This window comes from Bradyrhizobium genosp. SA-4 str. CB756, from assembly GCF_000473125.1.
GTDB classification, from domain to species: Bacteria; Pseudomonadota; Alphaproteobacteria; order Rhizobiales; family Xanthobacteraceae; genus Bradyrhizobium; species Bradyrhizobium arachidis.
Genome location: NZ_KI421499.1, coordinates 6,170,377 through 6,228,047, shown reverse-complemented (window position 1 = coordinate 6,228,047; position 57,671 = coordinate 6,170,377). Strand labels below are relative to the sequence as shown.

Below are 57,671 nucleotides of genomic sequence, written 5' to 3'. Positions count from 1 at the left end.
AGTTGCGGCCATGCAACGTCGAGCAGAGCGGCCGGGCTTATGCGCGAGGACCGGCTAACGGGGCAACTGCCACCTGCTGGGATTCTTCCAGGCTCAACAGCATCAATCTTCAGGCATCGTCTCTGCTCGCCGGTCAAACCGATGACGCTGCATTTTTGATAATCTGATGCATCCGTTGCCTCTCGCTCGGCGAGCAGCATCCCCTTGATCGTATCTGGATAGTCAGGTCCCGCGTAGCTCACACCCAATTAGAGCATATTCGCCGCCATCTCGCGACGCGTCGGATAGCCTTGATTCACAGCGCCCGGCGTCGGCTGAAACTATCCCGCTCGAGATGTGCCTGCGTCTTAGGTATCCCATAAACAAACCGTCAGTCGAGCCTTTCCAGCAGCCTCTCAATTGCGCCGCTGCATGCACACCTTCCCGATCTTCGTCCAGCACAAAGGTCCCATCCTCGAGGCGAACACCAGCTTGATCCTCCAATCGAAAGCTATGGAGGACGCATATGCGCCCATGCTCTTGCGCAGCAGGATAGCAAAGTCCCTCCATACCTCGCGGACTCCCGGTTGGGGCGCTGCCATCACCCGAACCGCACCGTCGCCCCCAAACAGGCTCTTCGAAAACCGCGGGTTCAAGGGGGCGTCGGTAGGTTTACGCGACCGGCGCAACCTCATTTCGAAGAATGCTCGGCCTTATAACAGACCGCTCCGAGGAAGCGCTAAGCGGAACCCTGCTGGGGCCACACCGGCTGGAGCAGGAGATCGGAAGCGCCGGCTGTAGATCCATGAAGCGCGTCGGCCGCTCCGGCTCGATTCCGCCCAAGCGTTCGCCGACACATGGCTCTCTCAATAATTACGTCTTGTTTCGGGCAAGCCGTGCCGGCTTGCGCCCTCTGGACATCGGCTTGGGCGGCATTGCACCTTTAGCCGGCTGTGTGAATAATTCGGACAAGTGAATACCCAAAGTCGCGGCGATGCGTTCTAGAAGATCAATCGTCGGGTTCTCTTTCTTCTGCTCAATGCGCCCCATGTATGAGCGGTCGATCCCGGCATCATAGGCCAATTGGTCTTGCGGAATGCCGCGCTCTACGCGGATCCGGCGCACATTCCAGGCCACAAGCGCACGAGCGTTCATGCGCAGAGGCAGCCATTCCGATGATTATGAAACCACTGGTTATAGCCAGACTATTACGATAAGCTCGCACCAGTAGTGGCTGTCCTCCCAATTGCTTCGAGGAATCAGGCAAGGGTGAGGTGCAGGTGCGCCTAGCGCGTGCCCGTCTTCTCGTTGACCATCACATGCGTTCTCGTCGGGCAATAACTTGCCATTAGCGGCAGAGAAGAAATAGCGCTCAGAGGTACCGGCGGCGTTTTCCCGAGCGCCGCAACTAGATAGGACGAATGTTCACCTGCGGGTCGAAAGGCAAACGAATATTCTCCAGTTGGCCGGTTCTGGTTGCCTTTCAGGAGTACGACCGGGCCGTCACCACGGAGCACCATGTCTCCGCCAGGAACAGAACAGCAAGGGCGGCCAGTCACAGGGCACATCTGCAATCGCTTGCAGTATGGACTGGCAATGAACAAGGGAAAGCGCAGGACGAGCCACCAGGTCAGTGTGAGCCGATATGCGATTGCCATCTCAGCGCGAAAAGGAATTCGGCGTGCGACTATTGGACGGGTACCAAAACGAACTCAGATTAGTTATCGTTGCTCTGATTTCGGTAGATTTTTCAGCTGGGTAGGAGTTTCAGGCAGTGCCAGCCGAGCCGAAGGTCGCAGAATTGGCGCCCAGCGTCGACGAGCTCACGCCATATGACAGGGAGCACGCTGTTGCCTACATGCGACTGCTTGATGCGGACGCTGACAAGGCAGATTGGCGCGAGATTGCGCGAATTGTGCTTGGGCTTGACCCCACCGTTGAGCCGGATCGAGTGCGACGCACATTCGAAAGTCATCTGACGCGGGCCAAGTGGCTTGCGGGCCACGGCTATCGCGACCTGCTACGTAGCGGTTGGCCAAAACAATGATCGGCGCGGATATCAGGCGCGCCAGAATGCGTCGCGATCGGAAAAATTGATCATTCCATCGATTAAGTGCGTTCAAGGCGTGCACACGGTAAGCAAGCAGCCGGAAAGCGCCACAATCATCGGCTGCATTCCGCCGCGCCGGAAAATTGCGCGGGAAAGGTGCGATGCCGAATACTGACTGGAGATCTGAGGAAGCGTACAGCGGCCTGAAGAAGGCGGATGCTGCCGACCTGGCCTGGGAGTGGCTGCGGCGGGATCGCGATTACCAAGAGGATTATAAGCGGCTATCTCGCCGCAAACGTTCAAGCGCAGCGGCGGGCGAGTTCCGACGCAAGTGGGGGCTCTCGTTTTCCTGCTGATCCGCAAAAGACCTTCGACAAGCAAGCAGTCTTCTGGGCACCCGAGGTGCTGCCGACCGTACTTTCTGTACGGGCGGCCAACTGCCTTGCGCCCAAAACCTATCAGCTCGATTTCGACAATTTGCCGGGCAGCGAACTTCGCCGTGCGGCGGATGGTTGGCATGCGGTCGTGCCGCTCGGGGGCACGAAGCATCGCCTCTGGCTAAGAGAGCTTCCGGCAAGCGGATATGGTGTCGTCGTTGATCTGCCGCTCGATGCCAATTTCGAGCTTCGCCTGGGGGCCGCACGTCGATTTTGGCTAGCCCTTGAGCGTCGGGCGCTTGGAATGCCTCCCCTTACTTTGCCTGCTTTGAAGCAGCGTCGGCTAATCCTTGCGCTGCGCGCTGTGGATGGATGGCAGGAAGGAAATAGCTACCGCCAAATCGCGCAGGGCCTGTTTGGAAGCCGTCGTATTGCCGAGCGCGGCTGGAAAACAGACGATTTGCGCAGCCGAACCATCCGGCTTGTTAAGCTGGGGCGGCGCCTCATGCGTCTTCGCTGGCGAGCATTACTCACCAAACGCAGGGGCAGGGATGACAAGTAAAGGGTTGCGGCGCGATAAACGGCCTACCCTCCGTTTGCCTGCCAATTCTTCTGCCATGGCACGATGGCGGCCAGGATAGAATCTTTGCGCTACGATCTCTCATTGTTGGCGTGTTTAATTGCTGCACCAGAGCGGCGCCGCGTAGGCTTTGATAACTGCGCTCGAATAGTCTTCTTAAGTTGGAGCGCCCTAGACTTGAGCATTGATCTCCTGCTGTGCCGAATTGAGGACACCGCTAGACCTCAGGCAGCCTGCGCAGGTGCAACCTTTTTGCAGAGACGAGCCAGCCATCGGCAAAAAGAACGTGCGAGCTCGGGGTGCGCGCTGCGATCTACGGCATAGGCGCGATATTGCATGCCACTTGGAGCGCGGGTGCCAGGGATGATTTGCAAAGCGCCCCCTCGCACGAGGTCACTGACGATGATTTCCGGCGCAACAAGAAGGCATTTCCCTGTCATGACCGCCGGCAAAGCAAGATAATTGTGGTCATACCGCGCCCCTGCTCGTATGTCGCTGGAAGACAGGTTCATGGCCCTCAGCCATGTCGGCAGGATGTCGGGGCGGGATGTGATGTTCAGTATAGGGGTTGAGCGGACAATCGAGAGCTCTTTACCCCCGACGAGATTTGGCGGGCCCACGCACACCAGCTCCTCTTTGTAGATCTCCCAACTGTCGGCGGGTTCGATGACGGAAAGATCCCGTGTAATCAAAATATCGAAATCATCCGAAGATGTCGGCGGCGCCAGCGAGCTGACGATGTCCACGATAACGCCACCCGCTTCAGAAGAGAAAGCCTGCAGATTTGGAATAAGAAGAGAGAACGCAAAGGTCGATAGTGACGTGCGGACCACGATACGATTCGTTCCTACGCCTGCACGGCGTCGCATTCTCTTCGCGGTGAAGCTGACAGTTTCGAGCGGTTCAGACACTGCGTGTGCGAATAGCCTCCCGAATTCGGTCAAATCGCTGCGCCGTCCACGCCGCTCGATGAGATCAGCACCCAGATAATCCCGCAGCACAGCCAAGTACCGGCTGACCGAACTTTGCGTTGTTCCCAAGGTGGTCGCCGCGCGCGTGACGCTGCCTTCGCGGGCGACGGTCACAAATGCGCGGATGGCATTTAAAGGAACTTCATCGTCTTGAGCCGCCATTGTCCCCTCCGGCGCCAAAATGAACATCCATCACATTATTCGATGCCCATAGCCGGATCGCTGCGTATCATGGGTCAGCACCGCATGAAATCCTCTTGGAAGGCGTGATACCTGCGCCGGTACCGTACAAGATTTGCGTCTCAGCTGGTATTTGTCTGGGGCTAAGTCCTTTTGCCGCGTGCCGGCTTCGGCTTGCGACCTTTAGGTAAGGTTGCAGGCGGCGGCGCGCCCTTGGATGGCCGAACAAACAGCTCGGAGACAGCTACGCCGAGGGTCTCGGCAAGGCGATCGAGAAGATCGATTGTCGGGTTCGCTTGTTGGCGCTCAAGTCCGCTCATGTAGGAGCGATCAATTCCCGCATCGTAAGCCAATTGCTCTTGCGGAATACCGCGCTGGACGCGGATCCGGCGCACATTGTAAGCCACAAGCGCACGAGCTCTCATGCGCGAAAGCAGCCATTTCGATGGTCATCAAACCACTGGCTATACCCTACCTAAAAACATCACCAAATTAGAAGGTTTTGGGATCGAATTATCCCATGCGTGCCAGCGCGTCGGCTTTCCTGGACGCCACTGGGAGGGCCCGCACAAGCGCTGGTATGTCGACGGTCTATCAATTCGCGGCGGCGTAGGTTTTGCGGGGGATGACGGCGCTCACCCGAACTGCTGCCTCGGGTTCGATTGCGCTGCCCAACTGTGACGAACAGCCTCAAGGCGAGCAAAGATGGTGGCTGAGGCGATGGTCCTCCATTCAACGAAATGGAATCGTAGCTCCGATCAAATGAGCTGGCGCAAACCATCCCGATCGCAGCGACAGCCGTTCAGCCAAGGTTATAGTGGTCTTTATCCCTGGATCAGCGCAGACAGCGCGTTTCAGCGACCCTGATCTCGTTCATTCCATGAACTCTGAGATTTCGTCTACCGGTCCAACATCTTTGTTGACGTTACGGAGGCCGCCATCAGCCATGATACGGAGTTTTAGGTTCTCTCGTCCGTCCAAGAGGCACGACGGCGAACTCTCTTAGCTGAAGGTCAAGGAACGCACGGCGGTCGGTGATCAAGAATAACGACCAGTTCAAATCAAACGCGGTACGGCAAGTGAAATCCCCTTTGGCAGCAGCCATCGACTGCAAAAGAGTCGCGGCCAAAACAAAATCCCGCAGTGTTGACTTGGAACGGGCAGGGGATAGTGCGAGGGCAAGCGGTGAGACGTCGCGAATTGGATCGGCCACTATCAAGTCAAACAGATGGCCACGCGTATCATTGCCCATGATGTCTGAGCCCGAACGAATTGGGAGTCGGCGCGGTTGAGGCTAGCTGAGAGATTTCGGCTTGGGCGTTGTCCGGACCATTCGAACGCCGCGGGCCGGCATACCCAAGGTCACTCAGCTGAGAGACTTCGATGTTGCCGAGCGGTGCCAAGAACGATGAGGGTGTCAGGAAAGAGTTGTTGCAGAACATGGAGAGCGGCGCAGACGCGACTGGCGCCATGAAAAAATCTGATGCTAGCTCTTGATAGCCGGCATGCTAGCGAGAACTAGCCTGTGGCTTGGCCATCGGGTAGTGAAACGGTCAAAGCGCTGTGCCTGACAGATGCCGCAAGCCTCGGTGGTCAGCCAAAGCTGGCCACCTTTGCTCCCGTGAGGGGCATGCCCCCTCACGGCGCTACCAAGTGGTATTTTTGAGAAGTACCGCAGGGCGCCTAGCTGGACTGGTGGGCAAGCCTTAAAAGACGACGCTGTCCCTAGGGTGCCAGGGACGAAAAAGGTTAACGGCGACGTGACTCGGCGCTCAATCCCTGCAAAGCGCTGTCCCTGCCACGCGCCGCTAACTTTAGTGCCGGCCTTGCCCGATTCTGGATCCAGCCTGACACTGTGCCCCCCTGTAGGGTGCTGCCAAGTTGTAGACTGAGAACGACTCCCAATCACCTACCTGAATTGGTCGGATCGTCCGCTACTTTCTAGGCTGATCCGCTACTTCACGGAGAGATTGGAGATGCCCAGCATACTAAGCCGCTCCGCTGCGTGAAAAGGCTTACACAATGCCGCTCATGTGTTGGCGGGATAAGACGGGAGGCATGGAAGTGATCGCTTGAAAGACCACGCGCGCCGCTAAGTCTAACGTCGTCGATCTCCCTCGGCACAAGCGGAACGGGTGTCCGTGCCTGAAAAAGCATGACAGTGCGGCTCGTTTCTCCGGCACCGGAAGCAGCGCGGGCGCGACTCGGCGCCGGTCGGTTGGGACTGGATCGGGGGCTGTCCCTGCCGCGCCTGCGCTGCAGATTGAGGTTAGCAGGAACGTGACTCGGCGCTGTCCCATTCTGGTAATGGCGCTGTCTCTACCACGCCTCGCTAACCCTAGCGCCTCTGTACTTACGCTACCTTTCCAAAAGCTGACGAACCTGTGCGGCAATTCACAAAAGAACAGCAGCTGTCGTGGCCGATTGCGGACCATCCTCACTGCCGAGGCCGCTGACCGCCCGAACAGCGCGCGCAGCCAAAAATGAAACCGATCGCTCCCAAGGCTGGCAAAGGATCTTCTCTGCGGTATAGGCGTGGCAAGTACAGACTTCCTCGAACCCGGTCATCGCGACCAGGAAATTGGCCTTCATGCGTGTGCGCACAGCATGATAATGCTTTGGTAGCCTGTTCAGTTGAAGGATCGTCTCCAGAGAGTGCGTGGTGCGCGCCAAATTCGCGTTCGCTTGGTCTCAATATTCGTGACGGCCGCAACAGGCCGCGCAACGCGCTGTCGACCGTACCGGACCCGTGTTGTGGGCGGGCCGCTTTGCTGCCCTGGCTATATCGCGTGTCCAATCGGCTAGGTGGTCGGCCGTCGAGTCGTTCAAATGACGAATACACATTCGTTGACCGCATTCCCACAGCGGCAGGAAGTCGCAGTGGATCACCATGTCCAATTAACGGCCAGTCGCGAGGAGCGGTTTCATCAGGCGCAAATAAAGCTCAGGATGGGCCACCGGCCATCGACAAGTCGATTTGATATCACATGGCTCCGGACCCGCGCTGCCCCGTTTTTTCGAGGTGCAGCCAACGCCATCGACTCCGATCGGTTCGAGGCACCAGCATCGGGTCTGCGAACTAACGCGCGCCACCGCGTAACTATCGCATAAGAGTGCTGTCAATTGGCACTACCAGATCTGGGTGTTTGGGGAAGCAGTCCTTGCATCGTAAGGTTACGGACAGGTCGGACACATATGTGTTCCCATCAAGATTCGAGACGCGCAATTCCATGGCAAACATGAACCTCAGCTCCCAATCCTTTGCCGACGCAGGCGCGCGACAGCGGACCGTCACCGACCAAGAACTCACAAAATTTAGAGCACCGGTCCCGAGACATTCGGGTTTCCAGATGAGACCTGTCATGAACCCAATAGCGCGCGTCGCAGCCGCAATAAAGCGCGCTCGGGCACTCTCCGATTGTGACCGGTGCTGCGCAATCTGGTGGCTCTATCGCCTCCATTTCGGTATCGATCGCGACGTGATGTTGGGCCTTGACCCGGTCACGATCGCCCAGGAGAGATCCCGCTGCGGCATTTAGGCCTCGTGACATCGGCCACCTTTCATGCGAGCGCTGGCACTGCCCACCAAACCTGCCACCAGGTTGCGCGTTGGCTAGCGGACAATAAATCTCAGCCTAACGCCAAACGTCGCAAGTCTCCTCCCAGCCCACTAAGGTCGCAATCGCATCTAGTACCGGCGGACTGCCCGGGGGCACACAACGGCGCCTGGAAATACGGTGAGCAGACCGCACAAGCCGAACTAGGGCTCGCCGTTGGCAGCATCAGGAGGCTGAGATTTGTTGCGTGGATGATGCTGCTCATGCAGTCCAGCATCGTTGAATTGACAGGCCCGAATAGCTGAGCGGAGCGCGCCAAAATCGGACCGATTGATTTGTAAAGTCTGCCGATCGGGAGCAGGGACGCGACGTCCGCATTTCACCAGCTGCGGAAAGGAATCTGCCGCGTCCGAGACCGCAAAGGCCGCGGAAACTGGTCGAGTAGCTCATCAAGCAAGTCTGGCAAGCGCATTGGGATGGATTAATCCTCAGGCAGAGGCCTCCCGTGGGTAGGCTGCGTCTCTGTAAGCGAAGTCTACGTGGGCCATACGTCCCTGCGGACGACCAGCCGTTCAACCGTGCGCCGCCCGGGAAATATGCCCTCGGGGCCGATCCACAGCGGTTTGTGCTCGCCCCCGGGGCGCTACGCGATGACACGGCGTCTCACTTTCCAGCTCGCGCTATCTATAGCCATAAATCGTTCTCCGTTGACTGGCGGCCAAATAAGCGGAGCTATTCGATTTAGGTGACGAGGTGATCGGGCGCTTTGTTTGTCGGTGCCAGCACTTGGATGACCTCAAGGCCGAGCTTGGGACTGCTGCTGCGAGCTTCGATATCTCGTTATAATGTTGAGCGCCGCCGGGTCCCTGTTGCGGCGCTCACCGCTTGAACACCATCGGTCCGGCGGTGATTACGGTAAGAAGCCTCTAGTCCGTACAAGCTGCAACGACCGGGTGGCCAACATGCTCGATGGGTTGGTGGTGCCGGCTCAAGTGCCGGGAAATCGGACAATTACGCTCACCACAAGCCGCAACGAGCCTGTGGGCGCGTTGGTTGCGGGTGCCGTGCAGACGATGGCAGGTCCACTACGAGAGTAGGCAGGTGCCAAATTGGACGCGCGGTCCTAGCGTCCTCCTGTCCCTCTGCCGATCATCGAGCCAGAAGCGAACAGCGAGAAGGTCATACGGACAAAACCTTACGACGTGCGGAATCAGGGTGGCTGCGCATGCGCACCTCGATGACGAGCTCCGGCGTTCCGATTTGGGCGACGAAGAAGGCGACGAATGGTGGGGCGCGTGCCTACGGAAAATCAATCCGGCAAGAAGCCATCTGCGGAACGTCAACCGGTTGACGCGGTCACGGCGATCAATCGGCTTGCAGGTTCGGATCCGAAGAGAGTTGCGCTGAGGCACGGCGCAGACGAACTCACATATGAGGCCCTACGATCAAGATCGGATGCCCTTGCAAGGATCTTACGAGAGCAGGGTGCTTGCGGTGCGGTTGTCGGCTATTGGGGAGGGCGGGACCTCGACTGGGCGACGGCGGTCATCGCAATTTTGAAAGCTGGATCAACGTACCTTCCGCTAGATCCATCGCTGCCGACTTCCCGTACATCATTCATGATCGAGCAGAGCCACTGCGCTTTGTTGATGGGCCGAGACCGGCCGGAATCGCTCAGCCTCTTCCAGGAGAGCAGCAAAGCAGCTCCTCAATTCGTAGCTATAGAGGCGGCCCTGCGCCAGGTCCAGACCTCGGCTGTCGGGCCATCGCCGCACGTGGATGGACTTGCCTATATTCTGTTTACGTCTGGCTCGACGGGCCAGCCTAAGGGCGCAATGATCGAGCGCGCCGGCCTAAACAATCATTTGGCGGCAAAGATCGATGCTCTAAGTCTCACTCGGACGGATTGCGTCGCGCAAACGGCATCGCACTGCTTTGATATCTCGCTTTGGCAGCTTCTCTCTGGGCTTTGCGTCGGAGCCTCTACATCAATCATCGATGATGCGACACTGAGATCGCCGTCATCGCTCCTTCAAGCAATTCAACGAAGCGGCGCTACGGTCATCCAATTCGTTCCGTCGATGCTGGCAGTGTTTGTTGAATATCTGCAATCGCTTGCCGCGGCAGAGCGAGCCATGGATGGCTTGCGGATTATTTCTACGGTCGGAGAACCTCTAACGCCTGGATTGGCGCGTGCGTGGCTTGCCTTGTATCCTCGCGTTTCCATTCTCAATCATTACGGGCCGACCGAGTGCACCGACGGCGTGACGCATCATCTGGTTTCCGTGCCGCCTGCGCTGGCTGAGCCTTATGTGCCGATCGGCAGGCCAATTCAAAACGTTGAGGTTTATGTCGCGGACGGACCACGGCTCTGCAATGTAGGAGAAATCGGCGAAATCTGCGTTAGCGGCGTCGGTGTCGCTGCCGGTTACGTCAATGACCATGTCCGCACCAAGGATGCGTTTGGGCCAAACCCGTTCTCAAGCGACCTGTCCTTCCGGCACCTATATCGGACAGGTGATCTTGGCCGCCTCCGTTCCGACGGCCTCTTGGAATGTCTCGGTCGACGGGATCGTCAGGTCAAGATTCGCGGGCACAGAATCGAGCTGGGAGAAATCGAAGCTCGTTTGTCCGCTCATCCCTTGGTGCATGGCGCCGTCGCAGTCGCCTCTGTCTGCGCAGGTGTAAAGCTTACGGCGCGCGATATAGCTGGGGCGGAGGCGCACGCCGAATCGCGGCGGCTGGTTGCGTATGTGTCGGCTTCAGCTGAACTGGCGGAAAGCGATCTTCAGAAATTTCTTGCTGAGGCACTCCCCGGCTACATGCTTCCGGAAAGAATCATTCACGTCAGCGGCATTCCACTGACCAAGAATGGAAAGGTCGACTTTGCAGCATTGCCTGAGCCGGGGAGTGTTCGGCCGGCATTATCAACGCCTTTCGAGGAGCCGCAATCAGACCTCGAAGTCCGGCTACGTCAAATCTGGTCCGGCATTTTGCGTATCGAGAACATAGGTGTGAATGACCAATTCATAAGCCTCGGCGGAGACTCGCTCCGCGCGATGCTTATATTGGGGCAGTTGCAGACCTTGCTCGGCGTGAGAGCGGATTTCAGACTGGTCCTGAATGGCACAATTCGATCTCTTGCCGCTTCGATCGAGACTCGGACTGAGCGCAATCCATGCACGGCTTTGACGGGCCGAAAGCTAAACCGATCACCTCTGACGCACCTCCAGGAGCACCTTTGGTTTCTGGCACAGCTCGATCCATCTGCGCGGAACTACATCATTCAGGGCGGGCTGCGGATTAAGGGAAACATCGATTTGGCTCGGCTCAAACGCGCCTGGACAGAGGTCATTCATTCCCACCAGGCACTTTCGGCGCGCTTCATCGACGAAGACGGTCCGGTTCAATGCTTTGATGCTCCGCCATGCACCAATCTTGAATTGATCGATGTATCTCGTCTGACCTCTTCCGAGACGGAGGAGCTCATCGCAGAGTTTCGGCGAACGGAGCTGAAAGACAATTTCGATCTCGGACAGGGCCACTTGTTTCGCGCGCTCATGGCCCGGCTCGGTCCTGACAACCATCTAATAATGATCACCGCTCACGAAATCATCCTCGATGCCTGGTCGATTTCTGTTCTGCTCAGAGATCTTCAGCAGAGATATTTAGATGCCGCGGCGCCTTGGCCAGAGAACCGTGCGTCACTCTCGGGCTACGCGGCGTGGGAAAAACAACACGTTTCTCCACAGGCGCTGGAGAACCAACGTCACTATTGGCGTCGTCAGATTGGTGATGATCCGCCGGTGCTTTCGCTTGGAAGGGCGCGCCCGCAAACAAATTCATACCGCGGCGGCTCGCATCCAGTGCTGCTTGGCGGCGATCTCTCCAGCCGGGTAAGAGAATTCGCGCGCCAAAATAGCTGCACCACGTCGACGACACTGCTGGCGTGCTTCCAGCTGCTGCTACGAATGTATAGCGGTCAGGACGATATTGTCGTCGGCATGCCACACGCTGTGCGGGATCAACCTGGCAGCGCCGACATCATTGGCTTCTTCCTGAATATGCTGCCGATCCGAGCCGCGGTCGATGTCGGTCAGTCCTTTGCTGCTCATGCCAAGCGCATCCAGAGCCTGGTCAGCGATGCCATTGCACATTCGGCCTATCCATTCGGATGGATGGTCAGGGACACCAGGTTATGTCGCGAATCGGGTCGATCGCCGATCTTCCAAGTCATGTTCAACATGTACTCCGAAGCCGCGGAGCCACTTGGTCAAGACGAGGTGGCTCTGACATTCCGCGAGTACGACACAGGCTATGTCAAGTTCGACTTAACACTGTACGCGCAAGATCACGGCGATGAGATCGCGCTCCAGCTGGCGTATGCGGAAGACATAATCTCAGGTGATTTGGCTGTCCGCATGGCCAACAATCTGCGCTGTCTGATTGCCGCCTGCGTTGATAATCCACTTGTGCCCATTGAGGAACTAAGCTGCCTTAGCGCCTCAGACCTCACTTTACTGCATTCGCTGGATGGGTCGACCCAGCGATACGAATCTGAATGTCCGCTTGTTGAAGCCTTCGAGCAGATCAGCGTCTTTAATCCCGGCAAAGTAGCATATTTTGGCGAGTTCGGAGAGGTCACGTTTGGCCAGCTGCGTGAGCGCGTGGCAGCTATCCGCTCGGTACTGCAGAATATGAAGGTGGGGGCCGGCGATCTGGTCGCTATGCTTGTTGACCGGTCGCCGGATGTTGCCACTGTCATGCTTGCCGCGCGAGGCTTGGATGCTGTTGTTGTGCCGATAGCGCCGGATTATCCGCGTGATCGGATCCAACATATCCTGGGAGATAGTCAGGCAAAGCTCTTGGTTCACGCGAATATCACGGAGCGTAGCTTTGAGATACCTTCTTGTCTGTTGGCCATAGAAACGTGCAGAGTGTCAGGGGATGATTTCGCGCCTAGCGACACAGCGTCAGATCACCGAATTGCGAACCTCATATACACGTCCTCCTCCACAGGCCGGGCGAAGGGGGTTCTTATACCGGAAGCGGCCATTCTCAACCGGCTGAACTGGATGTGGCGGTGCTTTCCCTTCGATGGCACCGACGTCATGGTTGTCCAGAAGTCCGCCTGCCTTGTTGCGTTCGCTTGGGAGTATTTTGGTGGACTTCTGAGAGGTGTGCCCACGCTGATCCTCACCCAAGAGCAGGTGCTAGATCCGGATCTGTTGTTGTGCAGTTTGGCAAAACATCGCGTGACACGCTTTTTTGCCTCTCCGCCACTTCTGTCCGGTCTCATCGGATCCCAGGAACGGCAACCGCAAAGGACCGCCTTGAGACTGGTCACAAGCAGCGCCGAACCGATGCCGTCCTCGCTGCCCGCTCGCTGGCGTGAGGCTTTTCCGGGCGTGCCGTTGTGGAACTTCTATGGTGCGACGGAATGTGCGTCAAATGCAGCCGTGCACGAAACATCAGCTACGGATGACAACTCGGCGCTTGTCCCAGTGGGGCGACCAATCGACAACGTGAAACTCTACGTACTCGATTCACGATTGAAGAGAGTGCCTGTTGGAGCCCCTGGCGAACTGTGCATCGCAGGCCGCTGTCTAAGCGCTGGGTATTGGCAGGACCAAGATCGGACTGACCGCCGTTTCTTGCCGAACCCGTATGATAGCGGACAATACAACGTGCTTTATCGAAGTGGGGACATCGCACGCATCTCAACCAGCGGCCTTCTTGAGATTTGCGGCCGATCGGATAACCAGATCAAGGTGAGGGGCTTCCGCATCGAGCCGGAGGAGGTCGAAGAGGCCCTTGAGTCGCATCCGGCAATCGCAAAGGCCGCGGTCTTCGCAGAAGGCATCGATGACGATCGCCGCTTGACGGCGAGCGTGGTGCCCGCTCGCAAAAGTCTCAGCTCTGGAGAGATTCTCGCCCACCTGCGCAACAGGTTGCCATCTGCCATGGTTCCTGCAGCCTTCAGGTTGGTTGACAGTGTTCCCCTGACGACGAGCGGAAAGATCGACCGTACTCGCCTATCCTCCGTTCCTTACCGCGAGATAGAAACCAGTCCATCTGCTGAGCCCCGCACCAGGAACGAGCGAGTTCTTGCTCGGATCTGGGAGGATCTATTAGGCGCCAAGGGGGTGGGAATCGACAGCAGTTTCTTTGATATCGGCGGCGATTCTCTTCTGAGCGTGCGTTGCGTCACGCTGGCGTGCAAAGCCGGGCTGGATCTCACCGTCAACCAACTTTATCGAACGCCGACCATCAGGGAGTTGGCGGCCGGGGAAGCGGAGGCGGTACCCGCCGCTTCCGCGGATAGCTTGCTGCCTGTGCCCCCCATAATATCGTTTTGGAATTCTCTTCTTGGTTTTGACGAGCATTTTAACATCGGCGATCTGTTCTTCTTGCGCGGCGGCATCCTGAACATCAAGATCCTGGACCGCGCTCTCGTCCATGTCATCGAGAGGCACGAAGGGCTCAGGCTCCGCGTTGCCCGAACCCAAGATGGACTACGGCTGGGAATCGGGCCTGGTCCGACTGAGCGCATCGTGGAGGAGATCGATCTTGTCCGGATGACCGGCCCAGACCAACGCAGGACAATCGAGATCGTCTCGGCAAAACGTCAACACATGTTCCGGTTTGACGGTCACACGCCTCTTGTTCACGTCGCGGCCTTCCGTACTTCGGAAAGCGGCGATTACTATCTGCTGGTGCTGGTGCATCATTTCGTAGCGGATGGGATGGGCTATCGGCTATTCCTGGAAGCATTGGAGGACGCATACAACGCTCTTGCTGCAGGCCATGATGTGAATGGCCCCGGGACCGTACAAAGGCTCTCTTCCTGGTTGGAGCGCCTCGAGCATTACGCGGACAGAGAAGCACCAGACGAACTCAAGTACTGGGAGGATATTGACTACGATCAATTCAACCTGCGCCTCAGCGACGCGTCATCGCGCGGCACGAGTGTTGCCGAAGGAAGCGCGAGAGAGCTTCACGATGCAAGTCTCGGAGGTCGTCGGGAGGATGCGAACGGCCGTTCGCGGGTAGATCGGGCCAAGTACCATCTTGAGATCGACGGGGAAGCGACAGCGGGTCTCCTTAGTATTGGAGCCAGATCAGCGCATTGTCAGGACTTTGATGTGTTTCTTGCTGCCCTATCCGGTGCGTGTGGAGCCCTGTTCGGCAACTATTCGCTCTGGATTGACAGCCTGACCTCGACACGAGGTCGGTTGTTTGACGATTTCGATCCATCTCAGATCATTGGCCTTATCAGCGAGCTCGTTCCGCTTCCATTGAAGGTCACAGGAAGGGAGTCGCGTTCCGACCGTGCTCGCTTGATATACCGGCAGCGCAATGCGCAGCCGCGTGGGGGAATAGGCTTTCGGGCTCTGAAATTCCTAAACCGAGATCCAGCCTTGCGGTGTCGGCTCGATCGCCTGCCATTTCCCAGAATTGGGGTGAATTATCGCGCCGGTTTGCAGCGCCATTTCGCGCGCCGTTTTCTAGACACAGACCCTTATCCACTTTGGATCGGCGAACACATGCATCAAGCAGCGGCGGTCCATCTCTTCTGGTTCGAGGTCGGATATCAATCGGGCCAGCTACAGATTTACGCAACGTATGATCCGAGCATGGTCGATTATGAGGTGACCCGGCATCTTTGCACGGTCTTGCAAGAGGAGCTGTTGCGGACGATCAGCGAAATTCGGAAGCTCTCGGGACACCTTCATCCATGAATGAGCCCGATGCGGAATTCGCCGCCGAGGCCGATCACGATGTGATGCCGAACAGAAACGCGCGCATCGATCTATCAGACCCCCGTCTGTTCAGACTTATCCTGCAGCTCGCCATTCCGTCTGTTGTTGGCCTGTCGATCAATGCCTTGCAGCAGGTTGTCAACGCAATCTTTGTTGGCACACTCGGCGCGCCGGCGATCGCAGCTGTCAGCATGACCTTGCCGATCGTGGTCCTGCTCGCGGCGGCCGGACAGGGGATAGGTGTTGGAGCAGCGTCGTTCATATCTCGTCATCTTGGTGCTGGTGAGTACCTGGAGGCGAGTCGAGGCGCCAGTACCGCTCTCGCGCTCGCCGCGCCAATCGGCATCGCGGTCACAGTCGTTCTGTTTCTAAACATGCGAGAAATCTTCCTAGCGCTCGGTGCAACTCCAACCATCATGCCCCTGGCGCTCGACTATGCGACGACGCTTTTGTTCGGATGCACCCTGATGCTTCTGAATATCGTCAACGGCTTCATCGTCCGAGCCGAAGGCAACACACGATTCAGCATGTGGACGATGATGACTGCCTTCATCCTGAACGCTGGCCTTGATCCAGTGCTCATAACCGTGCTGGACCTCGGTGTGCGAGGCGCCGCTCTCGCAACGCTTGCGTCTCAGACTACGGCTATTAGCCTCTATATCGCGTATTTTATCATGCGACGCGGAATGGTCGTCGTCAGGATGTCTCACATCTCGTTGCGAGCAGATCGCATCAGACAGATCGCACTCGTGGGGGCGCCAGCGACCGTGACCAGCATCTTATCTGCTATTACTGTTGTGCTCTTGTACGGAGCAGCTGCCCCCTTCGGCGAAGAGTCCATCGCGGCCGTGGGAATAGCCGTGCGGCTCTTAACGATTGGCGCACTGCTTATCAGCGGTTTCTGTATGGGTTCTCAAGCTATCCTGGGTTTTGGCTGGGGCGCAAGCGATTTTTCTCGTGTACTCAGGGCTGCAAAAGTCCTGCTCTCCATAACTGTCGCTCTTTCGGTTACATATTCCGCGGCCATTGTGATTTTTGCCGGACCTTTGGTCAGGCTGTTCAGCGATAGCGATAGCGTCAGGGAAATTGCGGTTTCTGCCTGCACCGTCTTCCATCTGTTTTTTGGACTGTACGGTATTGAGAGTGTCGCCACGGCGATGCTTCAATCGCTCGGGAGAGCGCGTCTCAGCGCGGTTGTGTGTTTCGCAAGGCATTATCTCTTCATTCCGGCTGTACTATTATTCCCTGCCATCTCTGGCTTCAGCGGAGTGTTGGCCAGCCAAGCTATCGCGGAGCTAGGCGCCGGAATGATTGCACTGTTTATCGTGCGCCGTCAGTTCGTTGAGCTCGCGCGATGCGGCCGACACATTCGGTCAGGAGGAATGGAGAGTGCATCTTGGCCTGATTAGACATGTTCGGAGCCAGCCTTAGACCGGTGAGTATTGGCTCCAGGGGGATGACGAGTGTGATGTGCGAGACTGAGGCGCCATATGACATCCATTGTCGCCGGCACTCGTGATTAAAGAAAAAGCGAGTGTCGCGCGGGCCGGAAGAGAACGCTGGCCGAGAGTTTCGGGCCCGTCAAGACTGAGGCGCGCTTGACTGGGCGAGACCAACGTCAAGACTACCGAGTGGTGCAAGTAGCCGCTGCAGGCTTCCGCATCGCTGCGTGATGGAGCTACTTGGTGCTCCGTTAAGAAGGCTGATGAGCGGGGTGGGAGGGCGGAACGTGCGCGATAGCTTGACCAGGATGAGGCACAAGAGTTCTCTGAGCCATGAGGATGTAACAGAAGTTGTGGCCGACGGCCGAGCGGATGACGTTAGCCGCATCGCCGGCCGCGGCCTCTGAGCTAGCAGCGGCCGCAGTGACCATCGGCCTTCAGGTGTCCGATGGTCGGTTCGATGCGGAGCGGCGGCGCAGCTCGCGCTTGATGACACGGAAGGCGCCGCGCTTCTGGGCCGCGATGAAGACGTGCTGGGGATTTGTGCTGGCTACGGCATCCCTTATCGAAATCGGCCCGCTCGCTCGCGCAGCCGGTGAGTGTTGAGGTGCTCCCGGTTGTCTGAACAGCAAGTCCGCATCGATAAGTGGAGCTTCCGCCAAAATTAAGCTGCCGCGCGGAACGGCAGCGGGTTGAAGTAAGCTTGATCCGGGGGTGCCGCCGTCAAGGCTCGAGTGACGCCGGCCATTGTAAAAGTCGAGGTATCGGCCGATCGAGACGCGGGCGTCGGACACGGTGTCGTAGGCGCGCAGATAGACCTCCTCATATTTGACGCTGCGCCACAGCCGCTCGACGAACACGTTGTCGCGCCAGGCGCCCCGGCCGTCCATGCTGATGGCGATGCGGTGACTGGCGAGCACGCCGGTGAACGCCGCGCCGGTGAACTGCGAGCCCTGGTCGGTGTTGAAGATGTCCGGCTTGCCGTGGCGAGCGAGAGCATCCTCCAGCGTCTCGACGCAGAATGCGGCTTCCATCGTGATCGAGACGCGCCACGACAGCACCCGACGGGTCGCTCAGTCGAGGACAACAGCCAGGTACACGAAGCCCCGCGCCATCGGGATGTAGATGATGTCCATCGCCCAGACCTGGTTCGGGCGCGTGATCTCCATGCCGCGCAGCAGATATGGATAGATCTTGTGTCCAGGCTCGGGCTTGGTGGTGGGCGGCCGGCGGTAGAGCGCCTCTATCCCCAACCGCCGCATGAGCGTTTTGACATGCCGGCGGCCGATCTTGCTCCCCTCGGCAGCCAGCAGGTCTCGCAACATTCGCGAACCGGCGAAAGGAAACTCCAGATGCAGCCGGTCGAGCCGTTGCATGATTGCGAGATCGGCGTGCGGCAGCTTGGCATCAGTCTGGAAGGTCATCGCCTTCGGTTGCACGGTGGTGTCGACCGTGACCCGCTTTAGATCTGGCTGCGTAACGCGCCGGCCTCGTGCGCCACCCGCAAGCTCCTGGCCAGTAACAGTTCCAGCTTGTCGCCAAGCCGCTTGCGCCAGTGGCTCAGGTCCGAGCGCTCGTGCGGGAATTTAGAGCTCTTCGCCTGTGAAGTACTGGAAATACGGGCGTGGACCCAGCGATCGCACACCCCTCGTCCGACAGCCCGTAAATGTCCTCTAGCAGCAACAACCCGATCATGAAGCGGCTTGCGATCCCGGGCCAACCATTTTCGGTGTAGAGCGGCGCGATCTCGCCGTCGATCCAGTCCCAATCGACCTTGTCGGCGAGCTGAACCAGCTCGTGCTTCATATTGATTGACCACCGAGCCGAACCACGCTGGCCGCACCAATCTGGTCCAGCCTGGCCCGAAACAGACCGCCGGGTCCCGTCGTCCTGTGCTTCTTCCGTCGCATCGCGACCTCCGATGCGACGATCGAATCACGGTTGCCGATTCGACGGAATCTTGAGGGCTCCCTGAGGTCGCCGGGCCAAGGCCAACTGCGCGCTGCGTCGCGGGTGGCGACCTCACAGAAGCCGGATTGAACGAAGCCGTTAGCCCCGCACCCGATAGACCTCAAGCGGGGCATCGAGCTTGCTATCGAGGCCGTTGTTGCAGACCTCCAGAATAACACCTCGAACGACGAGATCGCCCAGGTCGCCACCATCTCCGCCAACGGTGACGCGGAGATCGGCAAGTTCGTCGCCGACGCCATGAAGAAGGTCCGCAACGAGGATGGCGACACTCGCAGGCCCTTCTCCGAACCCAGATGTAAGGAACGCGACAGTTGGAGTTTTGCGAGCGGCCCAGATCCGCTCGTCCTCACATGAACCACAGCGTTGACCTTTGGACATTGGTTGCGAACCCGACATTGTGGGTACGACGTATTGCTGTTGAAGATGAGCGGCAGGGGAGGCTTTGCGCGATAACCTGTTGGACCCCTCCTCGAAAAGATCGTCCGGACCTCGGCGAAACATATCGGGCCGCCAGGCCTGACATTCGTGCCGACAAGGTGCGGTGCGGCTCACCATTGCGATCGCCGGCCTTGTCAAGAGGAAAAACTCGATGCTTATGCGGCTGAACACAGCAGGCTCCTCGAACCCATCGAAACCGCGGCATTGATACGCACATACTCGAAGCCTTTATCCGCACTGATCATCGAAAGCGGCCGGAACGGGTGCGAAGTGGCCAACGTCGAGCGGATCTGACCAGCGACAACACTCTCGAGCCAAAGTTTTTCGACTTGTTGCTCCTGCCCGCGGACGAGTAGCCGTCCTCTGAGACCCCGCGCGATTCATCTCGGCCTCAATCTCGGCGACAGAGATCATGTGCAGCTTCGCGACCGGCGGTAACTCGTTAGACTCTCTCCTTCGCTACGGCATTACAGCAGCGACGAGCTTTAACTGCCACGGTTCGCTCATTGGTACAGTGAGCGGATGTGCCGCCGACGTCCTCGACCGAAGCCAGCATAGGCCAGATTGTTGCTCGGAGGAATGGGAAGCTGATCGTATTGGAACAACCGAGAGCGTTGGTAATTGGCGTCAGGCCAGCTCGTCGGACGAGTCCGGTTACGCGCCGAAAAGCGTGCGAAGTGATCCCGCCACAGCTCAGAAACGCTCCGCCGCTGTCGCTAGCAGCGACCTGGCGACGCCCCTTCGTCGCATCACCCGTCATCATGTCACGAAATACTGCCGCAATCCGATTGCCAACAGTGGCTACTACGGGCAGCTTGAAAACTTTGTGGAGCCGTCGGTTCAGGAGTTCGAGAGTCGTTGCAGTCGCCAAGGTGATCTGACCGGGGCAGGCCGGCAGAGGGCAAGGTGCGACAACACCCGATGAACCATGGGAAGAAATCCCGAAACGAGTGAAGCAGCTGCCGCCCATGCGCTAAAACGTAGACTTGATTTAGCTCCTCGTTCCGCGGATCTCATCGAGCCCAGCGGCCATGTGCCGCGCGCAAAGGCCGGAGATATGACGGCACCGTCCTAATGTGTGAAATCGGCTGAAGAAGCTCTTGCCACGCCGGCCGTTCCACATATTGGGGGGCAAGGTCAGTGCCTCTGCAACAAAAACTATCCGCCTTGGTAGGTTCGTTGTTCGCACATTTTTAGATAAAGAATCGCCAGGAGCTGAATCGAACTGGAATGCATCGTGATGACCCAGTCGCTACAGTCTGGACATTTGTCGCAAACTGAACGTGTTCAGTCCATTTCGCTCAATGAAATGCGTGCACACGGATCCGCAAGATGAATATCGACGTTTTCTCTGCTCATGAATCTAATGTTCGTCGCTATGGGCGGTCGTTTCCCACCGTCTTTACGAGGGCGCTTGGGGCGACGATTTGGGACGAGGGCGGCAAGAGCTATATTGATTTCCTTGTGGGGTCAGGCGCACTTAACTACGGGCACAACAATCCCAATATCCTTGCACCGGCAATTGATTATCTCGCGGGCGGGAACATTCTTTTGTCGCTTGATATGCACACAACGGCGAAACGTGAATTTATCGAGGTGTTTGTTGATACGATCCTGAAGCCGAGGGGTCTTTCGTATAAAATGCAATTTCCTGGACCGACTGGAACAAACGCTAACGAAGCGGCGCTTGCGCTGGCCCGAAAATATACCGGGCGTTCCAGCGTCATGGCCTTTACAAATGCGTTCCACGGAATGTCACTCGGCTCCCTGGCCGTGTCAGGTTCAGCCTCTACCAGGGAGCTCGGCGGCGTGGCTCGCCACGACGTGATCCGCGTCCCCTACGACGGCTATGCAAACGGAGCTTTCGATTCAGCGAGTTACATCGATTACGTCCTGGGCGACCTCGGGAGTGGCATAGAAAAACCCGCGGCAATAATTCTGGAGACCATCCAGGCGGAAGGCGGCATGAACACTGCATCCGCACGTTGGCTCACGGATATTCAGCGCATCTGCCGGGACCACGGCATTGTTTTCATCGTCGACGATATTCAAGCAGGAGCAGGCCGAACAGGTGATTTCTTCTCGTTCGAATTCGCAAAAATCGAACCTGACATCGTCTGTCTTTCAAAGTCACTAAGCGGTTCAGGTAATCCGCTCTCCATGGTTTTGATTCGCCCCGACATAGACATATGGAAACCCGGAGAACATAGCGGCACCTTCAGAGGCAACAATCTTGCTTTCGTGACTGCGGGCGCCATGTGCAAAATGTGGTCAGACACCAAATTTACTCCTGGCGTCGAGCGGACAGCTGTCAAACTGCAACGACACCTTGATGATCTCGTTGCGAAATTCCCGAATTGCATTGAAGAAAAGCGAGGTCGCGGCCTGATGGCGGGCCTCAAGTGTCGCTCACACGCGATTGTCAACCGCGCACACGATATCGCTTTCGCAAACGGACTGCTGATCGAATCTTCCGGACCAAACCGAGACGTCATCAAAGTCCTCCCGCCGATAACAATCACGGATGACGAGCTCGACCGTGGCATCGCGATCCTCGAGCAGGCAATACAGGAGTAAGGCAATGGCAACTGCCCAGCTGTCTCAAGTACCAGCGATCTCGCTTCTCACGACCAAGGAACGAACCGGCTCCATTAAACTTGGCGAGATAATCTCAGTCCTAAAGGGTGAGATCACCGGTCTGCACATCAAACAGGCATTCAGTCCCGAGCTGGCCGAGGAAATTACGACGAACTTTAATCGAAACCCCGGTCTCGAGGAGCGTAAAGATGGCGTTCCCGGCCGATATGTCGGCGCATCGCACTACCGGAGGAATGCAGCCACCTATTTTGCCGAGGCGGAAAGTGCGCGTCCTTTCGTGGAAGCCCTTTTTGCGGATCTGGTAGATCCGGTCCGCGCGTTATTCGATGCGCTGAAACGCGAGCTTCACAAACAGGGAGTTGAGTTGCGGCTGGCTCGTTCGGAGCACGGTCAAGCTAATCTTTGTCGTGCCATCTGCTGGTCTGGCGCAGGGATGTATTCCTTAGAGCCCCACGACGACGTCGCCCAAGTTCTATGTGCTGGTAGCGAGATTCGGCCGGTGGCGAACAAAACGGTTGTAGCGCTAAACTTCTACCCCAGCATGCCCGATGAAGGTGGCAATCTGCGCATCTGGAGCCACAAACCGATAGAGAGTGACCGAAAATCGCAAGGCCTGGAGACTACAGGCTATCCCTTTTCGACAGCTTATCTTGAGGACCTTCCTTATCACGATTTTCAGCTCAAAGCAGGAGATATCGCGCTCATCGATGGCGGCTACGTTCATGGGGTGACCCGACAATCAGGCAATGGGAAGCCTCGCCTTCTGCTGAACTGTTTTTTTGGGTTTGCGAGCCCAGATGTGGTTCTCTGGTGGACCTGAAGGCGGGCTCGCAAGAACGGACGGCTCTGCCGGCAGTCATGCTGTCTAACATTGTGGTGACGAGGGTGGACTGCACCCCTGAATTGAGACACGATAATTACAGTGACAGCGGGGTTGTCACGATGGGTTACCGCGCTTTGTTTTGCGCGAAAGCGGTTTCGAACTCAACGGGCGACTGGTATCCGAGCGCCGAGTGCAGGCGCTCTTTGTTGTAGATCTCCGCGATAAAGCTGTTGATGTGGCGGCGGGCGTCGCCCAGGTCGGCAAATGCTTTGCCGTTGATCTGTTCGGCCTTGAGCGTTTTCATGAAGCTTTCAGCCTTGGCGTTGTCGAAGGGATTGCCTGGCCTGCTCATGCTGATGGTGATGTCGCGATCGGCAAGCCGCTGGCGATAGGCGATCGACGCGTATTGCACGCCGCGGTCGGAGTGATGGATCAGGCTGCCGGGGGCCGGCCCCCGAGCCGCGATGGCTTTCTCCAGCGCGGCGATGGCAAGCGAGGCATCGAGCGTGTCCTCAAAAGCCCAGCCAACAGCTCTTGCGCGAGAACGCGTCAGAATGACGGCGAGATAGGCGAAGGTTTTGGCGAGATGGACATAGGTGATGTCCGCGACCCAGATCTGGTCGGGTGCGGACGGCACCAGGCCACGGACCAGATTGGGAACGACGAGAAAGCCCGATGGCCGTTCCGAAGGCGGCTTCGGAACGGCGCCTTGCGTCGCGCATAAGCCGCTGAACCTTCTTGGCGTTTACGACCACGCCTTGGCGCCTGAGGGCGACTGTTACCCGCCGATAGCCGTAGAAAACGTGCTTGAGGCAAATGCGCTGGATCGCGTCGCGCAGCTCGCACTCGGCTGTCTCGCGGCTGCGTTTGGCGTGGTGGCGATAATACGTCGCCCGCGGCAGGCCCGCGAGACGACACAGACGTTGCACACCGGCATGAGAATCGGTCGCTTGCGACATCACGCTTTGGATGACTTCGATGATGCGGATGCGGGTTTGCCTTGCGCCGCCGGCCGCTCCAATGCGCGCAAGGCTTGCCGAAAAAAATCGAGGTCCATCTGCTGGCGGCCCACCAGCCGTTCGAGCTCGGCAATGCGAGCTTTGGCGAGCGCAAGGGCGGAGCACTTGTCGTCGTACGTCGGTAGCGGCTTGAGCTGGCGCGGGCCGGGCTTAGGTCCGGGCTTCCGGTTCAAGCCGTCCGGCCCATCGGCGTTCCAGGCTTTGATCCAGTCGTGGAGAATCTTGCGGGAGATCCCAAGCTCGCGGGCCACAGGGAGGACGCCTTCACCCCGCTCAACCCGCTTGATCGCCTTCAATTTGTAAGTCGTCGGAAACTGACGCTTCTTTCCTCGTCCTGCCACAGGTCATCCTCGAAATGCCTTTCACTGTAATTATCGTGTCTCACTTCAGGGGTGCAGTCCAAGGGGTTCTATCTACCGGTCGAATGTCAGGCATCAGTTGGATAGCGTTGCCACACGGACCCCTCGCCTGTTGCAATGCCGTCGCAGCGTGGTAGACGACCCGTCACAGTTCGTGCGAAGTGCGCGACAAGCTGGAGCTGCTGCTGGCCGAGAGCCTGCGGGTGCGGGAGGTTACGCAGCCAGGACCGCCAGCGCGTCACGGTTCGGCACCACCGTGCAGCCGAAGGCCATCACCCTTTCGACCCATGCCAAGCCGCTGCAGCGGCCATCAAGGGCCTCAATCGCCTCGCGAGAAGGCACGGGGGCAGGCTCCGGCAATCCTGTGCTCGCCTGGCCCAAGGCCGCCGCGATAATGGCTTCCGCTACGCTCACGCCAAACACTTCAGGCGGCATCAGCGACGTTGCGCATCCTGCGTAGCAGCTCGGCCCGATCATTCGCGACATTCGCCGCAACATCGAGTGCGAGCCGGCGCTGGAGGAGCGTTCGCCCTTCCGCTCGACCGCGCAGATTCGTTCGCAGCAGAGCGCCAGCGCGGCTGGAAGCTTTATTCCTTCCATGCTCCGGAGTTGGAGTGCATCGGTAAGGCGAGGCCGCCGCGCCTTACGAGTTCGGCGTGAAGGCCTCCGTCGTCACCAACAATCGCCGCACTTCCGGCGGCCTGTTCGTGCTGCAGGCGAGCGTAATGCCCGACAATCCGCATGATGGGCACACCCTGCGGGACGTCATCGAGCGCACCGAGACGCTCACCGCTGTCCGATCGAGCGGGGCTATGTCGACAAGGGTACCGCGGCCACGATGCGCAAAATCCCCATCGCGTCTTCATATCCGGCCAGAAGCGCGGCGTCTTCGGTGTCATCAGCGTGAGCTGCGCCGTCGCTCTGCCGTCGAGCCATCATCGGGCACATGAAAGGCCGAAGGTCACCTCGGCTGCTGCTAACTCAAGGCCGCGCAGGCGACGCCGCCAACTTCGTCCTCTCGGCCGTGGGCCACAACTTCAGCCGCATTCTCGGCTGGCTCAGAGAACCTTTGGGCCTCTTCCTGGAGTTGGTATGGCGAACGCTCGCGTCTCCAACACAGCTCAGTCCGGCTTCTTAACGGACGACGCCTTAAAGTGCACGCTCCGGCGATTAAACTGCATGCGAAACCTGTCGAATATGATCATCGCCAGCATTTTGCGGACCAATGAAGCCGCGCGGCATCGCATAGAACAGCGCCGGCGGCCGGCTGATCTTCTCGTAATCGCGGCGGGTAAACGTTTCTCAAGTCGTCTGTATCAGTTTGAACCGGCGCGGGATCCCTCCACCTCGGTCACATCCTCGCCCAGGTTAGTCAGGGTGCGCCCCAACACCTCAATGGCCCCCCTCGTGTTCGACATCGTCCGGCTAAGACTTGCGCGCCGGCCGCTTGGGCTTGAAGGCGCGCACGCTCTCGTTTTCGCCTAGGCGGCGCACTCCGGATATCACGAACCGATTGAAGCAGATCAAAAAGCAGATTCGAACCAAAACGGCTCTCCGACGCGTCGGCCGATGGGTTTCTTGCGGGTTGCGCTAATCGATTCCGGACAACAGGTAGCCCATTTGAGCCGGCGGGATTGTCACAGTGCCGCGCGGCAATCAGGATGGAAGTGGAGCGTCAATCGGGATGAGAGAGCGTCGCCGAGCTCGTGACGCAGGGAGGGCGTAGCCCGACCGAAGTTACGAGCTCGGCGACGGCGCGATCCACAAGGGACCGCGCCGTCAGGTGATCGCGGCCGGCTGGTTATGCAAGTGGTTCTTCCGCCAAGAGGAATCACTCGCTTGCCAGGCCGACACATTACCGATCACCAGATGAGGCTCTACATGAAGTACCGTCAGACCGATACCCCGCCAGTGGCCGCCGCCAAGGCGTCGTTCAGCACGTCAACCGCTTATCGGATGGAGAAGGATCCCGCCTTCCATCGCGGAAGAAGGGAGCCCGCGGCAGTCGCCGGCCGGATCCCTTGGCCCGCGTATTTGAGGCCGAGGTCGTGCCGATGCTGAAGGCCGCGCCCGGCGTGCGGCCGATTGCGATCTTCGAAGAGATCTTGCGACGGCACCCTGAACTCGGGACCGGCATCCGCCGCACGCTGGAGCGCCGGATCCGGGCCTGGCGGGCGATCCACGGCGAGGAGCAGGAAGTGATCTTCCGCCAGACCCACGAGCCCGGCCAGGTCGGCCTCTCCGAGTTCACCGACATGGGCGAGCTGGGCGTCAGCATCGCCGGAGCGCCGCTCGATCACCGCCTCTACCACTTCCGGCTGGCCTATTCCGGGTTTGAGCACGCCCATGTCGTGCTGGGTGGCGAGAGCTTCGTCGCCTTGGCCGAAGGGCTGCAAAATGCCCTGTGGTCGCTCGGCGGCGCGCCGCGGGAGCATCGGACCGACAGTCTGTCGGCCGCCTTCTGCAATCTCGATCGGAACGCGAGGGATGATCTGACGCACCGGTACGAGGATCTTTGTGCCCATTACGGCATGCGGCCTTCCCGCAACAACCGCGGCTCGCCCATGAGAACGGCGCGATCGAGGGAGCCCACGGCCACCTCAAGCGGGCGATCCTCGACGCGCTGCTGCTGCGCGGCACCGCCGACTTCGATGACCTTGCCGCTTACCGCGGCTTCATCGACGAGATCGTCAGCCGCCACAATGCCCGCAACGCCAAGCGGATCGATGCCGAGCGCGCCGTGTTGCAGAGCTTGCCGCATCGCCGTACCTCCGACTACGAGGAGGTGATCGTCCGCGTGACCTCGTCCGGCGGCTTCACCTTACGCAAGGTGTTCTACACGGTGCCGTCACGTTTGATCGGCCACCGGCTGCGGGTGCGGCTCTACGACGATCGCCTCGACGTGTTCGTCGGCGGCACCCACCTCGTCACCCTGCTGCGCGGGCGGCCACATCCCAACGGCAAGCACGACCAGGTCGTCGATTATCGTCACGTGATCCATTCCTTGCGGCGCAAGCCGATGGCGCTTCTCAATCTGGTCTATCGCGATCGGCTGTTCCCGCGTGAAGCTTACCGCCGAGCCTTCGACTCCTTGCGCGAACACTTGCCGGACAAGAAGGCCTGCCGGATCATGGTCGATCTGCTCGCACTCGCCCATGAGCGCGGCTGCGAGGCCGAACTCGCCGATCAGCTCGCGGCTGACCTTGACGCCGGCCGACTACCCGACCTCAACCGGCTGCGCGCTCACTTCGCCCCTGATCCCGCCCACGTGCCGAACGTCGTGGTGCATCTCGCGCCGCTCGCCACCTATGAATGCCTCATCGGTACCGCCGAGATCGGAGGTGCCGCATGAGCACGGCCACCCTCGTCGACACCGCGCGCCTCAATCTGTTGCTCAACGAGCTGCGGCTGCCCACCATCAAGGTGCTCTGGCCGCAATTTGCCGAGCAGTCCGACAAGGAAGGCTGGCCGGCGGCCCGCTTCCTCGCCACCATTGCCGAGCACGAGATCGCCGAACGCGGCCGCCGTCGCATCGAGCGCCACCTCGTCGAGGCGCGGCTGCCACCCGGAAAGACCTTCGACAACTTCGACTTCGAGGCCGTGCCGATGATCTCCAAGGCGCAGGTCTCCGCGCTCGCCGCCGGCGACGGTTGGCTGGGCAAGGGCGCCAATCTGCTGCTGTTTGGCCCGCCCGGCGGCGGCAAGAGCCATTTAGCGGCAGCGATCGGCTTGGCCCTCATCGACAACGGATGGCGCGTCCTGTTCACCCGGACCACCGATCTCGTGCAGAAGCTCCAGGTCGCCCGCCGCGAGCTCAGTCTCGAGGCCGCCGTCAATCGCCTCGATCGCTTCGATCTCCTGATCCTCGATGACCTTGCCTACGTCACCAAGGATCAGGCCGAGACCAGCGTGCTGTTCGAGCTCATCAGCGCACGCTACGAGCGGCGATCGATGCTGATCACCGCCAATCAGCCCTTCGGCGAACGGAATAAGGTCTTCCCGGACCCCGCCATGACGCTCGCAGCTATTGATCGGCTCGTTCACCACGCCACCATCGTCGAGATGAATGTCGAAAGCTATCGCCGCCGCACTGCGCTCGAACGCAAACGTGGACCAGGACGACCGCCCTCGCACGCGACACCGAAAACTGTCGCTGATTGACGCTCCGCGACAATCAGCCTTCAATAAAGCCCTTGCGCGCGACAGCGTTCGCGGCAATCATCACCACGCCGCGACACTGAACTCGCCATCCTGATTGTCGCGCACTTCCCATCCAGATTGTCGCGCTATAGTCACAGCGTCTGCAACCGATAGCCAGATGAACTTTCCTCTCTCGAGGCTCTTGGTGAACAGGCATGCTTCCGGGCCATCGTGCCAGATCACTTCACGCGTCGGCGGGCCGCGGAAGACGAACAGATGACCGCTGAGCGGGTCGTTGCGCAGCACCGCCTGCACCTGGAGTACCAACGCGGAAAACCTCGGCGCATGTCCCTGTACCCTTTCGCGAGCCGCACTCGCGCGCCTGGTTGAACGGGGACCATCGGCGGACCAAGCCGTCGTGAACACGACGTAGGACGCCTCGGTCGACGTCGCCATCAGTTCGGTGCCAGATGCCGACAATCTCGATGATACTGAGGCTCTTGTGTCGACGCCGCGGTGTCGTCGTCAACGGCGTTCGGCCACCTCCCGTCCGCGGCACAGAGGACCCAGTCTCGACCGGCGCGAACGGCGCTTTTAGTAGCTTCAGCTTGCTTGCAAAGCTCCTTAGGCCACCTGAACAGCTGGCTCACATGAAGCCGGGCCATGCGAGCACCTCGGAACACTGCCGCTGGGCTCGAGCGATGCTGCAAGCAGCCCTTCCTTCTCACCCTGCGACTACCGACGCCGCCGTTCGACCGATGTGATCACCTCCGCCCGCGAAATCATAACAGTGCTCCTAGGATTACCCTAGGACCTGCAGCCTCGCGTTCGTCAGAAAAACCAGCCTTTGGCGGAGGGATACCTTGGGGAAGGCAGGCCCCAACATGGGCCCTCGAGGAACTGCCGAATTCTGTTCCCCATGGTTGGAGGCGCCGGGGCGGGAGCGGGTTTCGCGCAATGCGGCGTCGCACAGCTCAGTGCCCTCCTTCGGTGCGTTCCATACGATCGGGTCTTTGCCATCTGGTGACGGGCGATGCCGTTTATCCGGCGCGGCACTCGTCGGCAGTAGCATGAACATGTCTTCATGTTGATTCAATAGCTGGCTGCGACCGCAAGCTCGAAGTCCTGATCGCCATATCGAGCAATAAAGTTGGAAAAGCGGTCCGAGGCGCCGTTCGACAGGATGAGGCTAGCCAGCGTCTGCTTATGCTCCTCGGTAACGGCCGACGCTGACGTTCCCTGCCTGTCTAGGGCGTGTCCACTCGTTCGGAGGAGTGGTCCATACATCACCCCACTTCCGAGAAGAGCTCTCCGCTCACCTCAGCCGTGTTGCCCGGAGCTACATCCTGCCGGTGACTTATCCTAATCTCTCGACGCAACTAAGTCACCCACGCATATTGGGAGCTATCCTTCTTTGGGGGTCTCCGACGCTGAATAATAAGCTACACAGAGCACCGGTCGATGAAAAATGTCGATTGGAGGCCCAAGTCTCGGCCGATACCACGGTCCGTCGTCGGAATAATGAACGAAGGGAACGATCAATGTTCAAAACTAGTAAGGCACACTCAATCGGAGAAAAGGTCTTTGATCGCAGTAACGCGCTGTACGTCAAAACTGTGCCACGAAAGGGCCGCGGCGTATTTGCAAATATTGCGTTCAAAACGGGAGATGTAATCGATCGGGCTCCTACTTGGGGATTTGATCATGCTGCGGCCAAGCTTCTAGATCGTACGGGAATCTTGGAGTACTATTTCGTGCGGCAAGAAAGGAACAAGACGGAGCCTCTGAAGGGGTACGTTGTGTTCGGTTTGAGTTCGCTAATGAACCACTCCGCGAACCCGAATGCACAAAGAGTGTGGGCTGACAAAGAGTCCGGCACGTGGGTGAGCATTGTGGCGATACAGGACATTGCCGTTGATGAGGAAATAACGCATCGCTATATCAATGTGTCCGCTTATCCTCCTGGTGTCAATTTCATCGACTAAAATGGAAAATCTTATTAAAGCGATCTACCATGAATTGGCTGCAATGCTATGTCAGCGCAACTTGAACAAGAGAGAGAGGCGGGCCTCGACCTGCACGAGGGGTGGTAGATCAATCCGCTACCCGTTTTCCAGTGCCTTTCAACTTCAAGAACCAAAAGTGCCTTGAGAGGTTTTGGAGGCAAGGGTACGCGCTATATAAACCAGTCATAGCTCTGCCTGGAAGACTCCCAGGGAAGACCTGCGATGCAGATCAGAGCTTAAGAGGCCACCTATTGCCAATCATCTAGACATATAGAATATGTTCTGCAGATAGTCGCGGGAAGGCCAAGACCCCAGTCGCAGGCGGTATTTACGGGACAGAAAAGGCGCGATGTGCGGGGGTACCTGTGGCCAGGGCGGTGACGTGGACGAAAGAGCGGCGGATCGAGGCGGCACGCGACATATGCCCGATTCTCCACATGCCCCGTCCAGGAGCGCTGGATGGCCTTAGCGTGCGCGCAACATCGCCACGGAAATGGCGCAACGGAGGCCCCCGGTCCAGGCTAGGCCAAAGCGAGATCAGCCTTGCCGCTGTCGATGTTGACTCGCCATTCTGCCGGCCGGGCGATGAACATCGGCATGAACTTCTAAGTATGCTTTAGGAATATACGCTTTATCGCTTGGACCGTCTTGATCGCTTGTCGCTAGCTGGGCGTGTGCCTCGCGAACAGCGCGGCGGCGCGAGCGCTGAGCGCATATTTGCGCTATTAAAAAATGAGCTGATGAACCCCGTGTTAGGCTAACCCTATACGTTCGAGCTCAACCGTTCCTAAATCGGCGATGGTCGAGTCCCTGCGGGATCGTGTTGTAAAATTTCTCAATTTAGTTCAACGCGTCGGCGCGTGCCTCGCCTCTGGCATCGTGGGTCTTGACTTCCGCCCTTTCGGTCTCGAGTGAGGAGAAGATGCTCTTCATCGCACCGCATTCTCCCAGCTTTACCGGAGCGGCTCATGCTGCAGGCGATGCCGTGGTCGGCCACCAGGCGCTGGAACTGCTCGCTGGCGCACTGGCCTCCACTTCCGCATCCCCCGTGGTGGACGATTGGACGCGCGAGCACATCGCGCCGAGCAAGCCAACGCAGAACGCCTCCATCGAGAGTTTCAATGGCCGGCTGCGGAAGAATTGCTGAACGAGACACTGTTCACCTCGCTCCGCCGGGTCCGGGTCGTACTCGAACGTTGGCGGTCCGACTACAACGATGCGCGACCTCACTCGCGCCTCGGATGGAAGACACCATCAGAGCTCGCGTTCACCAGCAACCAGCGACGGGATCCAGCGCTGCGCTGTGCAGATGGCTCCGCACCAGCTCCCGTCGATACCTCCCAATCGAGCAAATCCACCAGCCGGAGCGAATGCAGGGGGACAAAGGCAAGGGGGCCACGGAACACGGAGATCAAACCAAACCGGCGCTCTCCGGCGCGAAAATCTGTTCTCACGCCCTATGATCGAGTGTGCCGGCCACCTGGGCTTGTATGGAGATATAGCCGAGAGTTTCGCCCTTAGTCAGAACCGTAAATCACTTGGCTGCATTCGACGACAAGTTAACGCTATCCGCCGCCGCGCCTAGTATCGTCGGGCAGGAATTCGGACGCAGTGCTGCCGGGCACGCCTTCCTGTCATCGCACCGATCCGAATGGGCGCTCCAGCACGCAGCGAACGCGTATCAAGTCGGGACCAAGATGGAAAGCCGCGGCGCGTCTTTCTAGCGCACGCTCTGACTGAGTCCGAGAGATTGCGCTGGCGCAAATAGTCTAGCCATGTCCGGCGCTGATAGCGCTCAGTCCATAGTTCGGGATTGGCGATGTCTCGCGCAATCGACCAGCCGTAGGCTCCGTTGCGTTGCTGTAACAGCTGCACGCCCTGCATAACGTTGTGAAAGGCTCGCGCATTCTCCTGAGGAACGTGATATTCGATCTCGACTACCAGCGTCCCACTCCGCGCTGTGAGCGCAATCGGCCAGCGAATCGGCATCCTGGTGACTTGCCCTGATGGGACATTCGAAAGCCAGAACCCTGGAAGCGGAGACAGTAGCATGAGCATTGAGAAAGCCAGCAGCGCAACCTCAACACCTGCGCTGTCGGTGAGACGCCCCAGCCCCACCTGCCGATCGCAATCCCGCCCGAGATTGCAGCCAGATAGGCCGCAAGCGAACGGCCAGCCACCAACGCGGGGCGAAGAGCTGTACGCCAATGTTGAACAGCGCCAGCCCCGTCGTCCACACCGCACCGGCCAAAAGCAGTGCGGCCGCTGTCATAATCAGGCTGTCGCTCATAGCGACCGCAGCGTGGCGGGTGGCACCTGCTCGCTGACCGAGGATTGCCAGGCTGGCCCTCTCAATGCCATGCCGCTGCCAATCACAAAGCAAAGCACCGGCAACACGGTCGGCGTTGTGAGGCCCGACCATTCCACTATAGTCAGCACGACTGCGCCAAAAAGCTCAACCGAGAGCGTGCATGTCGGCAACAGCGCCAGCCGGTATCGCAATCGGCATGATCGGTAGCAGGAGCGCCGTCTGCACCAGCGCGACCTGGTCGGCGAACGACGTCATCTGAGTCATAGACAATGCCGGTCCGACTCCCTGCATCAGGATGCCGAGATTGGCGATCAGGCTCGCGACCAGACGCGTCGGTAGATCCGAAAGCGTAATGGAGCGATGATCTCGTCCGGAGCTGAATGTCTGTGCCCTGGAGGGATCGATCATTCCTCTCGACCTCGCCCGTTCCTTCTGATTTCCGGATCAGATCTGCTTGACCAAACTTGACCTCAACCAAAGCGCAGATGCCTTCCAACTCCGCTTACGCGTCTTGCAGCGTAATTGCGATTGTCGAACTTAAGAAGGCAGCTATCTTCGATGCGAGGTCTACGGAGCGCGGCGGCAGTTTCGCCGAATGGTCAGCTGCCCAAGTCCATGACATGAGCTTCACGATGCGAGCAGAGGGCCAGAGCTTAACGAGCTTTGTCGCTCATTCAGCGCGTCAGTACGAATAAGCTCCGAGATTTTGCTACGCAACGAGGCATCATTTCGATCACTGCAGCATCGGTGAACGGAAGGCGCCTTTCAATATCACGCTCGCCCAGGTGGTCCAGAGTGGGGATCCGGCCGGACCAGCCTTTCTGCAAGAGGAGAACGTGCTGGGTCCCACGAGTAGCGACCCGATCACTTTTGGCTAGGGTTCCCCGATTCGCTCCGCGAGTGCCTCGGGCCATTTGAGCCAAATCTGCCCAGACCGTCCAAGAGAGCCGCTCCAGTACGAATTCCCTTCATGAAGCAGTCAATCTTGATGTTTTCGTTTGGCGCGTGATTGGCCTCATCGGCGTTGGCATAGGGCACAACAAACGAAGGTAGGCGGAGGATCTTCGTGAAGACGTAATCTGGCAAGGTTCCTCCGAGTGCGGGAACGATGAGAGGCTCTACCCCCTGCGCAGTACGCACTGCAGCCTGAACAACTTCTGAAAACGGTGCATCAACTGGCGTCTTTGATGGTGGCGTAGACTCAGTGCGGACTACCTCGACGTCTGGAGCATGTTTCTTTACGTGAGCCTCTATCTTGCGAAGTATGTCATCAGGGCTTTGCCGGTCCACAAGACGGGCATCGCACTTAACAAAGGCCTCGTGCGGCAGAACCGTCTTCGGTCCGGGGCCGCCATAGCCTCCGTGGATTCCGTTAATCGTCAATGTCGGATAGAACATAAGACGATCAGCCAGAGGTCTATCTGCAGGACTGTCGAGTTTTGCGAGGCCAAGAGTCCGCTTAATGTCGTCAGCTTCTAAAGGCAACTGTGCTGCAGCGGTGCGCTCGAGATCTGTTGGTGCCATTACCTCATCGTAAAATCCTTCAATTGTAATTTCCCCATCTGCATTCTTCATTGTGGCCAGTAAGTGAACCAGCGTCCAGATCGGGTTTGGGACAATGCCGCCAAAGCTGCCGGAATGAACGTCGCGATTGGCGCCGCGGGCTCGCAATTCGAAGGAAACGATTCCGCGAACCCCATATGAGATGATAGGTCTGCCCGACCCCTGCATGGGCCCATCGGCTGTTACGACCAAGTCTGCACTGAGCTGGTTTTGGTTCGCTACAATGAAATCCGCAATGTGAGGACTCCCGATCTCTTCTTCACCTTCTAGTAGAATCAGCACGTTGCAGGGCAATCTGCCATGTACCGCCAAATGTGACTCCAGGGCGAGGATCTGCGCGAAGTGTTGACCTTTGTTATCTCCAGCGCCGCGTGCATACACGCGTCCATCTCGGATCGTCGGTTCAAATGGCGGGCTGATCCAGCCTTCCAGCGGATCAGCAGGCTGAACGTCATAATGGCCGTAGAGCAACACAGTCGGTGCTCCAGGTGCGCCCTCCCAGCGGCCTAGCACCACCGGGTATCCAGACGTCGGGATCACTTGTGCGGCCAATCCCAAGCTCCTCAGCATGCAAACGAGGAGCTCAGAGACCTCATTCATACCGATGTTCTCAGCGCTGATACTAGGGTGTCTCAGGTAGTCGAGCAAACGGCTGACGAACTGATCCTTGTTCGTCTCGATATGCTTGAACACCCTCGACAATTCCGGACCCGCGATCTGGCCAGTATTCGCACTCATGAGCGGCGACCCCCACTTTCTCGGAGATATCATTTGGAAGCTACGCTGAACTAACCGTGCATGATAGGTCGATCATGCACCGAAAGCATGCATTGGCAACCGTTGTTCGCCGAAACTCTGCGTTTCCAAGTAGGGAACGACGTTTTCCGGCGAAACATCCGAGCTTTGTGGATGCGCGCGCAAACAATACGAGCGCCTGAAGAATTGTGTGGCATCGACTCGGCCCTGCTCGCGTGCGTAAGATGACGCATCTGAAGTGGCGAGCTTGCGGGTGAGGGGTGGGTGTCGCTGGGCCCGCTGGGAATGAAGCCTCAACTCGCAGATGCCCCTAATTACCGTTGGTGGCGGCGCGCCCCAAAAGGAAAAAGACCGGTTTCAGCAGTATACTTATTGCACATAGCTAAATGAGAAAAGCATAGCCGTCGCGTATCCCCCGTTAGCGAAACGGGTATTCTGACCAGGTTTGGTTCGGTGAACCATTCGGGCATATGCGCATGAAAACCTCACATCCTCGCGACCTTGCGCCGGATATCTTCAGGGCCAGGCCTTATATTAACTGGCTTGAGACCCCGCTGCCATTAGTATTTGCGATCGGTCAAAGCCTCGTGCCTTGAGAAGATCCATTGTTTGCAATCGGCCCGGGTGCGAGCGGGGAATCGTGGCGAGCCGTTCACAGCAGCGAGTTCGAAAATTCCGTTACGAGTAATCCGAGCTCGAGGTGCTCGACAAATTCGAGTGCCCCGAGATTCGAGTCTTCACGCATTCACGTCGCAGTGCCGTACCGGCACGATTGGAGGACGTTTTCAAGGGCTGCGCGCTGTTTCGACTAGAGACATTATTCTAGCTCGCTGCCCGGTCGATTGACAGATGAGGTTCGTCCTCTTGCGCGGAACGACAAAGAAAGCGGCGGAAATGGATAGGCGAGCGGTGTTGAAACCTGCGACAGTCGCTTCAGCTGGCGCTCTGAATGCGCCTTACGTTCACGAGGAAATATGTCGGCATCATACTACGTGTAAACGGATAGGTGAGTACTTGGCGCCGTTTCGCCGTTAAGTCTATCCGCCCAAGTACGGGTATCGCCCCGCGCGTGCAATGCCAAATGTGAAAGGTCGCTTCGTGGAGGAGCCCCTCCTTAATCGCCGGGCCATAGCCGTCGCACTTTTGCTGGCCCCAATGGTCCTTCTTCTCATCGGTTTTCTGGTGATACCGGTTTTGGGACTGTTCCGTTCCAGTTTTCTGCCCGGTAATCACCTTCTCGATGGGAGCGGCTTTAGCCTGACGCAGTACGTTCGCTTCTTTTCGGATTCTTATTACTCGTCTGTGCTGTTGGAGACCTTCAACGACGGGCTTATCGTCAGTTTAATCTGCATGGGAGTGGGGTTCCCTACCGGATATTCTCTCGCTCGTCTCCCCGCTTTCGCGCGCCGCTGGCGAACGATTATCGTAATCATGCCGCTGACGCTCAGCCTTGTGGTGATTGTGTTCGGCTGGCTAGTCATTCTCGGTCGCAATGGACTCGTCAATTCCCTCTTCGTGAGTCTCGGCGTATTCTCTTCGCCGAAAAACCTTCTCTTCAGTCGTCCGGCAGTCTTGATCGTGCTAGTGCAGCAGTTCCTTCCATTCATGATCTTGTCTGTCATGAGTGTGATTACTCAAATAGACCCAGTGCTTGAACAGGCGGCTGCAAATCTGCGCGCCAATCGTTTCGCTACCTTCCGAAAGATCATCATTCCACTCGCCATTCCTGGTATTCTTTTGGCCTCAACCTCGTCTTTGTGCTGTCGATCTCAGCATTCATCACACCCCGTCTCATCGGCGGAAATCGCGTCGCCATGCTCGGAAGCCTTATCTATGAGCGCATGATGGCCGAGCTGAACTGGCCGTCCGGCGCAGCGATGGCTTTCGTCTTGTTTGTGAGCGGACTCGGTTTTACGGGGGCGCTCAACGCCTTAGCCGCGTCACGCTTTATCATCGGAGGCCGACGATATGCGCTTTGATCTCATTGATTACGCAATGGCTGTTTCGGGCGCGTTCATTCGCGTGATCGCGTACGCGATGCTCGCGTTACCAGCGATTTTGGTGATTGTATCGTCGTTCACCAGCGGTGACACGATGAATTTCCCTCCTACTGGCTTTTCGCTGCGATGGTATCAAAGAGCTTGGCAGAACGAGCTTTTCATGACTGCGCTCTGGACCAGCACATACGTCGCCGTGCTCGTCGCAGTTATCGCGATGGTCATCGGCTTCGCGACCGCATTCGCGGTCAATCGATTTTCATTTTCAGGAAAGGCATTATTGCAGGCCCTTGCTTTCTCGCCATTGATTGTCCCGTCGGTCGTACTCGGCATCGGATTGTTGCAGCTGTTCGCGTGGCTGAATCTTACGCAGACAATCTATCCGTTGCTCCTGGGCCATTTGGTTCTTGCCGTCCCGTACGTTGTGCGTACGATTCTTGCGAGCCTTGCCCTGCATGATCGCGTGCTCAAAGAGGCGGCGATGAATCTCCGGGCCACGCCCCTGCAAGTCATTAGGCAGATCACCTTGCCACTCATTCTGCCTGGTTTGCTGTCCGCAGCAATTTTCGCTTTTGTGACATCATTCGGAAACGTCACCGTCTCCACGTTTCTTACCTACGGCGGCAATGTGACCTTGCCCGTACAGATATTTTCGTATGTCGATACCAGCTATGATCCGCTCGTTGCGGCCATATCGAGCATTGTGATCGTGGTGACACTGGTCGTCATTTTGGCGATCGAGGGCCTGATTGGCACGGGCAGTCTGGCGTGACGAGGATTAAAGATGGCGGCTTTGTCTTATGAGCATGAAAGCACTGTGTGGGAAGCCGGTGGTCCTGTCGTGGAGTTGCGCTCGGTTTCCAAGCACTTTGGTCACTCGGTTGTTGTCGCGAACTTTTCGCTGCGTGTGCGTCGAGGCGAATTGGTTTGCCTGCTTGGTCCATCGGGCTGCGGCAAGACAACGACGCTACGAATGGTCGCCGGATTTGTGGAGCCGACCTCTGGCACCATAGCCATTAATGGCATCGATATGACTCACCAGCCGCCATATCGGCGGGATACCGGAATGGTATTTCAGAGCTACGCGTTGTTTCCGCATATGACGGTCGCTGAAAACATCGCATTTGGCCTGGAAAACCTGAAACGGTCTCGCGCCGAACGAGAGAAGCGCGTCAGCGAAATGCTCGATCTCGTCGAGCTGCCGCATGTCGCGCAACGACTGCCGAGCCAACTTTCTGGCGGACAGCAACAGCGGATTGCGCTCGCGCGCGCACTGGCGATGCGACCGGCAGTGCTTCTTCTTGATGAGCCGTTTTCAAATCTGGATGCGCAATTGCGGGTTCGTATGCGGGAAGAACTGCGAGAGGTGGTCCGAGGCGTTGATGTTACGACTTTGTTTGTAACGCATGACCAGGAAGAGGCGCTGACCATGTCGGATCGCATCGTGGTTATGAACGCTGGTCAGGTTGAGCAGGTTGGTACGCCTGGCGAGATCTATGAGGCGCCAGCGACGTCTTTCGTCGCGAGTTTTATTGGCTGGTGCTCCCTGCTGCAAGGAACGGTCGGCGCTGATGGCGCCTTCACGTCAACCGCCGGCCTGCGTCTCGTTGGCACATGGACCGTTGGACCTGGGACCGCGGTGATCCGGCCGGAACAGATCAAGCTTTCGACGGATGGCACTGCTGGGCAATCGCTGTTGGCGCGCGTGGTTCAAGCTCACTATTACGGAGGGGCAACACGGCTCGTGCTTGACGTCAACGGTGAGCGGTTGATGATGCAGGAGCGCTTTCCGTTTGGGCGTCATCCGGTGCCCGGCGATCTCCTCAACATCACTATCAATATAAATGAGATCCGCGTCCTTCCAAGGTGTCCATCGCACCCTTGAACTGAACCGGTCGAGCAAACCAATAAGCACGTTGTTTTTGGCGAACAGCGGTCCGCCATCGATGCCCGTCAAGTCTAATACCGAGAATGTCCACACCTGGATATCATCCAAGTACGCGTCCGACGTGGCCGTTTTGCCGAGCTATGCGCCGGTCGAAACGAGATTGTCGTACGGCGGTATGTTCGATCACCCACCCTTACTGGGCGCCGCCGTTTCAGGGGCTTGGGCTAGAAGCTAGAGTCTGCCGCGGATAGGAGGTTGTCATCAGTACTGCTGTTGCTACGTGGTCCTGTACTATGATCGAGCTTGTCGCGCGGCTAGGCATACGCCGGCACCGGCGTCGAACTTCTGCAGAAGATGACAGCATGATTGTCGCAACGCAATCGACCCAGAATTAGCGGCTAAGTCTAGCGCACATGCGGTGCGTTGGGGAACTCATCCGATTTTTGGAGTAAGGAATCTTGACAATCCGAGACGAAGTATTCAGGTCGCATCGGCCTGTCGTCATGAGCGATCGCGGGATGGTCGTGGCAGGTCATCCCAAGGCGTCGGAAGCCGGAGCCGCTATGCTGCGCAGCGGCGGAAATGCGATGGATGCGGCGATAGCGGCTGCCGCGACGCTCGCCATTGCCATTCCCTTCATGAACGGTCTTGGAGGCGACGCTATCGCTCTCTATGCGACACCGGATGGCGATGTCACCGCGATCAATGGTTCTGGCGCGACGCCGCGCGCTGCGTCGCTTGACGCGCTGCGCAAGCACGGTCTGACCGCAATGCCACGGCGCGGACCCATCCCGGTCACGGTACCGGGCGTGGTTGCAGCTTGGGGTGAGGCACTCGATCGGTTCGGCACTCGCTCACTGGCAGAGGTGCTGGAGCCAGCGATCGAGCTCGCCGAGCGGGGCGTCGCGCTCGACGCGTCCGCAATTCAATTTTTCAACGGAGCCGAATACGCCGATCTCGTGAAGGAGTTCCCAGCGTTAGCATCCAATTTCGGTCCGTCCGGAGGGCGTCGGCTCCGGGAACGTTTGAAGCAGCACGCCGCTGCGCAGACGATGCGGGTTCTGGCAAACCAAGGTTGGCGATCGTTCTATTCTGGTAATCTTTCTCGGAAGTGGCTCGCCGAGGCGCGCAACAAAGGCGTGCTGATAGACTGCGAGGACTTAAAAAGGCACGCGACGTTGTTCCAACGCGGGCTGTCAACGACGTGGCGAGGGCGGCTGGTGCATGTGGCCCCCCGAACTCGCAAGGGCTTGCATTGCTAGGGATACTCGCCCTGTCCGAAGTCCAGCCCGCGCCGCCGCTCTCCGACGGATCAGATCCGCTCATCGATCCCATCGCCTATCTGGCCCGGAAAACCGTCGCATTTGCTATGCGCGACGCTTACTGTACCGATCAACGAAGGATCCGTGTGCCGCCGGATCTGCTCTCTCCCGACCGCCTCGGGAAATTGGCGCTCAAAGCAGGACCCGCCATGAGCATTGCCGGCGGCGGCGATACTTCGACATTGGTTGTCGTAGATGCCGCGGGACGCGCTGTGTCGTGGGTCCAATCGTTGTTCGAGTCTTTTGGCTCGGGAATAGTCTGCCCAAATTACGGCCTCGTCCTTCACAATCGCTCCATGCTCGAGCGCCTCGACATGGATCCGGTGCACGGTCTCCGTGGCGGGTTTCGTACCTTCCATACGCTCTGCCCGGCTCTGGTGACCGGAGCAGGGGGCGTAGAACTAGTCATCGCTACGCCGGGAGATCATGGCCAGCCGCAGGCCTTGCTCCAGGTCATACGACGCCACTTCGAGCAGGGGCTCGACATCCAGTCCGCTGTAGAGTGGCCGCGCTTTCGCCACGACGACGGCAGGGAAATCATGCTTGAGAGCAGATGCCCGTCGAATTGGAACGATGCCCTGATCAAGGCCGGCTGGACAGTGAAGCGAGTAGACAGTTGGTCCCGCTTAATGGGCGGAGTAAACGCGATCCGAAAGAAAGACGGCCTGGCAATGGGCGGCGCGGATCCGCGGAGATCTTCATACGCAATTGCGGAGTGATTGACCAGCTGAGGGGATCCCACACCGCTCACACTCATCGGCGAGGTAGCTGACAAGATCGCCGCGTCGCCAGGCCAACAGTGGGGCAGCTTCTCGATAAGTATACTGTGGGACACCTTCCTTGTGCCTGGCCCGTCAAAGGGGCATCTGCGGGACGCCTGCTCGCTCCATGGTACACATGGTGATCCTGGCGCGGAATCACGAAAGGTCCATAGAATTCATCGCGAGCGCAACTCGCTGGTCAATGCATGGTGAGAAAGCCGATCGAAGTCTCCTGATCAAGTCCGCCGGAGCGCTGATGCAGACGGGCGATACAATCAGACCCGGTGTGTACGAGAGTGTGATGTCGCAGCTGCCAGCTAACCAGCAGATACCGAGCACGCCTGAATTTGGGGAAGCTGGATTGCTTGTGGCTGATGTAGCTGGACGAGCGCTTTTGAGTCGCATCCGCATGGACAGACGATCCGCTGCCCGCATTAACAACGGTCTAGTTCACGTCTCCATCGGCAAGCCTTCTGTTGTCTGAGAAAGTGAGCCTCGCCTTAGAAACGTCCGGCCGATTGGACACATGAAGAGGTTCAGCCGAGCGCCGCGCGGCGTGAACTGTGGAAGCGCACTCGCCATTATTCAGAGCGGCTATGAGGCCTCGGTGACGCCGCGCTGCTAGATCGGAAAGGCAGCCGAACGACACGTTTCAGTCGTTAACTCCTTTAAGCGGCAGCCTCGCTGTCGCTGGAACCGCGGCGGCGATTGGGTCGACGCATTGTTGAGTGGGCAGGTAGGCGCAGGGCCGTTCCGGTCACGCTCGCGATGTGCTTGTTGCACAGGAAAGAGTCAGATTGACGACTACTACGCCGAATTTCTGCGCGCGAAGCCTTATATTGAATAAATCCAACATTCGCGACTATTAGCCTTTGTGCCTGGGAGAACAACGTTCGCGGTGGGCACGTGGCTGCGGGCGAGCCTTCAGCGCCAGAATACCCCGAGGCAACAGCGGCACGACTTTCAGACCACGCCCCGTTTCATAAAAAACGTGAAATCATTCTTCAAGTCGCCGCGAGACCTGTTCGTCGAATGAGAAACACAGAGGGAAGCAAAGAGAGGAGATTGCAGAAATGAGAAGGCGGACATTCTTGCAATTGACGACAGCGGCTGGAGCCGCCGCTTTGGCCGCGCCTTACGTCCATGCCCAGTCGAAAAAGTTTGCTGACATTATCCTGCGCATAAACGGATATGGCGGTTTCTACGATGAAAGCTTTATGAAGAGCGTAGGAGCGCCGCTCGAAGAGAAGTACGGGCTGAAAATTCAATTCAATTCAGGTTCCTCTGGATCGGACCTTATCAAACTGATCGCGAATAAGGACAATCCACCGTACGACATGTACATGGCCGATAGCGCCGTCATGGTCGAACTCCTTAAGGCCGGCGTCATTGATGAGATCAAGGCGTCGGACGTTCCCAACGTCAACCGCATACTTCCCGGATTCCGTGAATACGGTGACTACGGTGTACCTTTCAACGTCGCGTCCGTGATCCCCGTTTATAATTCAAAATACGTCAAGCCGCCGCTTACCTCGTACTCGGATATTGCTCGGCCGGATCTGAAAGGTCACGTGGTTATTCCGGCAACGACACAAGACACTTCCAGCCTATATCTTCTTGGGCTAGCTGAGGAGAACGGTGGCTCGATTGCGAACATGGAGCCGGCGTTCCACATACTAGCGGCCGCAAAGCCGAATATAGTCGCGCTCACGCAGACGAATGTCGCGGCCGTGCAGATGTTTCAAAGAAGAGGCTTGGGCGGGCAGTTTCTGGGATGGCCGCGCCCACGAACTCCGCACCAAGGGCATTCCCATTGTGACCGTCGTCCCACCCCAAGGCATTTACTCGGTCATCATCTACATGAACATCGTCAAAGGGATGAAGCATCCAGAGGCCGCACATGCGGTGGCCGAGCAACTACTCTCCGATCAAGGCATGCTCGGGATACCCCAGGCACTTCGGTATGGTGTAACCACGGATGTCAAGTTGCCGGAAGATCTTCGCAAAGAGCTCCTGTTCAACTCACCTGAGCGCAACGCCCTGAAAAAGATGGTCGACTGGCAAAAATGGATGGCAGGCCGCAGCGAGCGGATCGAGCGTGTCAATAAGACAATTCGAAGCTAGTTGGTCTTCGTAGTGCGCTGTGCGCGCGGAGGTCTTCAGGCTCTGCGGGGCGCGACGGTGAAAGCCAAAGCTGGGTGCAAGTCCAAAGTTATCCTTTCTCGCCAACTGTGCCTCAATGGAGGGCCCATGAACCAGCTGCAAAGGCCGTTTTCGACCGCTGAGATGAGGCAGCGGATCAACAACACGAAACATAGAATGCAAGCGTCAGACACTGATCTCCTGCTCGTCAGCTGTCCCGCGAATATCTTTTATCTATCGGGGTACGATGCCTGCTCATACTATACCCATCAGATGTTGATCGTTTCTCTCACTGAGGATCAGCCGATCTTGGTTGTACGAAAAATGGATGAGTTGGGCGCACTTCTAACTGTCTATATGAAACCGGAAAACGTGCTTTCCTATGGAGACGATTTGGTGGGGGCAGACTCATCACATCCGATGGATTTCATTGCATCTATCATTCGATCTAGAAACTGGGGTTCAAAGAGCATTTCGGTCGAGATGGACAACTACTACTATTCCGCGCGATGCCACGAAGTGCTCACCAGTCAATTACCAAATGCAAACTTCAAGGATGCAAATCGACTGGTCAATTGGGTCAGAGCAGTTAAGTCGCCCGTGGAACTTGAATACATGATCCAAGCCGGCAAAATCTCAACCCAAGCAATGTATGAAGCTGTAAACGAGATTGCGCCGGGGGTAAGACAGAGTCAGGTTGCAGCGAAGATCTATTATAGAGAGATATGCGGTGATGACGCCCATTCTGGAGAGTACATGTGTAAGCCGCCGCTGCTACCCACCGGTCGACTGTCTGCTACGCCTCATCTGACGTGGGTAGATGCCGCGCACAAGCAAGGCGAACTAACTAGTATCGAGCTCGGTGCATGCCGACATAGGTACCATGCGCCCTTAGCAAGGGCAATACATCTGGGTGCGCCACCGACGCAATTAAAGGAAACGGCGACAATACTGATTGAAGGGTTGACGGCTGTTGTTGAATCCGTCCGCCCAGGCGTGACGTGCGGTGAGGTTGACGGTGTTTGGCGTCGGGTCATCAATCGCTATGGGGTGCTCAAAGACTCTCGCATTGGTTATCCAGTAGGAATCGGATACCCTCCGACATGGGGGGAGCTTACTTATAGTCTACGGTCATCAGATCGGACCATACTCAAGCCAAATATGACATTCCACTGCATCCCCGGAATCTGGACTAACGAGTGGGGTTTGATGATCAGTGAATCGCTTCGCGTGACGGAAAGTGGGGCCCTATGCCTTTGCGAGTTCCCAAGAGAGCTTATCGTCAAGTGATGCTGATCCGTCGTCTCAAAAAGCGTCAACTGTGTTGTGCTCCTGAAACACCAAATCTGGTCTGACATTGGAGCAGAGCTGAGTCATTGAGGGACGTACTTCGCCGCTGGCGTTCGAGGTCGAGGCTGTGCGTCATCACCTAGTGAGCCATATCGTATGCTCAGGCCACCGGGTCTCGCGCGCATTGCCAGTGACGCGCTGGCCCGAATTGTAGGTACTACCGACATCCATGGCACCCGTATCGACGCCGACGACAAGCGCCGCTGCACTTGAGCAAACCTTCGGCGAGATCCCTTCAAACGTGGGCGACGGTTACCAGATCGAGTCCGTCCGGATAAGTCGCATTCGCAATCGCGATGGTGATTGGTCTGCAATGTTGAAGTTTTCTAGATGCGAGACGTTCAGGAAAAAGGAGACAGATATGGGAATCGATAAGCAACCGGTGCTAGGAATCATTCAACTGGACTCCGCTCACGCGATGGAGGGGGCGTCGGGGGACGTCATTGAGCGAAGCGACCTGATGCCATTCTCGATCGGAGATCCATCACTCTGGCATTTGCCATTGCAGAGCGTAATCGCCAAGCGTGCCGACATCATCGCAAACAAGGTGCCGACTCCCGAAGCCGTTAGCGGCATCCTCGAGGCGGTCGGCCGCTTAGATCCGCATGTTCAGCTGATCATTGGCGGCTGCGGCTACATGTTGGCATCCCGAAAGTATCTGTATGGGCGAACATCGACTGCCACGCTCACCAGCGGGCTTGAATTCCTGAGTCTGGCACTGCGGATGACCAACAGGCCAGTTGGCATTATCACTTGGGACGTGGAGCCCCTCGTTTCTCTACTTGAAGATCATCCTGGTTCGGAGCGCTTCCGCTTCCTGAATGTTGGGGACCTGCCGGAATGGAGTAAGTCGTGGACTTGCCGATCCGCCTACCGCAAGCCAGGTGGTTGGACCAAAGAGCGGATGGCGCAGCAGTTTGCTGATCGGCTAGCTGAAGCGTTCGCCGAAGATGGCATCTTTGAAGATGTCGGCGTTCTGGTGATCGAATGCATGATCGTGCCCGATTTCCGGGAGACGATCCGTACTGTCACTTCTCCTCCGGTCCTCGACCTGATTCATTTCGCCAAAGCTGCGCTCGAGTAACCGAAACTGGACCAGATGCAGCCGGCCCACAGCAATGTTCCGTGTATCCTCTGCCTCCAATCCAGTGTTCTCGTCGAGAACTAGGTCGCGGTTCTCAGGCTCGTGGCTGATCAAATACTGAGCTAATCAAGAAATTGGGCGGAGGTCGCCGAGTTGAAAGTTAACCTAGCAACACCTGTTCATAACTCTGTCTATCTGACCGTGCCAAATGAAGGACTAAGCACCTCCGACACGCGCGGTGCCACAATTGAGTCGAGCACAGAGTGAAGGCGGTTGTTACGGCGTCGTGTGTGATTGGGCATTCAAGATCGAAGCGCTGGAAATCACGCACCGGTTCTTCGTCGCCGGATATTGTCCGATATAGCGGCGGGACCAAGTCTCACACGCCCTGACGCGTCGACATTCTCCGAGTACGCAAGTGGCTGCGACCCCGAGCAGAAAGCATCTCCGAAGCACGAGCGGGGCCGGCGAAACGTATCTCGTCTCTCTCGGCCTCGCTGCCGCGCTCCTACGAAGACTTTAACAAGTCTCGACCACTGGTTGTCTGGTTCGTTCGCTCGATACCTAGACTGACCAAAACAGTTCAAGCACTCGTAGGGGCGGGTATGTCGATCTTGCCAACCAACCGTTCGCCTTCCTCCAAATGGCCTTCCGTGAGCGCCCACTATTCGCAGCTTGGCACGGCGTCACTGGCTTTGGTCATCTTGGCAAGAAGCTTAGCTTCCACCTCGCCGCCAGCAAGCCCGTACTTGTTGTAGAGCTCCTGTATCGCACCATTTTGGATCAACAAGCGCAGCTGTTCGTTGAATGCATCGCGCAAACGAACGTCTTCCTTGCGGAATACTGCGCCCGAGCCGTGCGCTGGCGACTGTTCGTCGAGGACGAACTCGACCCCTTTCTGCTCCGGATTGGGGATGACGAATTGAGCCTCCAGATACGCGTCAGCGCGACCGCCGACGACTGTCGCGACGCCAGCCTGAACGTCAGGCACGCGCACGAACTGCTCTGACTTGATTCCCTGCTTAAGGGCGTAGGGTTGCCAAGCCGCGGATGTAATGATCGCCACCTTAATATCAGGGCGGCTTGCAACGTCCGTGGCGCCCGTCAGATGCTTCGGGTTACCCGGCGGGACATACAGTCCGAGTTGAGCTGCGAAGTAAGGCGCCGCGAATATCACCGCTTTGCAGCGTTGCTCCGTGATGGCCAAGACGGAAACGTAGTTGAACTGTTGGGCCTGCAGTCCAGGGATCATGGAATCCCATTGCGTAATAACCGGGGTAACCCCTGGAAGGCCCAAGCGTTTGAGCACCATGTTCTGCAGGTCGATCAAAATGCCCGTCGGCTCTCCGCTCGACGACATGGTCATGTAAGGGGGCATCGAGGCGACCGCCACCTTGACTTCGCCGGCTTTGCGGATCGAGGCAAGAGGATCCTCGGTTTCCGAAAACGCTGGAAACGAATAGCCGGTCAATGTGAGCAGCCCGACCAACAACGAGAGTTTGAGTGTCGCACGCATGAGGTCTCCTCCTTCAAAATTTATCAAATCTCAGGCACGATAGCGTGATAGAGGGATTTTTTTGCGAGTCATTTCCCGCTTTAGGCCGAAAAACTGCATCGGCGGCGCCGAATCGCATGTTTTTGCTCGACCAGCGGTGTTGATAACCGTTATCTGGACAGCGAGGGCGAGTATGTCCCGATTTGAAATTTGCGCACCGGGCGTAACGATGAACCTGCGCTGCTTGATGCCGGCGCTCAGGGGAGCGAGCGTCGTTGACGTTTAGGACGGCCCTCAAGGCCGGTAATTGTTTGGGTGCTTTTGGTCGCCGGAAGCCCTTGGGCGCGTCGATTATGCTGGCGGCGGCGCAGGGCCATGCTCGCACGCGCCATCGCTTGGCGTTGCCACAGGCACGCCTGATCGTGCCGTTCATGTTCTCGATGATGTCTATGCACGCGAACGCCAGAGCTCCTTCGGCAAGCGCAAGCGCGTCACCGTAGCGACTCCGACGAGCCCTGATGTTGCGGGCGTTGTGTATTTGACACGTTGGATTGGCGTGTGCCGGCCAACGGTCGGGCGGGTCGCCTTCGTCAGCGCGTTGGCTAGGTCGACCATGAAAAAACGACAGGCCTCCTGGATCGAGCCGTCGGCCGCTGTACGTTGTTCAGGAGCGCTTGCACCGTCGCGGTGTTCTCCGTCGCGCCTTTGGATGGCGAGCAGATCGAGTTGCGACTGATCAGACGACATCCATTCGGCCATCCGCACAGCCGACAGCTCGAACCGACGCGATACGGCCGATTTGGACCAGCCATCGCTAAGTTCTGTTGGCACATCGTCGTCGGGCAGACAGACCGTGCGGCCACTTGTCGAGACGTGCAGCAGCATCAAGTTCGCGGCCAGCTTGCCGAGCCACTCCTCGGATTGGGCAGCTTTAACGTTGGAGCAAGACGGTGCGCCAACTACGTCCCATCACCACCGGTTATCCGGACGCCCGCACCGTGTGCGCCTTCAGGCCTATCGGCATGCTGACGAGCAGTTCGCACCTCGCCGTTGCTGATTTTGTGAGCGCTGTCACTTGGGTCCTCAGATAATCGGGCAACGGCCGACGAGCGTTTCCTTTTCGTCTCGATATGCTCGACACCCGCAATAAAATGGGCCGCGCAAATCTCACTAGCTAGACTGGCCTTCGCCGTCATCGGGCGCGACGCCGCGTTATCGGAAAACTGGTTTAGCCAAACCAAGCTGAAGTCCTCCATCAAAAGCTCACGCCTAACGGCGTCGTTTAGATCAAACAAAAATGCTTTCGGCGAGCAGATATGGCGGGCGCGGATGCGCTCGGAAATATTGGCGCTGGCGCATCGTCCACTCTGGAAATCGACTGGCTTCCTATCGTCGCTCGCATGTTCTTGGAAGCTGCGCGCAATTTCTGCGCTTCCTGGCTAAATCCGCAGAAAAAGGAGCGTCGGTCTAGTCTACCATGTTTGCCATACCTTCGAGAACTAACTCGATGCGCACAATCACAGAGGAGCTTGCAAGGATGGCGCCTGTATTTCCAAAGGTCGAATATCAAGAACGTCTGACGCGGTTGCGCCAGAAGATGAATGAACAAGGATTGTCTCTACTAGTCGTGGCTAATCCGGCGAATATCAATTATATCTCCGGGTATGATGCTATGACCTATCAAAATACCCAGGCTCTACTTGTGCCGAGCGCTGATCTCGATCCAGTTTGGGTTGGACGTGCTGTCGATGTCATTTGCGCGCAGGAGACAACTTGGCTTTCCGCGGACAATATTGTCGGCTACGCTGAGGTCTATGCCGACAACTATCCGAATCACCCGATGGAGGCGGTCGCAGGCGAGATCAAAAAGAGAGGATGGAGCACTGGCCGGATTGGTTACGAAGGTGACGCCTTCTATTTTAGCGTGCGCGGATTTTTCACTCTTCAAAAAAATCTCCCCGGGCCTGAATTGGTTGATGTTGGCGTTCTGGTCAATTGGCTCAGGACAATCAAGTCACCGCGTGAGATCGAATTCATGCGCCGGGCTGCAAAGATCGCCGACAAGGTCATGGGCATCGCGGTTGATTCTCTTAAGCCAGGAATCCGTGAAAACGACTATGCCGCGCGAATTGTGCAAGCGCAAATCGAGGGCGACCAAGAGTTTGGCGCCAGCTACCCCACTGGCACTCCGTTCATTCAGACCGGAAAGCATGCGGGTATGGTCCATGCACCATGGACAACCGACGTTATTGATGACGGCAGCATCACAGTCATGGAATTTGGGGGGTGCTACTTTCGCTACAATGCCGGAATTGCGCGTACTGTCACCCTCGGTAAGCCGAGTGACCGTCTGACTCGATTGGCAAGTACCGTGCACGAGGGGCATGCAGCTGCGCTGGCGGTCATGAAGCCAGGCGTGACATGTCACGATGTTTGGGCCGCATGGCAAGCGGTGCTGGAGCCCAGTGGCTTTAAAAAGCACACGCGAATTGGATATACTCTTGGTCTAAACTATCATCCCACTTGGCGCGAATACACTGCAAGCTTGGAGCGCGGAAGGAAGGATGAGCTCCGGGAGGGCATGTGTTTCCACCTCCTCTGTGGCATGTGGACCGGTGACGGTACGATCAAGGGCGACCCGAACTACTGTATTAGTGAAACGGTTCTGGTTACCAAGAATGGCGCCGAGACCCTGACGAATTTGGAACGGAAGCTCTTTGTCAAGCAGTGAAGCGAGCTTCCGCGAGACAATGTGATGGCAGGGGATCGATAGCCCTGCCATCCTCTCCTGTCCGCTGCGACAGCCACCTCATGCAGCTCCTGCTGATATAGCTACCACCGATTTTATGCTAGCTTATGACAATCCCCTCGCGCACTCATAAGGAAGTGCGGAGGTCGATTGCGGAGCACGGATGAGCTGTGGCACCCCGGCGGGAGTGCGCGAGCTGTGGCATCGCTCTGTCAACGGCTGCGATAACGCAGTAGCCAGGTGCGACGAACGCTCGGTGCCGAACACAACACGCCGCTCGCTGTTTGAGGGGAAGAGACGGCCTACACGTGGTGACTGACATCATTTTTGCGACACCGGCTGAATGTGTGATTTTCAAGCACCGTCTGTCCCAAGTTGTCGTCATTCAGCGCATTGAGTACCTGATCTGACGATGCTAAGCGCCCCGTCGGGGGTAACCTGGATCTTGTAAACGGTACAGAGCACGGCCTTGTGACGATAAACAAAGAGCCTTGCCGCCGAGGATGGTGTTGCGTGGATTATCCTCGGCGCCTGTAAGCGTGCAACGCTGACCTGCGCTTAGGTACTAGCGCGTCGTGCAGATCGCCGAGCCCTCAATCAACACGCCGATGCCTAAGTACGGACAATAAGGCGCTTGCGTCCGGCATCAATAATCCACGGTTCCGCGCCTTCAAGCGCGGTTGACTGCGAATTGCCCATTGACCAGTTCTGCTGGCGGAGCGCCCGGGTTGGGCTGCTGAGAGAGCTCGTTCCCACTTCGCGACCTTCGCGCCGAGAAGACGGCGGGCTTGGTCACAAGGCGCGCCGCTGATGCAGGAAGGAACCAGGGAGGTCATGCCCAAATCCGTCGCATGCGGTTGCGCGAGTAGCGAATCCAAGCGCAACACCCGTGGCTTTTCCCCGCGCGAATGATCCCTTCGCGCCCACAAACTTGAGGCGGAAGGGATCCTCATCTTTAGGATTGGTAATGCTATTGGCGTGTGGCTGGTATGCACATCTATCGAGATCCATCGAAATTCACCAAGGACTTCGGGTCGAGCGCGGGATTCAGTCGCCAAATCGCAGTTAATGCATTTATTGCGCCTGGATCACCATTATGATTCACAATCAATGCTTTGTGAGGGGCAGCGGGCATACCCCGATAGTGCCGCCTAACAGGAGGACGCACCGCATTATGGCCGACGACGGACTCGAAGCGCTTGATGGCTCCCGAGATGCAGCTCTCAACCGGGCGGCCGGCACACAGCCGATGCTTTATCGGTCTGGTGCGGCCCGTTTTAATACGCGGCCATTTGTAAAAAACGAGATTCTGACGCGGATTTCTCTTCAAGACCTCGGAGCAATTGGCGAATTCCTTGAGCCAATCGTTCTTAGAGAACGCATGGTTCTTCAAGAGCCAAAAAGGGGGCTCGACCACGTCTATTTTATCGAATCAGGACTCGTTTCGCTGAGGATTGTCGCGGCTGGAAGCATCCTCGAGACAGCGGTGATAGGACGTCGGGGAGCTGTCGGTGCTTCGTTCTTAGTAGGAGGGCACCTTTCGACGCGTCAATCAGTTGTGCTCTTTCCGGGAAGCGCGCACAGGATTCGCATCGAGGACTTGCAGCGCGTGATGCACAAGCACCCCGACGTTCGAGAACATCTTCTTCAGTACGTTCAAGCGCTGAACTTACATTGCGCTCAGACTGGATTATGTGGCGTTCGGCATGATCGGGAGAAGCGGTTAGCTTGCTGGCTCTGTTTGGCGAGTGACGCTCTCGATGCCGGTGTGCTTCCAGTTACCCATGATTACCTGTCTTCCGTCCTAGGATTGCGCCGCGCCGGAGTTACGGAGACGCTAATCCGTTTCGAAGAACAAAGAGTGATTCGTAAGACGCGCGGCGTGCTGCATATCGATGAACGTCGTTACCTCGAACAAAAAGCATGCAGCTGTTATAAGCTTATTTCAGGTGCTTATGCCTCAATTGAGGCAGCCACTTCAGCAATCGAGCTGCCGGGTTAGCAAGATCGCGCTTCCGTATCAGAGACGAGTTGGCGAGGGGCGTGCCGGCATCTAGCACTGCCCCGCGCCGCGGAATTGGAATTATTTCCAGACAAAGTCCCTGTCATCTCTGGGGCAAAGCCACCCAACAGTTCGGTGGCGGGTGTGGCGATCGGCTTGCGAGCAAAGCTCGAGATCACACCAGAATCTTGGCAAGTCGGCATACGGCGCGAGAAGAGGCGGATCCATGACGAGCTTTGTCGCTTTCACTGACCGCGTTGCGTTGTGAGCGACAATCATTGTGAGCCGCGGCTAATCTGTAACGGCCTGACGAGGCGACCCGAACGTGCGGGTCTTCGGTTCGCCGAACCGGCTTTGCGGGGGTCATCGAGATCGCGTCGCACTGTTCGCGGCAGCCGCACGGTACTCGAGTTTTGTTTTTCTGGCGAATGAGCGGGCACTGCTTACAAACGTGAGCGCAACGACTATCGGTCGGCTGCTAAGCGCGTAAAGATCGCTGCAGTCACCAAAGCTGCCGCGTAGTTCAACGCAAGTGGCGGCACAAACTGTTTCGGTAATATCGGTCTCTAAAATGCCTTCATGCAGCTTGCGGGCTTCACGATAGTAGGCCCTCTCGCAGTTCTCCATGCGTGGACGAACTGACGAACGACCCGGCAATAACTTCGACGGTAGTAAGAGCTGGTTGACGCCAGTGATGCCGCCGCCGCTTCCCACAAGACCGTCCGAGTTCGGCGGTAGGATCGAGCCGTGAGACCGCGCGCTCGGAAAAAACTTTTCCTTGACGATCCGCTCCTTCGACTCCCGCGACCAGGTGCGATAGCTCCACCCCGGACTTACCGCAAGCCGCTCGGGTGTGGCCGTGATAACTTCGAAATTCCTGGCGTCAGAGGTATGTTCGCTCACGTGGACACCTGCAAAGAAATAACCAGGAAATTCTCTGGCAATCCAACATCATTCCCCACGTGGAAGCACCTACACGCTTACGCGGAACCGCAATACCGACGCACAGCTACATTCGCGATCGAGACGAGCACCTGAGGGTGACGGGTTGTTTCAAGATGAATTCAACATCCCAGTTAAGGGATGGTGCGGAGCATGGCTCTCATGGAAGCTGGTTTTTGCACGGACGAAATCAACGAAACGGTGTTTTCCGGTGCCCTTCGCGTTCCTATGCAGGACGAGACTGACAAATTGCCTTAAGTGACGTTCAACAGTTGGTTATCGAGGCGATCGGCAGGATCGGCGGTCATCTGACTAACGGGCTGACTCAAGCATCAGCGCGAGGGCGGGTTCTCGCACGAGTGCTCGCGAACGAAGAAAGGCTTGCCTAGGCCGAGGATGACGACGGCAGGGCGGTGCGCGGCGAAAAAGGCGAACTCGTCTGCATGACCTTCGTCGGGGCGGTCATGTTCTGCCTCGATCCAAGGGCAAGAAATATCGGTTCGCCTACTCGAGCGTTTGATAATGTCGATGCGTTGAAATTCGCCGAATGGACGGAGTATGACGGCGTCGTCAGCCAGGTCGGTCGAACGCGACGCTCATTCCTCTTAGCGTGCGCAACGCGGAAATCTATAAGCGGGTGGAGCAGATGGAAGACGTCGCGGACAACATCCGCAGCGGTGAGGACTGGGACACGACCTGCTCATTATGACGAACGACGCTCAGATGATTGTCCCGCGTGTGTGCAAATGACGATGCAGAAATCGGGCGGAAATGGCCGATCAACAGCGTATTTCTGCAGCCACGGCGGTGGAACCTCGGCGAAAACGCAAACTAACCCTTATAGGGTTTGCTTTGACTATCTCGAGTTTGACCGCCGAAACGTGACGCTCCTCTAACGGCTCCTCCACGACCAGCGGCGCGAACGGCGGCTGCGAAGCCTCGCACGACCGCAATTCGTCTCGCTGGCGAAAGCGTCGTCGCCAATCGTAAATCTGCCAACGCGTCCCCCGCGCCTGCGCGCCACCTCCGATACCTGAGCAGGCAGCAGACTTTCCGCGACGATCCGACCCCGCTCGGCGTGCGCATACGACGAAGACTGCCTGATTGACGCATGCGCGCGAGAGCCGGATAGCGCTATGATAGCGCTGCGTGAAGGTTAGGCAGCCTGCTGATCGGTGGGTTCGTTGGCTTGGCGCGGGAGCTTGGGCAGCAGTTCGTGCAGACGCGAAGCGAGAAGATCGGCGACACCCTTAAGACGACAGGTGGTGATCATCGTCAGCATGATGGCGGCGCGGTCGGCGCCGCGTACGAAGGTCCAGTTGAGCCTTCCCAAGGCGATGCCGCGCAACGCTCTTTCGGCGGCGTTATTGCTGAGGCAGATCCTGCCATCGTCGAGGAAGCGGGCAAAGTCGGGCCAGCGCCTGAGCATGCAATTCATGGGATTCAGGAACTCGGACGGGCGCGAGAGGGTTTCTCGCGCGCGCAGCAGCCAGGCGTGCATGTCGTCGAGCAGCGGCTTGCTTCTCTCCTGGCGCACGGCTCGCCGCTCGTCGGCGCTGCGGCCGTTGATGGCGCGCTCGATCTCGAACAACGCATCGAGGCGTCTGACCGCCTCCAGCGCGATCGGTTTACCCTTGCTGCCTTCCCTGGCGTTCTTCTCGATATCGGCCAGCTCGAACAAGCCCCGCCGCGCATGCGCAAAGCAGAATGCCGGCGTGATCGGCATCGCTTTCTTTTGCGGGTCGAACAACGGCTCGAAGCCGCTATAGCAATCGGCTTGCAGGATGCCGGCGAAGGCGGCCAGATGCTTCTGGGGATGCTCGCCCCGTCGGTCGCTCGAGGCGCAAGAGACCGCAGCCGGCTGCGCCAGCCCACCGTAGGGCCGGTCATCCCGCACATAAGTCCAGATCCGGCCGGTCGTGCACTTGCTCTTGGCCAGGATGCGGATGGTGGTGTCGTCGCCATGAAGACGCTCGGCTGCGAGCACATGACGCTCGATCAGCTGGAAGAGCGGCATGACGGCGAAGGTTCCGTGGCCGACCTGGTCGCCGTCGACAGCGGCAGGTCGATCTTCTCGGCCTTAAAGCGCACGCTCTGGCGGTTGAGCGGTACGCCTCCGGCGTAGGCCGCAACCTGATTGGATTATTCTGACGGCCATCGCTTAAGTAACTGCGGATTTTCTTTATAAATTTGGATGAGCTCGATGAGGCGCTCGATGCCGAAGTCAGTGAACGCTTGAACGCCGTCTTCGCCAACGCCAAAGCCCAAATGGCGCCGTCCTCGATCTCCATTTCGTTGTCGACGTCTCGTAGCCAATCTTCATCTTCGCCGAGGTCTTTTGCGACCTGGGTGATGGTGGTGACGTGATGGGCCTTGTTGACGTGGGTGGTCATGCCGCTCGAGCGGAGATCGCTGACGCCGGCGTCCAATTCCAGGGCAGAAGCTCGTCCAGCCGATGAGCCGGATGAGCGGCAATGCGGGCAAGGATATCGGTCAACCACGCCTGCGGATCGACGCCGTTCATCTTGGCCGTTTATGCTGCCCGCCGAACTATGCCGATTCGGGTCGTTTTCCCCAGATTTCTGGCTGACCGGCGTTTGGTCGGTTCGCCATAGTTCGTTCTGTGCCTCCGCTGTCAACAGCGGAGAACAGGAAGATGGAAGTTGAAGAGTACCTGGGCAGAAGCCGGCTGTACCGGCGTCTCAGAAGCGGGCCGCACGGACGGCTCGTCGAGTGCTATGCCGTTCGTCTCGTCGAACAGAGGCTCGTTCGGCACGGCGCGTGGCGTTGCCTCAACGTAGTTGGCGGGCTCCTGAGTTGGATCGCGGGCCGTCGCTATAAGCTGATTGATCTCGATGAGCAGGTCGTTGAGCGGTACCTCCGACATCGAGGCGGGAGGCAGTCTATCCAACCTGGTGACCGGGCAGCGCTCAAGCGATGGTTGTCGGTGCTGCGCGAGGAAGGCGCGATCGCGCCGTTGGTGCTACCGCCTCTCACCCCGCACGAACGGATCTTCAAGGAGTTCGATGCCTACCTGCGATCAGAGCGCGGCTTGGCCCCGAGGTCCATCGTACGCCATCTCCCGGTCATCCGCAGGTTTTTGCACGAGGTGTACTCCGGCGGCGCCGCCGCCCTGTGCAAGATCGACCAAGAGGACGTGATCCGCTACATTGAGCGCCACGCCCAGGATTGGAGCGCAGGAACAGGCAAGGCAATGTGCTGGTCGCTGCGTGCCTTTCTCCGTTACCTCTACCATCGGGGGCTGAACGCGCGCCTGTTGGCGGATTGCGTTCCATCGATGCGCCGATGGAAGCTCGCAACTCTACCGACCTATCTGCCTGCCGCTCAGGTGCGGAAGGCTCTCGACGGTTGCGACCGAGAGACGGTGATGGGACGCCGCGACTACGCCATTCTGTTGTTGCTGGCCAAGCTCGGCCTGCGGGCCGACGATGTTGCGACGCTCACCCTCGACGATATCGGCTGGCGCGCCAGCGAGATACTCGTTCGCGCCAAGGGCCGACAGCGTGCACGAATGCCGATACCGCCAGACATTGGCGCGGCTATCGTTGCATATCTGCGCAATGGCCGCCTAAAGTCGTCGTGCCGACGGCTGTTCGTCCGCACACTCGCGCCACATGTCGGCTTTGCTTCCGCATGCACGATCACCATGATCGCCAAGGCCGCTCTCGATCGCGTTGGAATCGAAGGTTGCGCCCACCGCGGCGCCCACATCTTGCGACCCAGTCTCGCTACCGAGCTTCTCCGATCTGGCGCGAGCTTTTCGGAGATCGGACAGTTGCTGCGACACGAGAACCACGACACCACCCGGATTTACGCGAAGGTCGATATCGATGCGTTGAGAACATTGAGCCTGCCCTGGCCGGGAGGCGTGCAATGACCAATCTGCGCGCCGCACTCGATAAGTACCTGAGCATGCGCAAGGGGTTTGGATACAAGTACGAGCACCAGACCCGTCGGCTCGCCGACTTCGTCGCCTTCATGGAGAAGCGCAAAGCCAGGATCATCATCACGACGAAGCTGGCAATGGAATGGGCAACGCTGCCGCCCGATCGTCATGCATCCTGGGCGCTGCGATTGAGCGACGTGCGCGGGTTCGCGCGCCATGTCGCCAACTTCGATCCGAGAACGGAGGTACCGCCCGTCGGCATGCTGCCCGGATGGAAGCGCGCCAAGCCCTGTGTCTACAGCGACGCGGAGATCGATGCGTTGCTGACGGCAGCGCTGGCTCTGCCGCCAGCGGGCGGGCTGCGCCGATGGACCTACCATACCCTGTTCGGGCTGATCGCGGTGACGGGCATGCGTATATCCGAGGCGATGGACCTGGAGCGTGATGACGTCGACCTCGACGCCGGCGTGCTGACGGTCCGGCTGACCAAGTTCGGCAAGTCGCGGCTCGTGCCATTGCATCCGACGACGAGAACCGCGTTGCGCGACTACGCCCGCCGGCGCGACGCGATGCTCGGATCACGCTGCGGCTCGACCTTCTTCGTTGCCGAACAGGGAGGCCGCTTGCTGCACCAGTACGTTCATCGCGTCTTCTGGCGATTGTCCCGAGAGATCGGGCTGCGGCGCCCAGGTGATCGTACCGGACCACGCGTGCACGACTTCCGTCATCACTTCGCCATCCGGACGCTGCTCGACTGGTATCGCGAAGGCAAGGACGTCGAGCAGCAACTCCCAGTGCTCTCCACTTACCTCGGCCACGCCTGCGTGCGTGATACCTACTGGTATCTCTCGGCCTGCCCCGAGTTGATGGAAGAAGCGGCGCGGCGTCTCGATCGGCGGTGGGAGGTGACGCCATGAAGCCCGCCTGCAATGTCGCCACGTTGATCGAGCGCTTCTTCAACGAGCGCCTCATGCGCCAGCGCAATGTTAGCGCCAACACGATCGCCTCCTACAGGGACACGTTCCGGCTGCTGTTCATGTTCGCACAGGTGCAGCTGCGGAAGCCCCCATCGGCCCTGACGCTCACCGATTTGCACCCAACGTTCATCGGCGCGTTCCTCACCGATCTCGAGGTAAAGCGCGGCGCCAG

General features: G+C 58.1%; 37 protein-coding genes and 14 pseudogenes (1 of these 51 running past the window's edge). 27 read left to right on the top strand and 24 right to left on the bottom strand.

The window, feature by feature from the left end; genetic code table 11:
- Positions 1–852: 852 nt before the first annotated feature.
- Positions 853–1,134, bottom strand: coding sequence for a helix-turn-helix domain-containing protein (locus BRAGE_RS0129940; RefSeq protein WP_027564549.1), 282 nt, complete (start codon positions 1,132–1,134; stop codon positions 853–855).
- Between the two features lie 619 nt (positions 1,135–1,753).
- Here BRAGE_RS0129940 and BRAGE_RS49940 point away from each other — a divergent pair.
- The 3 genes from BRAGE_RS49940 to BRAGE_RS49935 all read left to right on the top strand — a co-directional run bounded on the left by BRAGE_RS49940 (position 1,754) and on the right by BRAGE_RS49935 (position 2,968).
- Positions 1,754–2,026: a DNA -binding domain-containing protein gene (locus BRAGE_RS49940; RefSeq protein WP_027564548.1), complete on the top strand. Its 273-nt coding sequence runs from the start codon at positions 1,754–1,756 to the stop codon at positions 2,024–2,026.
- 164 nt (positions 2,027–2,190) lie between these two features.
- Complete coding sequence (locus BRAGE_RS57080) at positions 2,191–2,385, top strand: transcriptional regulator domain-containing protein (protein WP_084335009.1); 195 nt, start codon at positions 2,191–2,193, stop codon at positions 2,383–2,385.
- A gap of 46 nt (positions 2,386–2,431) precedes the next feature.
- Positions 2,432–2,968, top strand: coding sequence for a DUF2285 domain-containing protein (locus BRAGE_RS49935; RefSeq protein ID WP_051378547.1), 537 nt, complete (start codon positions 2,432–2,434; stop codon positions 2,966–2,968).
- 242 nt (positions 2,969–3,210) lie between these two features.
- Here BRAGE_RS49935 and BRAGE_RS0129925 read toward each other — a convergent pair whose 3' ends face one another.
- Positions 3,211–4,119: a LysR family transcriptional regulator gene (locus tag BRAGE_RS0129925; protein ID WP_027564547.1), complete on the bottom strand. Its 909-nt coding sequence runs from the start codon at positions 4,117–4,119 to the stop codon at positions 3,211–3,213.
- Between the two features lie 161 nt (positions 4,120–4,280).
- On the bottom strand, positions 4,281–4,562 hold the full coding sequence (locus tag BRAGE_RS49930; RefSeq protein ID WP_035730210.1) for a helix-turn-helix domain-containing protein: 282 nt from the start codon (positions 4,560–4,562) through the stop codon (positions 4,281–4,283).
- On the opposite strand from BRAGE_RS49930, the gene BRAGE_RS55070 reads away from it, so the two are divergent.
- The gene (locus tag BRAGE_RS55070) at positions 4,561–4,818 is read left to right on the top strand and encodes a hypothetical protein (protein ID WP_141263438.1); all 258 of its coding nucleotides are present in this window, start codon (positions 4,561–4,563) and stop codon (positions 4,816–4,818) included. The two genes, BRAGE_RS49930 and BRAGE_RS55070, sit on opposite strands and share 2 nt — an antisense overlap.
- Before the next feature lie 259 nt (positions 4,819–5,077).
- Here the strand turns inward: BRAGE_RS55070 and BRAGE_RS55065 are convergent, their stop codons facing one another.
- Together BRAGE_RS55065 and BRAGE_RS55060 are read right to left on the bottom strand one after the other, a co-directional pair.
- Positions 5,078–5,389 carry a hypothetical protein gene (locus BRAGE_RS55065; protein WP_141263436.1) on the bottom strand — a complete coding sequence of 104 codons (312 nt, stop codon included), beginning with the start codon at positions 5,387–5,389 and terminating at the stop codon, positions 5,078–5,080.
- Between the two features lie 1,142 nt (positions 5,390–6,531).
- Positions 6,532–6,729: a hypothetical protein gene (locus BRAGE_RS55060; protein WP_141263434.1), complete on the bottom strand. Its 198-nt coding sequence runs from the start codon at positions 6,727–6,729 to the stop codon at positions 6,532–6,534.
- A gap of 2,248 nt (positions 6,730–8,977) precedes the next feature.
- On the opposite strand from BRAGE_RS55060, the gene BRAGE_RS49925 reads away from it, so the two are divergent.
- Together BRAGE_RS49925 and BRAGE_RS49920 are read left to right on the top strand one after the other, a co-directional pair.
- Entirely contained in the window at positions 8,978–15,436 is a 6,459-nt protein-coding gene (locus tag BRAGE_RS49925) for a non-ribosomal peptide synthetase (protein ID WP_051378149.1), read from the top strand.
- A complete protein-coding gene (locus BRAGE_RS49920; RefSeq protein WP_035730208.1) occupies positions 15,433–16,866 on the top strand; it encodes an MATE family efflux transporter in 1,434 nt (477 codons plus the stop codon). Before BRAGE_RS49925 ends, BRAGE_RS49920 begins: the two co-directional genes overlap by 4 nt.
- 298 nt (positions 16,867–17,164) lie before the next feature.
- Here the strand turns inward: BRAGE_RS49920 and BRAGE_RS55055 are convergent.
- The 3 genes and pseudogenes from BRAGE_RS55055 to BRAGE_RS57075 all read right to left on the bottom strand — a co-directional run.
- Positions 17,165–17,508, bottom strand: a pseudogene (locus BRAGE_RS55055) (IS5/IS1182 family transposase); the annotation flags it as partial.
- Between the two features lie 55 nt (positions 17,509–17,563).
- Positions 17,564–18,290 (bottom strand): annotated as a pseudogene (locus BRAGE_RS49915) (IS3 family transposase); the annotation flags it as partial.
- 169 nt (positions 18,291–18,459) lie between these two features.
- Complete coding sequence (locus BRAGE_RS57075; RefSeq protein WP_027564544.1) at positions 18,460–18,705, bottom strand: hypothetical protein; 246 nt, start codon at positions 18,703–18,705, stop codon at positions 18,460–18,462.
- Between the two features lie 252 nt (positions 18,706–18,957).
- Here BRAGE_RS57075 and groEL point away from each other — a divergent pair.
- The 3 genes and pseudogenes from groEL to BRAGE_RS0129875 all read left to right on the top strand — a co-directional run.
- Positions 18,958–19,128 (top strand): annotated as a pseudogene (gene groEL / locus BRAGE_RS55045) (chaperonin GroEL); the annotation flags it as partial.
- A gap of 1,512 nt (positions 19,129–20,640) precedes the next feature.
- Positions 20,641–21,885: a diaminobutyrate--2-oxoglutarate transaminase gene (gene ectB, locus BRAGE_RS0129880; protein ID WP_027564542.1), complete on the top strand. Its 1,245-nt coding sequence runs from the start codon at positions 20,641–20,643 to the stop codon at positions 21,883–21,885.
- 4 nt (positions 21,886–21,889) lie between these two features.
- Positions 21,890–22,726, top strand: coding sequence for a 2OG-Fe(II)-dependent halogenase WelO5 family protein (locus BRAGE_RS0129875; RefSeq protein WP_027564541.1), 837 nt, complete (start codon positions 21,890–21,892; stop codon positions 22,724–22,726).
- Between the two features lie 127 nt (positions 22,727–22,853).
- Here BRAGE_RS0129875 and BRAGE_RS53365 read toward each other — a convergent pair whose 3' ends face one another.
- The 3 genes and pseudogenes from BRAGE_RS53365 to BRAGE_RS0129865 form a co-directional block, all read right to left on the bottom strand.
- Positions 22,854–23,381 carry an IS3 family transposase gene (locus BRAGE_RS53365; protein WP_084335005.1) on the bottom strand — a complete coding sequence of 176 codons (528 nt, stop codon included), beginning with the start codon at positions 23,379–23,381 and terminating at the stop codon, positions 22,854–22,856.
- 70 nt (positions 23,382–23,451) lie between these two features.
- Positions 23,452–23,688: pseudogene (locus tag BRAGE_RS58020) on the bottom strand (IS3 family transposase); the annotation flags it as partial.
- Complete coding sequence (locus BRAGE_RS0129865; protein ID WP_027564540.1) at positions 23,688–24,089, bottom strand: helix-turn-helix domain-containing protein; 402 nt, start codon at positions 24,087–24,089, stop codon at positions 23,688–23,690. The pseudogene BRAGE_RS58020 and the gene BRAGE_RS0129865, both read right to left, overlap by 1 nt.
- 185 nt (positions 24,090–24,274) lie before the next feature.
- Here BRAGE_RS0129865 and BRAGE_RS53355 point away from each other — a divergent pair.
- The 3 genes and pseudogenes from BRAGE_RS53355 to istB all read left to right on the top strand — a co-directional run.
- Positions 24,275–25,245, top strand: a pseudogene (locus BRAGE_RS53355) (IS5/IS1182 family transposase); the annotation flags it as partial.
- 701 nt (positions 25,246–25,946) lie between these two features.
- Positions 25,947–27,459 (top strand): annotated as a pseudogene (gene istA, locus BRAGE_RS49890) (IS21 family transposase).
- Positions 27,456–28,268: an IS21-like element helper ATPase IstB gene (istB, locus tag BRAGE_RS0129840; protein ID WP_027564538.1), complete on the top strand. Its 813-nt coding sequence runs from the start codon at positions 27,456–27,458 to the stop codon at positions 28,266–28,268. Before istA ends, istB begins: the two are co-directional and overlap by 4 nt.
- Before the next feature lie 60 nt (positions 28,269–28,328).
- Here the strand turns inward: istB and tnpB are convergent, their stop codons facing one another.
- Positions 28,329–28,703: an IS66 family insertion sequence element accessory protein TnpB gene (gene tnpB / locus BRAGE_RS49885; protein WP_051378147.1), complete on the bottom strand. Its 375-nt coding sequence runs from the start codon at positions 28,701–28,703 to the stop codon at positions 28,329–28,331.
- A 1,085-nt stretch (positions 28,704–29,788) separates the two neighbouring features.
- Here tnpB and BRAGE_RS53350 point away from each other — a divergent pair.
- Positions 29,789–30,232 (top strand): SET domain-containing protein-lysine N-methyltransferase, encoded by a 444-nt coding sequence (locus BRAGE_RS53350; protein ID WP_028146419.1) that lies wholly within the window; start codon positions 29,789–29,791, stop codon positions 30,230–30,232.
- Positions 30,233–31,093: 861 nt separating this feature from the next.
- Here BRAGE_RS53350 and BRAGE_RS58015 read toward each other — a convergent pair.
- A pseudogene (locus tag BRAGE_RS58015) lies at positions 31,094–31,313 on the bottom strand (IS3 family transposase); the annotation flags it as partial.
- 12 nt (positions 31,314–31,325) lie between these two features.
- On the opposite strand from BRAGE_RS58015, the pseudogene BRAGE_RS55035 reads away from it, so the two are divergent.
- A pseudogene (locus BRAGE_RS55035) lies at positions 31,326–31,630 on the top strand (integrase core domain-containing protein); the annotation flags it as partial.
- 204 nt (positions 31,631–31,834) lie between these two features.
- Here BRAGE_RS55035 and BRAGE_RS58010 read toward each other — a convergent pair.
- From BRAGE_RS58010 to BRAGE_RS49870, 5 genes and pseudogenes are all read right to left on the bottom strand, one after another.
- Positions 31,835–32,305, bottom strand: a complete 471-nt coding sequence (locus BRAGE_RS58010; RefSeq protein WP_430644513.1) for an MFS transporter — start codon at positions 32,303–32,305, stop codon at positions 31,835–31,837.
- A 28-nt stretch (positions 32,306–32,333) separates the two neighbouring features.
- Positions 32,334–32,636, bottom strand: coding sequence for a hypothetical protein (locus BRAGE_RS58005; protein WP_430644512.1), 303 nt, complete (start codon positions 32,634–32,636; stop codon positions 32,334–32,336).
- Positions 32,612–32,680: pseudogene (locus BRAGE_RS58000) on the bottom strand (hypothetical protein); the annotation flags it as partial. The pseudogene BRAGE_RS58000 and the gene BRAGE_RS58005, both read right to left, overlap by 25 nt.
- Before the next feature lie 28 nt (positions 32,681–32,708).
- Positions 32,709–32,972 (bottom strand): MFS transporter, encoded by a 264-nt coding sequence (locus BRAGE_RS57995; protein WP_027564533.1) that lies wholly within the window; start codon positions 32,970–32,972, stop codon positions 32,709–32,711.
- A 456-nt stretch (positions 32,973–33,428) separates the two neighbouring features.
- The gene (locus tag BRAGE_RS49870) at positions 33,429–34,865 is read right to left on the bottom strand and encodes a M20/M25/M40 family metallo-hydrolase (protein WP_051378144.1); all 1,437 of its coding nucleotides are present in this window, start codon (positions 34,863–34,865) and stop codon (positions 33,429–33,431) included.
- Positions 34,866–35,957: 1,092 nt separating this feature from the next.
- On the opposite strand from BRAGE_RS49870, the gene BRAGE_RS49865 reads away from it, so the two are divergent.
- The 8 genes and pseudogenes from BRAGE_RS49865 (at position 35,958) to BRAGE_RS0129760 (ending at position 45,427) form a co-directional block, all read left to right on the top strand.
- On the top strand, positions 35,958–36,728 hold the full coding sequence (locus BRAGE_RS49865) for an ABC transporter permease (protein WP_084334999.1): 771 nt from the start codon (positions 35,958–35,960) through the stop codon (positions 36,726–36,728).
- A gap of 123 nt (positions 36,729–36,851) precedes the next feature.
- Positions 36,852–37,652 (top strand): ABC transporter permease, encoded by an 801-nt coding sequence (locus BRAGE_RS0129790; RefSeq protein ID WP_084334997.1) that lies wholly within the window; start codon positions 36,852–36,854, stop codon positions 37,650–37,652.
- Between the two features lie 12 nt (positions 37,653–37,664).
- Positions 37,665–38,765: an ABC transporter ATP-binding protein gene (locus tag BRAGE_RS0129785; protein WP_051378141.1), complete on the top strand. Its 1,101-nt coding sequence runs from the start codon at positions 37,665–37,667 to the stop codon at positions 38,763–38,765.
- 506 nt (positions 38,766–39,271) lie between these two features.
- Positions 39,272–40,809, top strand: a pseudogene (locus tag BRAGE_RS57990) (gamma-glutamyltransferase family protein).
- Positions 40,810–41,924: 1,115 nt separating this feature from the next.
- A pseudogene (locus tag BRAGE_RS57985) lies at positions 41,925–42,587 on the top strand (extracellular solute-binding protein); the annotation flags it as partial.
- 124 nt (positions 42,588–42,711) lie between these two features.
- Positions 42,712–42,975: a hypothetical protein gene (locus tag BRAGE_RS57070; protein ID WP_231164248.1), complete on the top strand. Its 264-nt coding sequence runs from the start codon at positions 42,712–42,714 to the stop codon at positions 42,973–42,975.
- A 126-nt stretch (positions 42,976–43,101) separates the two neighbouring features.
- Positions 43,102–44,283, top strand: coding sequence for a M24 family metallopeptidase (locus BRAGE_RS53330; RefSeq protein ID WP_084334991.1), 1,182 nt, complete (start codon positions 43,102–43,104; stop codon positions 44,281–44,283).
- A 421-nt stretch (positions 44,284–44,704) separates the two neighbouring features.
- Complete coding sequence (locus BRAGE_RS0129760) at positions 44,705–45,427, top strand: hypothetical protein (protein WP_084335021.1); 723 nt, start codon at positions 44,705–44,707, stop codon at positions 45,425–45,427.
- 664 nt (positions 45,428–46,091) lie between these two features.
- Here the strand turns inward: BRAGE_RS0129760 and BRAGE_RS0129755 are convergent.
- Both BRAGE_RS0129755 and BRAGE_RS0129750 read right to left on the bottom strand, forming a co-directional pair.
- Complete coding sequence (locus tag BRAGE_RS0129755) at positions 46,092–46,943, bottom strand: transporter substrate-binding domain-containing protein (RefSeq protein ID WP_027564523.1); 852 nt, start codon at positions 46,941–46,943, stop codon at positions 46,092–46,094.
- Positions 46,944–47,369: 426 nt separating this feature from the next.
- The gene (locus BRAGE_RS0129750) at positions 47,370–47,807 is read right to left on the bottom strand and encodes a hypothetical protein (RefSeq protein WP_028146415.1); all 438 of its coding nucleotides are present in this window, start codon (positions 47,805–47,807) and stop codon (positions 47,370–47,372) included.
- Between the two features lie 652 nt (positions 47,808–48,459).
- On the opposite strand from BRAGE_RS0129750, the gene BRAGE_RS0129740 reads away from it, so the two are divergent.
- On the top strand, positions 48,460–49,653 hold the full coding sequence (locus BRAGE_RS0129740) for a M24 family metallopeptidase (protein WP_027564520.1): 1,194 nt from the start codon (positions 48,460–48,462) through the stop codon (positions 49,651–49,653).
- Positions 49,654–50,845: 1,192 nt separating this feature from the next.
- A complete protein-coding gene (locus BRAGE_RS53325) occupies positions 50,846–51,673 on the top strand; it encodes a Crp/Fnr family transcriptional regulator (protein WP_084335019.1) in 828 nt (275 codons plus the stop codon).
- Between the two features lie 363 nt (positions 51,674–52,036).
- Here BRAGE_RS53325 and BRAGE_RS55030 read toward each other — a convergent pair whose 3' ends face one another.
- The 4 genes and pseudogenes from BRAGE_RS55030 to BRAGE_RS53315 form a co-directional block, all read right to left on the bottom strand.
- Complete coding sequence (locus BRAGE_RS55030) at positions 52,037–52,576, bottom strand: hypothetical protein (protein ID WP_141263430.1); 540 nt, start codon at positions 52,574–52,576, stop codon at positions 52,037–52,039.
- Between the two features lie 1,195 nt (positions 52,577–53,771).
- Positions 53,772–54,724 (bottom strand): annotated as a pseudogene (tnpC, locus tag BRAGE_RS49860) (IS66 family transposase); the annotation flags it as partial.
- Positions 54,725–54,757: 33 nt separating this feature from the next.
- Positions 54,758–55,008 (bottom strand): annotated as a pseudogene (locus BRAGE_RS57065) (hypothetical protein).
- Positions 55,005–55,148 (bottom strand): annotated as a pseudogene (locus BRAGE_RS53315) (transposase domain-containing protein); the annotation flags it as partial. The pseudogenes BRAGE_RS57065 and BRAGE_RS53315, both read right to left, overlap by 4 nt.
- A 123-nt stretch (positions 55,149–55,271) precedes the next feature.
- Between BRAGE_RS53315 and BRAGE_RS0129715 the strand changes: the two are divergent.
- The 3 genes in view from BRAGE_RS0129715 to BRAGE_RS0129705 are tightly spaced (each overlapping or abutting the next) and all read left to right on the top strand, a layout consistent with a single transcriptional unit that may run on beyond the window.
- Positions 55,272–56,513 carry a tyrosine-type recombinase/integrase gene (locus BRAGE_RS0129715; RefSeq protein WP_028146413.1) on the top strand — a complete coding sequence of 414 codons (1,242 nt, stop codon included), beginning with the start codon at positions 55,272–55,274 and terminating at the stop codon, positions 56,511–56,513.
- On the top strand, positions 56,510–57,439 hold the full coding sequence (locus BRAGE_RS0129710; RefSeq protein WP_027564515.1) for a tyrosine-type recombinase/integrase: 930 nt from the start codon (positions 56,510–56,512) through the stop codon (positions 57,437–57,439). The genes BRAGE_RS0129715 and BRAGE_RS0129710 overlap by 4 nt, the downstream gene beginning before the upstream one ends.
- Positions 57,436–57,671 carry the 5' end (the start) of a tyrosine-type recombinase/integrase gene (locus tag BRAGE_RS0129705; RefSeq protein ID WP_027564514.1) on the top strand. It continues 766 nt past the right edge of the window, so only the first 236 of its 1,002 coding nucleotides appear in the window; its start codon is at positions 57,436–57,438; its stop codon lies beyond the right edge, outside the window. Before BRAGE_RS0129710 ends, BRAGE_RS0129705 begins: the two co-directional genes overlap by 4 nt.

Coding starts and splice junctions, on each gene's coding strand:
- BRAGE_RS49925 (WP_051378149.1), top strand. CDS start 8,978: ATGGTGGGGCGCGTGCCTACGGAAAATCAATCCGGCAAGAAGCCATCT.
- BRAGE_RS53330 (WP_084334991.1), top strand. CDS start 43,102: ATGAACCAGCTGCAAAGGCCGTTTTCGACCGCTGAGATGAGGCAGCGG.
- BRAGE_RS49870 (WP_051378144.1), bottom strand. CDS start 34,865: ATGAGTGCGAATACTGGCCAGATCGCGGGTCCGGAATTGTCGAGGGTG.
- BRAGE_RS55060 (WP_141263434.1), bottom strand. CDS start 6,729: ATGAAGGCCAATTTCCTGGTCGCGATGACCGGGTTCGAGGAAGTCTGT.
- BRAGE_RS0129755 (WP_027564523.1), bottom strand. CDS start 46,943: ATGCGTGCGACACTCAAACTCTCGTTGTTGGTCGGGCTGCTCACATTG.
- BRAGE_RS53350 (WP_028146419.1), top strand. CDS start 29,789: ATGTTCAAAACTAGTAAGGCACACTCAATCGGAGAAAAGGTCTTTGAT.
- BRAGE_RS0129760 (WP_084335021.1), top strand. CDS start 44,705: ATGGGAATCGATAAGCAACCGGTGCTAGGAATCATTCAACTGGACTCC.
- BRAGE_RS55065 (WP_141263436.1), bottom strand. CDS start 5,389: ATGGGCAATGATACGCGTGGCCATCTGTTTGACTTGATAGTGGCCGAT.
- BRAGE_RS49865 (WP_084334999.1), top strand. CDS start 35,958: ATGCCAAATGTGAAAGGTCGCTTCGTGGAGGAGCCCCTCCTTAATCGC.
- tnpB (WP_051378147.1), bottom strand. CDS start 28,703: ATGGCGACGTCGACCGAGGCGTCCTACGTCGTGTTCACGACGGCTTGG.
- BRAGE_RS55070 (WP_141263438.1), top strand. CDS start 4,561: ATGCGCGAAAGCAGCCATTTCGATGGTCATCAAACCACTGGCTATACC.
- BRAGE_RS53325 (WP_084335019.1), top strand. CDS start 50,846: ATGGCCGACGACGGACTCGAAGCGCTTGATGGCTCCCGAGATGCAGCT.
- ectB (WP_027564542.1), top strand. CDS start 20,641: ATGAATATCGACGTTTTCTCTGCTCATGAATCTAATGTTCGTCGCTAT.
- BRAGE_RS0129875 (WP_027564541.1), top strand. CDS start 21,890: ATGGCAACTGCCCAGCTGTCTCAAGTACCAGCGATCTCGCTTCTCACG.
- BRAGE_RS0129715 (WP_028146413.1), top strand. CDS start 55,272: ATGGAAGTTGAAGAGTACCTGGGCAGAAGCCGGCTGTACCGGCGTCTC.
- BRAGE_RS0129940 (WP_027564549.1), bottom strand. CDS start 1,134: ATGAACGCTCGTGCGCTTGTGGCCTGGAATGTGCGCCGGATCCGCGTA.
- BRAGE_RS49930 (WP_035730210.1), bottom strand. CDS start 4,562: ATGAGAGCTCGTGCGCTTGTGGCTTACAATGTGCGCCGGATCCGCGTC.
- BRAGE_RS58010 (WP_430644513.1), bottom strand. CDS start 32,305: ATGCTACTGTCTCCGCTTCCAGGGTTCTGGCTTTCGAATGTCCCATCA.
- BRAGE_RS57995 (WP_027564533.1), bottom strand. CDS start 32,972: ATGATCGATCCCTCCAGGGCACAGACATTCAGCTCCGGACGAGATCAT.
- BRAGE_RS57075 (WP_027564544.1), bottom strand. CDS start 18,705: ATGAAGCACGAGCTGGTTCAGCTCGCCGACAAGGTCGATTGGGACTGG.
- BRAGE_RS57070 (WP_231164248.1), top strand. CDS start 42,712: ATGAACATCGTCAAAGGGATGAAGCATCCAGAGGCCGCACATGCGGTG.
- BRAGE_RS0129790 (WP_084334997.1), top strand. CDS start 36,852: ATGCGCTTTGATCTCATTGATTACGCAATGGCTGTTTCGGGCGCGTTC.
- istB (WP_027564538.1), top strand. CDS start 27,456: ATGAGCACGGCCACCCTCGTCGACACCGCGCGCCTCAATCTGTTGCTC.
- BRAGE_RS0129785 (WP_051378141.1), top strand. CDS start 37,665: ATGGCGGCTTTGTCTTATGAGCATGAAAGCACTGTGTGGGAAGCCGGT.
- BRAGE_RS0129740 (WP_027564520.1), top strand. CDS start 48,460: ATGGCGCCTGTATTTCCAAAGGTCGAATATCAAGAACGTCTGACGCGG.
- BRAGE_RS57080 (WP_084335009.1), top strand. CDS start 2,191: ATGCCGAATACTGACTGGAGATCTGAGGAAGCGTACAGCGGCCTGAAG.
- BRAGE_RS49920 (WP_035730208.1), top strand. CDS start 15,433: ATGAATGAGCCCGATGCGGAATTCGCCGCCGAGGCCGATCACGATGTG.
- BRAGE_RS0129710 (WP_027564515.1), top strand. CDS start 56,510: ATGACCAATCTGCGCGCCGCACTCGATAAGTACCTGAGCATGCGCAAG.
- BRAGE_RS0129925 (WP_027564547.1), bottom strand. CDS start 4,119: ATGGCGGCTCAAGACGATGAAGTTCCTTTAAATGCCATCCGCGCATTT.
- BRAGE_RS0129750 (WP_028146415.1), bottom strand. CDS start 47,807: ATGCTGCTGCACGTCTCGACAAGTGGCCGCACGGTCTGTCTGCCCGAC.